The organism is Streptomyces sp. NPDC051133 (assembly GCF_040682635.1).
In the GTDB taxonomy this organism is placed as follows: Bacteria; Actinomycetota; Actinomycetes; order Streptomycetales; family Streptomycetaceae; genus Streptomyces.
Window position 1 is genome coordinate 1 of record NZ_JBFBBK010000041.1, and the last position, 56746, is coordinate 56746.

The following is a 56746-nucleotide window of genomic DNA, read 5'->3' on the forward strand; positions in this document are numbered from 1 at the left end:
GGCATCCGCACGTCCGCATCCGCACGTCCGCATCCGCATGTGCGCATCCGCATGTGCGCATCCGCATGTCCGGGCCCGGCCGGCCGCGAGGACGTGCGCGCCCGGCAGGGCGCGCAGCCGCTCGGCCACGTGGCGGCCCAGGTACCCGGTGCCGCCCAGGACGAGAATGCGCATGGGGGACTCAGGCTCCCTTGAGCAGCAGGGACTTGCGGGTGGTGAACTCGGCGTTGGCCCGGTCGTAGTCGTCGGGGCGGCCGATGTCGAGCCAGTAGCCGTCGAACTCGTAGGCGTGCGGCGGGTTCTGCTCCTTGAGCAGGTCGAGGACGAGTTCGTCGAAGCCGAGCGGCAGGCCCGCGGTGTAGCCGTCGAGGGTGGCGCGGCTGAGGCCGTAGACGCCCATGGAGACCCGGTAGTCCATGCTGGGCTTCTCGGTGAAGGCGACGACCTTGCTGGCGTCGGTGGTGAGGACCCCGAAGTCGATGTGCACCTTGCGGGCGTAGGTGGCGATGGTCAGCGGCGCGCCCGACGCCTCGTGCCGGCGCAGGACGTCGGCGTAGTCGAGGTCGGTGAGGACGTCGCCGTTCATGACGAGGAAGCTCTCGGGCAGCCGGTCGCGCAGGGTGAGCAGCGGCCCCATGGTGCCCAGCGGGCTGTCCTCGGTGGCGTAGTCGACGGCCATGCCCCACTGGGAGCCGTCACCGACGTAGGCGCGGATGATCTCGCCCAGGTGGCCTATGGCGATGGTGCAGTGGGTGAAGCCGGCGGCCGACAGCTGCCGCAGCACGATCTCCAGGATGGCGTGCTGGTCGCCGATGGGGACGAGCGGCTTGGGCAGCGCGGTGGTGTAGGGCCGCAGCCGGACGCCCTTGCCTCCCGCCAGGATCACTGCGTGCATGGGGCTCCTCCTTCGAAGAAGACGAGACGTGCCGGACGGGTCAGATGTTGTAGATGCCGGTCTTGTAGCGGGCCAGGTTGGCCGGGTCGCGGAAGAACTCCACGGTGTGCGCGAGCCCTTGTTCGAGGGTGTGGGCGGGCGTCCAGCCCGTGGCCTCGGTGAGCCGGCCGGCGTCGGCGACGAGCCGCATCACCTCGGAGGCGGCCGGACGGATCCGGGCGGAGTCCTCACGGACGTCGAGCGCGGTGTCCATCACCTTGCCGATGAGGGCGACCAGGTCGCCGACGGAGATCTCGCCTCCCGTCCCGGAGTTGAAGGTGCGGCCGACGACCTTGCCGGCGGGCGCGGTGCCGACGGCGAGGAAGGCCTGCGCGGTGTCCTTGACGAAGGTGAAGTCGCGGGTGGGGCGCAGATCTCCGAGGGTGAGGGTGCGCTCCCCCGCCGCGACCTGTCCGATGACGGTGGGGATGACCGCGCGCATCGACTGGCGCGGCCCGAAGGTGTTGAACGGCCGCAGGGTGACGACCGGGGTGCCGAAGCTGGCGTGGTAGCTGTCGGCCAGCCGGTCGCCGCCCGCCTTCGAAGCGGCGTACGGGGACTGGGTGTTGATGGGGTGGTCCTCGGTGATCGGCACGGTCTGCGCGGTGCCGTACGTCTCGCTGGTGGAGGTGTGCACGAGCCGGGGCGTGCCGAGCGCGCGGACCGCCTCCAGCACGTTGAGGGTGCCGGTGACGTTGGTCTCCACGTAACTGTGCGGCGCCTGGTAGGAGTACGGGATCGCGATCAGGGCGGCCAGGTGGTAGGCGACGTCGGCCCCTTCGAGCAGACCGCGGACGGAGCCGGGGTCGCGGACGTCGCCGAGGACGATCTCCACCTGGTCAAGGACGTCCGGGGCGAGGGTCTCCAGCCAGCCGTAGGAGGAGAAGGAGTTGTACTGGGCCATGGCTCTGACCCGGTGTCCGGAGGCGACCAGGGCCTCGGTGAGGTGGGAGCCGATGAAACCCTCGGCTCCGGTGACGGCGGCGAGCGGTGCGGGGGTCAACTGACAGGTCCTTCCGGTGAGTCGGTCAGGAGCGGGTACGTGTTCAGGCGTGCCGGGCGGGGCGGCCGAGCAGCCGCAGCGCACAGGCCACCAGGCAGCACAGGGCGGCGGCGCAGCCGAGCGGCAGCAGCGCCGGGCCCGCGGGCGGGCGCAGCAGGGTGCCCGCGGCCGCGGTGCCCGCCGCGGCCAGGCAGATCGCGGCCGGTGGCCAGGCGGCCCCGAACGCCTGGAGGAGCAGCGCGGTCCACAGCGTGGCCGCGAGCAGGAGCAGCGGGGCCGGCGCGGCGCCGGTGAGGTACGCGGCGGGCCACAGCGGCAGCAGGTAGACGGACAGGCAGAGGGCGAGGACGGCGGCCGAGCGCAGCAGGAAGCCGCCGGGCGTCGCGCTGGCGCGCAGCGCGGCCACGGACAGCCCCCGGTAGCGGTACAGCAGCCATTCCGCCGGTCCCATGCTGACCGTCAGGACGATCACCGCGTACGGCTCCCGCCGCCCCTCCAGCAGCACGAGCAGGCCCGCGGCCAGCCCGAACAGCCCGTACGGCAGCGACCACAGCAGCGCCGGCCGCGCGCCCTCGGGGACGGCCGGGGCGGCGAGGGTGCCGCGCAGGGCGTACGCGGTGACGGCGAGGGTGGCCAGCAGGGCGAGCAGCGCGAGCCCGGCGCGTGGCAGGGGGCCGGGGTGCCACCAGGGCAGTGCGGCGGCGCCCGCGACCAGCGGGGCGAGCGCGGCGAGGAGCAGCCGTTCCCGGGCCAGGACCAGCAGGACGCCGGCCGCCGCGAGGTAGAGGGACTGCGCCGCCGTCGCCAGGAGCACCGGGCCGCCGCCGGCGAGCGGGGAGGCCGCGGCGGTGGCGAGGACGGCGCCCAGGGGGGCTCCGGCCAGCAGGGTACGGCCCGCCTCCCGGGGGCCGGTCGCCCTCCGCAGGTGCGCCCGGTGGCCGAGCCCCTGACCCCAGGACCAGGAGACGAGGCCCGCGACGACGAGCGCGGCGGCGTGCCGCCCGGGGTGCCACAGGGGTGCGGTGAGCAGATAGGCCAGCCCCGGCAGCGCGAAGAGGACTCCGCGCAGCAGGCAGCGGACGTGGTCCGGGCGCCAGGGGTCGGCCGCGGGTGCGGGCTCCGGGAAGGTCCGGGGCACCTGTTCGTAGAGCGCGGTGGCCAGGGAGAACAGGTTCGGATGGCCGTACCGCTCCTTGATCAGCTCGGCGGTCAGGCCTTCCGCCTCCAGCAGGGCGGCCACCTCGTAGGGGTGGACGGCCGGTCCGATGCGGTCGGCGAGGTCGGCGGCGAGACGGCTGACCTCCTCGTCGTCGTGACCGTGACCGGGCAGCCGCAGGGACAGGGTGTGGTCGGCGGGGCGCGCGAGGCGGAGCGCGAGCGTCTCCTGTTCGGTGCCGCCCGGTTCGAGGGCCATGGGTCCGCTCATCCGGTCAGGCTCCCCACCTGGGCGACGGCGGCGACCGGTCGCGGCTGTGCGGCCGACGGCCGTGCCAGGGCGGGCAGTTCGAGGTAGATCGAGCGGAAGGTGTCGATGGTCTGGCGCAGGGTGAACTGCTCGATCACCCGCAGCCGGGCCGCCTCCCCCGTCGCCCGGCGCCGCTCGGCGTCGCCCAGCAGTTCGAGGGCCGCCGCGGCCATGCGGGCCGGGTCGCGCGGCGGGACGACGAGCCCGGTGTCGCCGACGGCCTCCCGCACGCCGCCGACGTCGGTGGAGACGGTGGCCCGTCCGCAGGACATGGCCTCGATCAGGGTGAAGGGGAAGCCCTCGCTGATACTGGAGAGCATCACGACGTTCCCGGCCGCGTAGGCGTCCCTGATGTCGTCGACCCGGCCCTCGAAGGTGACCGCCTCCGCGTGCCCCAGCTCGGCCGCCAGCCCCTCGCACCGCTCCCGGTACGCCTCGCCGCCGCGCGGTGTCCCGCCGAACAGCCGCAGCCGGGCCTCGGGTATCGCCTCCCGGACGAGGGCGAAGGCGCGGATGAGGGTCTCCAGGTCCTTGATGGGGTCGACGCGGCCGGCCCAGCTGAGCGTCGGGACGTCCGGCTCGGGTCCGGCCGACGGGAAGGCGGCCGGGTCCACGCCGTTGTAGACGGTGCGGATCGCCTGCGGATCGGCGCCGCCCTGTTCCTCCCACAGCCGGTTGTAGCGGTTGCCCGGGGTGATCAGGGCGGCCCGGCGGTAGCTCTCCTCGGCGAGCAGCCGGAAGAAGCCGAGGACGACCGCCTTGACCGGCCAGCGGTAGGGGGCGGTGCGGTAGCCGAGGTAGCGCTCGCGCAGGTAGACGCCGTGCTCGGTGAGGAGCAGCGGCACCTCGTACCGGTCCAGGCCGGCGAGGCCGGGCAGCACGGCGACCCCGCCGCTGACCGCGTGGGCCACGCCGTGCCGCGGCGGTGGTGCGGCGAGCGGGCGCAGGGCGTGTTCCAGCAGGGCGGTGGCGGTGATCGCGTCGTGCAGGGTGGGCCGGGCCTCGCGGACGGCGAGGCCCGGGCGGTTCCACACCGAGGCGAGGAGGGCGACGGCCCGGTCGCCGCGCAGGAACGGGCTCAGCGTGCCGTCGGCGGCCGCGCGGGCCATGGTGTACAGGGCGGGCGCGAACTGGTCCTCGGCGTGCGGGTCGAGGAGGGCGGTCAGGAAGCGTTCGTAGGCGGCGGCGAGCCGGTTCCGGGCGCGGCCCCGGGGCGGGCGCCCCTCGGGCGGGGCTCCCCACATGGGGACGGACAGCACGCCGCGGACGTGGCCGGGCAGGTCCCAGACGACGGGTTCGCGTCCGGTGCCGGTGACGGCGATGACGTCGAAGTCGAGGTCGGGCATGCCCTGGACGAGTTGGTCGCACCAGACGCTGACGCCGCCGTGGCTGTGCGGGTAGGTGCCTTCGGTGAGCAGGGTGACGTGCGCCGCGCCGGACGGGCGCGCGCCGTGCTGAACGTGCATCGATGGGGCTCCACGGCCGAAGTGTGGGGTGGTCGTGCGGGACCCGGGCCGCGTCCGGTGTCACCGGACGGGCCCTGGGCTCGGTGCGCCGTTCAGTTGTCCTGGGTGTACGGGACCTGCTCGGTCACGCCCGCGGGGACCTTGGTGTGCGGGGCGGGGGCGGTGGCGGGCGCCGTGCCGGCGGCGGTGGCGGCCGGGGCCGCGGCGGACGAGGGCAGGGTGAAGGTGAGCGTGCCGGTGGAGGCGGTCCAGCCGGACGTCTCGCCCGCGTAGGCGGTGCCGAAGGCGGCGCCGCCCAGGGTGGTGCCGGTGGGCAGGGTGGCGGTGGCGGCGGTGCCGGCCGGCGACTGGACGGTCACCGTGTCGCCGATGCGGTAGGCGGTGACGTGGCCGGCGTTCACCGCACTCTTCCAGGAGGTGCGGCGCTGCAGTTCGGTGCCGATGTCCTTCATCCGCAGGTTCACCAGCGGGGTGTTGTCCGCGAAGAGGGCGTCGTAGCCGTCCAGTACGCCGTCCAGGACCGGGTAGGCGATGCGGTCCTCGGCGAGGTTGGACTGGTGGATGAAGTGTGGCTTGGGGTCGCCCGAGAGCACGTGGCCGAGGGCGATGCGGGTCTCCAGCGGCACGATGTAGGCGCTGTAGCCGGTCTTCGTGTCCAGGGGCGCCGGCAGGCAGGTGGTGGTCGCGGGGTTGTCCTCGCAGATGCCGCTGCCGCCCTGGGCGCGGCTGGTGTAGAGCCAGTTGTACTCGTCGACCTGCTCGGTGGCCCTGCCCGCGTTGTAGAAGACGTTCATCGGGTAGCGGGAGACGGTGGTGGCGGGGCCGACCTGTCGCTGTTCGGGGTCGCGGGAGTTGTCCGAGGCGAGCCAGGCGACGCCGTTGTCCGCCAGCGCGGGCGCCAGGTTTGGGTTGTCGCCGGGCTGCTGCGGCAGGATCTTCAGACCGGAGTGTTCGCCGGTCACCAGTTCGTCGGTGTCGAGCGGCAGTCCGGCGGCCTGGCCCCAGGCGCGGTTGGTGGCGATCTCGTAGTCGATGGTGGACCGGCTGACCCACTTGGTGCTGCCGTCGGTGTTGGTCTCGCAGGTCCACGGCACGACCGTGACGTTCTGCTCGCAGCCGAGGAAGGCGTGCGTGTAGGTGTGGTTGATCCAGCGGAACTGGTTCCGGTCGGCGATGAGCTTGTCGGCGAGCTGGTCGACCCCGTTGTTGTCCTCGCGCTGGTCGACGCTGCCGGCGCCGTTGTAGACGAGGTCGAGGGTGAAGTGGTGGTCCTGCTGCCAGGCGGTGGCGTGGTCGACGTCCGCCGGGGTCATCCGGATGGGGCTGGGCGTGCCCGCGTCGTTGGTGCAGTCGACGTCGCCGGGCGTGCAGTTGAGCCGGGTGTCCCAGCGGTCGTCGGCGGCGAAGACGTCGTCCACGTGGACGGCGAAGTAGTTGCGGGAGGCGCCCAGGTGCACCCCGCCGGTCATCCACTCCACGATGCCGCGGGCCAGCAGCCGGAACTGCTGCTGGTACTGGTTGTAGACGAAGGTGACGACGAGTTCCCGCCGTCCGTCGTGCCGGTACTCGCCGACCAGCGAGCCCTGCCGGGTGGTGCCGGGGATGGGGGCCTGCACGTACGGGGTGAAGTCGGCGCCGGGCGCGGGCGCCGACAGGTAGGCGTAACTCTCGCCGACGGAAGGAGAGTTGTCCTCGAACGGTACGGCGCCGTCGAGGTAACCGAAGGGGCCGGCCTGGCCGGCGGAGGTCACCTGGGCCTGGACGCCGTCGATGCTGCCGGAGTAGCCGCCCGCGGTCGGGACCTGCAGGCCGGCCTGGGGGCGGGCGTAGGTGTAGGCGTCGACCTGGGGGATGGCGTAGGTCTGTTCGTAGGCGGCGAGCGCGGCCATCTCGGCGCTGCCGGCCGTGAACGGGTTGTCGTTGGGCAGGACGACGGCCTGGTACTTGGCGCGCGGCCGTCCGTCGACGGTGTCCGCGAGGAAGCCGGCGTCGATGACGGGCCGGTCGGAGCGAGTGAGGTCGATCTTCGTGTACGGCGTTCCGGCGGTGTCGAGTTCGGCGGCGATGGCGTCGGTGGCCGGACCACCGTCGCTCATCACCAGAACTCTGAGGTCGACGCGCGGTGCGCTGGTGTCGGCCTGCGCCGGGCCGGCCTGCAGGCCGAGCGCGGCGACGATCGCGCCCACCGTCAGCGCGGTGGTGCGTGTGGTCCGCTTCATGCGGTGAAGTCCCCTCCCCGGGCAGGGGTGAGCACGGCTCCCGTGGAGCGGACGCACCCCCTTGCGCGACGCCGGCGTCCCCCTCAGAAGCCGGTCGTCGACGCATCCGTCGCGTCACATGGTGATGGCTCTGTGTAGCTTTTGTGGTCGAGTTACGAAACCTGACGGAAAAGTGCAGGTGTCCAGGGGCAGTTCAGGGAACCCGGAGAACCGTTTGATCGTCAGGGCCCCGAGGGCGCCTCACGACGGCGGACGGCTCGGACGGACGGCTCCGGCCCCTGGTCCGGCCGCCGTACGCCGCACCGGCGGGCCGAGGGGGCCCGCCGGTGCGGCGTCTGGGAGATCCGTGCCTCGCGGGCGGTGCGGCGGGGAGGCCGATTCCAGTCACCGGGTCACGGAACCGGGGCGTCCGTCAGGCGCAGAGGACGCGGGTCTCGGGCGTGTAGACGGGGCCGCCGCTGGTGTTGGTGCTGTCGCTGAACTCGGCGTAGTAGTACGAGTAGAAGCCGATGTTGCCGTTGCAGCCGGAGTCGGCGGCGACCTTGAGGGTCAGCGTGACGGTACGGCTCTGGCCGGGCGGGATGGTGGCGCCGTAGTTGCCGCCGAGGTTGCTCGGGCCGGTGCCGGAACAGGGGGTGCTGCCGGCGGCGGTGGCCAGGTTGCAGCCGGTGAAGCTGTACTTCAGGTCCGGGCGCTGGGTGGTCAGCCAGGTCGGGTCGATGGTCTGGTACACGAACCAGATGTCGTAGGTCTTGTTGTTGGTGATCGTCATCGACAGGTTCACCGAGCCGCCCGGGGTGGTGGTGGCGCTGTCGGTGGTGAAGGTGAGGGCGGCCGGCGCGGGATCGGCGCTCGCACCGGGGGCGAAACCGAAGACGGCGAGGAGGAAGGCGAGGACGGCGGTGAGACCGAGGCGTCTCGGCAGAGGTGATCGCATGGCCCGGGAGGCTAGGCACGCGGCGCCCGCGGCGTCTGCCCCGGCGGGGCGGCACCGGAGCGGACTCTGACCGAAAGTGATCGTCCCGTGAAGGGACAGTGCGGGAGATGTGCAGGCCTGCTACGAGGCGTGTCCGCGCGGATGCATGGAGACACCGGAGCGAGGGATGAGTCCGTCGCTATTGGCGGGGACACGATGCCTGCATCGGCACGGAATGCGGGCCACCGGTTGGACGGAAGGCCGCTTCTCGGCCAAGGGGCGCCATCCGGCCGGGTGTTGAGGGGCGCCGAGGCGCGCGGACGCACGGAGGACGCCCGGGCGAGAGGATGCGTTCCGCCCCGGCGTCCGCCGCGTGCGGTCAGCGGGCGTGGGACCGCTCGAAGACCGCGAAGGCGGCCTCCTGCCGCCATTCGAGCCGCGCCTTCGGGCTGTTCGCCAGGAGGTGCAGACAGGCCGTGGCCCGGACGGGCAGCCCCGGCCGGTCGCCGCGGCAGGCCGGGACCGGCCGGTAGCCCCCGGTCGTGGGGTTGCCCTGCCACAGGCTCGCGCCGGGCAGGAAGGCGTACTCCAGCGAGGCGCGGGCCAGGTCCTTCAGCTCGGGGTAGCCGAGGCCGTAGGTGCCGGCGGCGTACTGGTACTCGTGGCTGATGTCGATGCGGGACACGCCGGGGTCGTCGGTGGCGAGGACGACCGGGACGCCGTAGCGGCGGTAGGTGGTGAAGGGGTGGTCGGCGCCCTTCACACCGAGGATCTGGGCGTTGCTGGAGAACGGCACCTCGACGGCGATCCGGCGGGCCGCCATGGTGCGGGCGGTGCGCTGCCAGTCGTCCTCGTGGACGAGGTCGACGCCGTGACCGACGCGCTCGGTGCGGGCGACGTCGACCGCCTCCCGGATGTGGAACCGCAGGTCCTGGGGCTTGACCAGTCCCGGCCACAACTCGCCCGCGTGCAGGGTGACATGGGCCTTCGGGTACTGGGTGCGCAGGTATCCGACCATGCGCATCTGCAGGCTGTAGTCGCGCAGGGAGCTGTCCCAGTCCTCGGGCTGGACGAGGTTGACCGCCACGAAGCGCGGGTCGGCCTCGGCGAGCCGCATGCCGAGGGCGAGCTGGGTGAAGACCCGCTCCGGTGAACTGCCCCGGGACGCCTGGGAGATCCAGCGGACGGTGAGCCCGCAGCCGGGCCGGGCCCGCGGGGTGCCGCAGCGCTCGGCGGCGCGGAACTCGGCGTCGCCGTCGTCGGCCTCCTTGCGGGCGTCGGCGACGACCTTGTCCAGCTTGCCGCCCGCGACCAGCTTGCGGTGCAGAGCGGCCAGGTCGGCGTCCCAGCCGACCCGGGCCGCCAGCTCCCTCGCGCCGTCGGACGCGGGCGTGACCATCGTCTCCAGGTAGGACTGGTTGTTGCGTACGACGGTGTCCGCGACCTCGGCGAGCAGCTTGCCGCGGTGCCGCCAGGTGACCTCGCCGAACTTGCCGAAGGTGTCGAAGAAGTGGTCGTGGCCGCTCTGGCCGGGCGGGAAGTCCTCCATGGACCAGGCGCGCACGAGCGCGTCGCGGAAGGCGCGGTCGGTGCGCGCGTCGGCCGCGGGCCGTGTACCGGCGCCGCACGGCGGGGCGACCGCGGTCATCGTCCGGGTGTCGACGCACAGCCCGTCCTCGGCGGCCAGCTCGATGAGGTACTCCGTGGACACCGCGCCGGACAGGTGGTTGTGCAGGTCGCCGCCCTTGGGCAGCTGCCGGAAGAAGTCCCGCAGGGCGGTGGGCCGGTCGTGCACGGACCGGAGGTAGGCGTCCGTGCGGGCCTCCGCCGCGGTGACCCGCCGGGGCGCCGGCGCGAGGGGCCGGGCGTCCCGGTGCGCCGGCTCGGCGGCTGCGGGCAGGGCGGACAGCAGGGACAGGACACTGAGGGTGCCGAGCGCGGCCGGAAAGACCCGGCGGGCTACGGCACTTCGACGTTGCAGACTCACACGGGCATGATCACGGACGGATCACGGCAACACGCCCCGTTCCGCCGGATACCGTGCAATAACACCCGACCGGGTGACACACCGGGCGCCGCCCCAGGCGTCGGGCGCGGGCGGAGCCGCCGACTCGGCCGCGGCGCCACCGGCGTGATCCCGCCCCCGCACGAGCGGCCGTCCCGCGCCGTGAAACCCCTGGCCGGATGGAGGGCATGCGGGGCTCCCGCGCGGGTATCCGCGCTGCGACCTCGACAGTCGGCGACCCACCAGGGAGGCGGACCCCCCATGCTGATGGCACACCCCGCGGTACTGCAGGACCTCATCGCGCAGTACGAGGCCCTCGCTCTGCTCGGTGCCGAGGAGAGCACCCCGCAGGCCCGCCAGCGCCTCGCGGACATCTCCTACACACTGTGCGTGGCCACCGGCACCAAGGACGTCGACATGGCCCTCATCGCGGCCCGGCACCGGCTGTCCGGGGCCCGCCCGGAGGACGACTCCCTGCTCCGGCCGGCCGTCCCCGCGCCGTCGGCGCCCGCGGTCTGACGCGGGCCGCACGGGGCCGGTCGTCTCCCGAACCCGCCCCTCTCCTGCGGGCTTCGCCCGCCCACTCCCCCTGAAGTCGTCGCGTCCCGCTTCTGGTCGGCGCGACCTACCGGACGGTATACAGGCCCAGTCGAACGCGCGAGGGCCGCTGTCAGGTGCCGCCCGTGCGCGAGATACCGGCTTCAGGGGGAGGACTCATGACGAACGACACGCGTCCGGCGGGCGGGGCGAGAGGGCGGCGGCGGACCGCCGTGCTGGCGGCGGCGCTGGGCGGATGCGCCCTCGTCGCCGCCTCCACGACACCGGCCGCCGCGCACTCCGGACACGGCCGCACCGTCGACTACGTGGCCCTCGGTGACTCCTACACCTCGGGCCCCGGCATCCCGCGGCAGGTGGACGCGGGCTGCGCGCGCTCGGACCACAACTACCCCTCGCTCGTGGCGGACCGGGCGCAGGCGACCGCGCTCACGGACGTCAGCTGCGCCGGCGCCACGACCGCGGAGATGTGGCAGGCGCAGGGCTCCAACAAGCCCCAGCTCGACGCCCTGGACCGGGACACCGACCTGGTGACGGTCCAGATCGGCGGCAACGACGTCGGCTTCGGTTCCATCATCGGCACCTGTGCCCGGCTCGCCGCCCAGGACCCGGCCGGCAACCCCTGCGAGCGCTCGTACGAGGCCGGCGGACACGACGCGCTGGCCCTCGCCGTCGCGCGCACCGCGCCCAAGGTCGACCGGGTGCTGCGCGCCGTGCACGCCCGGGCGCCGCACGCCCGCGTGGTCGTCGTCGGCTACCCGGACCTGCTCCCCGACGACGGCAGCGGCTGCTTCCCGCAGGTCCCGTTCGCCCAGAAGGACTTCCCCTACCTGCGGGACACCGAGAAGCGGCTCAACCTGATGCTGCGCCTGGTGGCGGCCCTGAACCGGGCCGAGTACGTCGACACCTACGGCCCGACGGTCGGCCACGACATGTGCAAGCCGCCCGCGGACCGCTGGATCGAGCCGCTGCAGCCGGCCGCGCCCGCGGCCCCGGCGCACCCCAACGCCAAGGGCGAGGAGGTCATGGCCCAGGCGGTCCTGGACCGGCTGGCAGGGGGACGCGGACGCCACTGAGCCGGGGCGGCCTCCGTGCGCGCTCCGCCGGAGGCCGCCGTACGGTGCGTCAGCCGCCGAGCGCGCCCAGCACCACGGCCTTCGCCTCCTCCTGCACCCGGGCCAGGTGGTCGGCGCCGAGGAAGGACTCGGCGTAGACCTTGTAGACGTCCTCGGTGCCCGAAGGGCGGGCCGCGAACCAGGCGTTGTCGGTGGTGACCTTGATGCCGCCGATCGGGGCGCCGTTGCCGGGCGCCTCGGTGAGCACGGCCGTGACCGCTTCCCCGGCCAGCGTGTCCGCGGTGACCTGGGCCGGGGACAGCTTGCCGAGCAGCGCCTTCTGCTCCCGGGTGGCCGGGGCGTCGACGCGGGCGTAGGCGGGCTCGCCGAAGCGGGAGGTCAGCTCGGCGTAGTGCTCCGACGGGGTGCTGTCCGTGACCGCCGTGATCTCGGAGGCGAGCAGCGCCAGGACGATGCCGTCCTTGTCGGTGGTCCACACCGAGCCGTCGCGGCGCAGGAAGGAGGCACCGGCCGACTCCTCGCCGCCGAACCCGAGCGAGCCGCCCACCAGTCCGTCCACGAACCACTTGAAGCCGACCGGGACCTCGACCAGGCGGCGGCCCAGGTCGGCGGCGACCCGGTCGATCATGGTGGAGGACACGAGGGTCTTGCCGACGCCCGCCTCGGCCGGCCACTGCTCACGGTGCCGGTAGAGGTAGGAGATGGCGACCGCGAGGTAGTGGTTGGGGTTCATCAGGCCCGCGTCCGGGGTGACGATGCCGTGCCGGTCGGCGTCGGCGTCGTTGCCGGTGGCGATGCGGAAGCGGTCGCGCTGCTCGATGAGGGAGGCCATCGCGTAGGGCGAGGAGCAGTCCATGCGGATCTGGCCGTCCCAGTCCAGGGTCATGAACCGCCAGGCGGGGTCGGTGTGCGGGTTCACCACCGTGAGGTCGAGGCGGTGCTGTTCGGCGATCCGCCCCCAGTAGGCGACGGAGGCGCCGCCGAGCGGGTCGGCGCCGATGCGCACGCCGGCCGAGCGGACGGCGTCCAGGTCCAGCACGCTCGGCAGGTCGCCGACGTACGTGCCGAGGAAGTCGTGGCGCCCGGTCGTGTCCGCGGCGAGCGCGGCGGCGTACGGCACCCGCCGTACGGCCTTCAGGCCCTCGGCGATGATCTGGTTGGCCCGGTCCTGGATCCAGGAGGTCGCGTCGGAGGCCGCCGGGCCGCCGCTCGGCGGGTTGTACTTGAAGCCGCCGTCGGCGGGCGGATTGTGCGAGGGGGTGATGACGACACCGTCCGCGAGTGAGGAGGTGCGGCCGCGGTTGTGCGTGAGAATGGCGTGCGAGACGGCGGGGGTGGGCGTGTAGCCGTCCGCGCTGTCGACGAGCACGGTCACGTCGTTGGCGGCGAACACCTCCAGCGCGGTGACCTTCGCGGGCTCCGACAGGGCGTGGGTGTCGGCGCCCAGGAAGAGCGGCCCGTCGGTGCCCTGCGCCGCGCGGTATTCGCAGATGGCCTGGCTCGTGGCGGCGATGTGGTCCTCGTTGAAGGCGCTCGCCAGGGACGAACCCCGGTGCCCCGAGGTGCCGAACGCCACCCGTTGTGCCGGGTCGGCCGGATCGGGGTGCAGGGCGTAGTACGCCGTGACCAGCCGGGCCACGTCGACGAGGTCCTCGGGACCGGCCGGACGGCCGGCTCGCTCGTGCGGCATGAGTACGTTCCTCCGCGTGGGGTGTGGTCGTGTCCTCTCCGTCCATCTTTCCTCGTCAGGCCCCTGACACGCGAGTACGCCCCGCCTTATGATCCAGTGCTCACGATCTCCGTGCCGTCCCGCGGTCCGTGCGGGGCGCTCTTCGCAGACAGGTCTTCCGCCGTGCCCGGATCCCCCGCCAAGGCCCCATGGCTCCTCGCCCGTTGCGCCCAGTTCGCCGTCGTGGCGGCGGCCGGTGCCGACGTGTTCCGGGCACGGGCGGCACGCGGGCGGCTGCTGCACCCGGCGGCCACGTCCGCCGCCGGGTTCGTCCAGGTCACCCAGATCTACTTGTATGTGACGACGGCGGCCGTCGTGCTGTTCCTCGTGTGGTTCGCCCGCTGCCGGCGCAACGCCCTGCTCCTCTCCCCCGGCCGGGTTCCGGGTTCGGCCGCCTGGGCCGTCCTCGCCTGGCTGCTGCCGGTGTTCAACCTCTGGGTGCCACGCGGGCTCATGCAGGACGTCCACCGAGCGAGCATCCCCGCCGGCGCGGCGGCGGACCGCCCGGACACCTTGGTGAACGTGTGGTGGGCGGCCTGGGTGGGGCACGCGGTGCTGGGTCTGGCGGTGATGAACCTGGGTGGCGGCACCTCGCTGCCGCTGCTCGTGACCGCGCAAGCCCTCGGCCTCCTGGCCGCCGCTCTCGCCGTCGCCGTCGTCCAGCGCGTCACGGCACGGCAGGCCGCCGCACTGGGCCCGGGGGTGCCGGTGCCCGCGCCGGACGGCCTGCCGCAGTCCTCGTGACCGCTCGGATCAGCCGATGTGGTAACTGTCCCCGTACACCTTCCAGTCCAGCGGGGTGTTCAGGTCGAGGTTGCCCTTGCGCAGGAAGACCCGCTGTTCGGTGTCGACGCGACTGGTGTCGCTGTGTGCCTCCTCCTGCTTCATGGCCCAGACCCGGGCGTCGAGGAAGGCGTTCAGGTACGTCGTCTCGCTGCCGCCCTGGGCCGGCGGCCTGGCGCTGCGCAGGGCGCGCGCCCTGATGTTGCGGAAGCTGGTCGGGTCGTCGCCGTCGCCGTGCATGACGATGGCGTCGTAGTAGCAGAACTGGCCGAGGGCGCGCAGGCCGTCCGTCTTGCCCCGGGCGACCGCGGGGTTGAAGTAGACGCGGTCGCGTTCGTCGTTCTGGCACTGCTGGAAGACGGTGTCCTTGGCCGCCGTGCGCCAGTCCTTCGGGTAGTTGGGGTCCAGACCCGAATGCGAGTCGGTGCCGTTGACCTTGCGCAGGGCCGGCAGGTACTTGGCGAGGACGTTGCCGGACCTGCGGTCGGCGTAGAGCTGGACGAGGTCGAGCATGTCGCCGGTGCCGGAGCAGAAGCCGATGATCCCGGCGGTGTAGCCACGGCCGTCGCCGATGTCCTCGATGTACTTGTACTGGGCCTTCCAGTCGAGCGAGGAGTTCTCCGCGCTCGACACCAGCTGCATCGCCGTCTCCTTCTTCGCCGGGTCGTCCAGGCCCGGTGCGGCGGCCGACGCCGTGCCGACGCGGGAGACTCCGAGCAGCGCGCCCGAGGCGACCGCGCCGAGCGCGGCGACGACGGTGCGGCGGGTGAGGCGGGCGTGGGCTGATGTGTCGCGGTCTGCGTGCACCACAGGGACTCCAAGTGGGGGCAGGGGGTGGGGGGTTGACCGGTTGTCGGTCCGTACCTCATTGGTAGGAAAGTTTCCTATCAAATGCGGGGAGGGCCGGTAACCCCGTCTGCGCGAAGTTCGTAGGATCGAACAGCCTCGCGGATCCCGCCCGGCCGGCTCAGGTGCGGCGCATCCGCTCCCGCTCCCGCTCCCGCTCCTGGGTGAACGCGTACAGCTCCTTCGAGGTGAGGATCAGGTCCTGCCGCTCCTCCCGGGAACCGACCATCGGCTGCGAGCCCCTGAGCGGCACCTGGGCGCTCTCCGGAAGGAACTTGACGGTCAGCAGGCCGATCGCACCCGCCAGCATCAGGTAATAAGCGGGCATCAGGTCGTCACCGGTGGCCGTGACCAGCGCGGCCGTGACCAGCGGGGTGGTGCCGCCGAAGGCCGCGACGGCGATGTTGAAGCCGATACCCATGGCGGCGTAACGGACGGCCGTCGGGAACAGGGCCGGCAGGGTGGCCGCGCTCGGCGCGGCGAAGCAGGCCAGCAGGGTGGACAACAGCAGCACCCCGAGGATCGGCGGCCAGGTGCCGTGCGCCTTGATCAGCAGGAAGGCGGGCACGGCCAGCACGATCATCGCGGCGGCGGCGACGGCGTAGACCGGCCGCCTCCCCACCCGGTCGCTGAGCCGGCCGATGAAGGTGATCAGCACGACGATCCACAGCATGCCGATGAGTACGAGGAGGTCCGCGGAACCGCTGGAGCGTTTCAGGGTCTCGGTCTGATAGGTCGGCAGATAGCCGGTGACCATGTAGTTGGTGACGTTGTACAGCAGCACCAGTCCCATGCAGATGAGCAGGGACCGCCAGTGGTTGCGGACGATGTCCTTGAACTCGCTGCCCGCCGACTCCTGCGCCAGGCTCTTCTCGTGCTCGTCCAGCTGCTGCTGGAAGGCCGGGGACTCCTCCAGCTTGAGCCGCATGTACAGGCCGATCACGCCGAGCGGTCCGGCGATCAGGAAGGGGATCCGCCAGCCCCAGGACAGCATCTGGGTGTCCGTCAGCGCCAGGTTCAGCACGGTCACCAGGGCCGAGCCGAGGGCGTAGCCGACGAAGGTGCCGAAGTCGAGCCAGCTGGAGAGGAAGCCGCGCCGGCGGTCGGGCGAGTACTCGGCGACGAAGGTGGTGGCTCCGCCGTACTCCCCGCCGGTGGAGAACCCCTGGACCATGCGGGCCAGCAGGAGCAGCGCGGGCGCGGCGATGCCGATCGTGCCGTAGCCGGGGATGACACCGATGGCGAAGGTGCCGACCGCCATCATGATCATGGTGGTGGCGAGCACCTTCTGCCGGCCGAGCCGGTCACCGAGCGGCCCGAAGAACAGGCCGCCGAGCGGTCGTACGACGAAGGCCGCGGCGAAGGTCGCGAAGGAGGAGATGACCTGGGCGGCCGGGGAGGCACCCGGGAAGAAGACCTTGCCGATGGTGGCGGCGAGGTAGCTGTAGACGCCGAAGTCGAACCACTCCATGCAGTTGCCGAGTGCGGAGGCGCCGACGGCGCGCCGCAGCAGGGGCGGTTCGACGACCTGGACGTCGTCCTTGCCGAAGGCGCCCCGGTTGCGGTGAAGCCGGCGCGTCAGTTCCTCGCGGACCTGGCGCGGCAGCCGCGCCACGCCCTTCGGCACTCGCGGCCCGTTCCGTTCCGGTCGGCCCTCGCCGGACAGCGCACTGCTCACGAGCGCTCCTTCCTCTCACCCCACCTGATCACCGCCTGCCCTTCTGGCCGATTCAGAAACGGAAGCGCTCAATCCCATCCGGGACGGCGGTTGGACTTGCGGGGCGCGGCGACGCAGGGTGGACGAGCCCGTCCGCACCCGGAGGGGCACCCCTACGGCACCACCCGGAGAACACCCGATGACCCACGTCGCGGACCCCGCTCGCTACGACGGCACCATGCGCTACCGGCGCACCGGCCGCTCGGGACTGGACCTGCCGGTCCTGTCACTGGGCTACTGGCACAACTTCGGCGACGACCGTCCCTTCGAGACCCAGCGCGAGATCGCCCTGCGCGCCTTCGACCTGGGGATCACCCACCACGACCTGGCCAACAACTACGGTCCGCCCTACGGCGCGGCCGAGGAGAACTTCGGGCGGCTGCTGCGGCGGGACCTGGCGCCGTACCGGGACGAGCTGGTGGTCTCCACCAAGGCCGGCTGGGACATGTGGCCCGGCCCCTACGGGCAGGGCGGCGGCTCCCGCAAGTACGTGCTCGCCTCGCTGGACCAGTCGCTGCGCCGGATGGGCGTGGACTACGTGGACATCTTCTACTCGCACCGGCTGGACGCGAGCACGCCGCTGGAGGAGACGATGGGCGCGCTCGACACCGCCGTCCGCCAGGGCAAGGCCCTCTACGTGGGCATCTCCTCCTACGACGCCGAGCGCACCCGGCAGGCCGCCGCGATCCTGCGTGAGCTGGGCACCCCGCTGCTGATCCACCAGCCGTCGTACAGCATGCTCAACCGCTGGATCGAGACGGACGGCCTGCTGGACGCGGCCGAGGAGGAGGGCTTCGGCGTCATCGGCTTCACGGCGCTCGCCCAGGGACTGCTCACCGGCCGCTACCTGGACGGCATCCCGCAGGACTCGCGGGCCGCGCGCGGGACGTCCCTGGACGCGGCGTGGCTCACCGAGGACATGCGGGAGCGGCTGCGCGCCCTGAACGACATCGCGGCCCGGCGCGGCCAGACGCTGGCACAGATGGCGCTGGCCTGGGCACTGCGTGACGAGCGGGTGACGTCCCTGGTGATCGGCGCCTCGCGGGTCGAGCAGCTGGAGCAGAACGTGGCCGCGCTGGAGAACCCCGGCTTCACCGCCGAGGAGCTGGCCGAGATCGACAAGTACGCCACCGAGGGCGGCGTGGACCTGTGGCGGGACGCCCGGCTGGGCACGCTGGGCTGAGCGGAGAAGTCCGGCACCGAGTGACAGAGGCTCTAGACATAAGGAAAAAGTAGGACATAGTGGAAGTCACTCGGACAGCGTTGTCATCCGTTTCCGCCCGCGCCATCCCGTGACTTCGAGGAGCCGCTCGCCGTATGGCCTACGGAGCCCACCGCAGCCCCCTTCTGCCTCCCCAGCCCGACCTGGGCCTCGCCCGCGACTGCGAGCAGTGCCTCGGCTGGGGGACCGTCGTGACGCGCGACGGAGAGCACGAGCTCTGCCGGACCTGTCAGCCCTCCGCCGTCGACGACGAGGGCGCCCCGCCCTGTTGACAGCCGCCCGCCGCGGAGCGTGAGCCCGTGGGGGCCGCCCGCCCTCCGAGGGCGGGCGGCCCCGACGTACGGTGGAGGCATGGCCCCTCCGCTTCCGGGACCGCTCGCCCATCTGGCACCGCTGCTCGGCCACTACGGCTACTGGGCCGTGGGGGCCCTGGTGTTCGTGGAGGACTTCGGTGTCCCCGCGCCCGGTGAGACGATCCTGCTCGCCGCCGGCGTGTACGCGGGCGCGGGGCGGCTGAACATCGTGGCCGTGGCGGCCATCGCGTTCGTCGCGGCCGTGGCCGGGGACAACATCGGCTATCTGATCGGCCGGCTCGGCGGCCGCGCCTTCGTGCACCGGTGGGGCCGGTACGTCTTCCTGACCCCGAAGCGCTTCGAGGCCGCCGAGGCGTTCTTCCGGCGGCACGGCGGCAAGATCGTGACCGTGGCCCGGTTCGTCGAGGGGCTGCGCCAGGCCAACGGGATCATCGCGGGCACGACCGGCATGCACTGGCTGCGCTTCCTCGCCTTCAACGCCCTCGGCGCGGCCCTGTGGGTCGGTCTTTGGGCGACCCTGGCCTATCTGGTGGGCGACCACATCACGACCGTCTACGACGAGATCAGCCGCTACCAGCTGTACGTCGTCGTCGCCGTCGCGGCCCTCGTGGCGGCCTTCGTCGTACGCCGTCTGCTACGGCGGCGACGCGAGCCCTGACCCCCGGCCGCGGCGCCCGCGGCGCAGGACGGCGGGCGCCGCGAACGATCACGAGGAGCGCGCCGTCCGCCGCGCGGACCCTCCCTTCGCCGTGGGAGCGGGGCCGGAGCCCGGGGTGTCGCCGTCGGTGCGTTCGTGGCCGCCGCGCAGGGCGGACGCGACGGCGGAGATCAGGGCCATGCCCGTGGCCACGCCGAAGACGATGGTCAGACCGTGGTGGAAGGGGCCGGAGACCAGTTCGGGGAAGAAGGTGTGGCCGGTCAGGGTGGCACGCTGGGCCGCGGTCAGGTGGTCCAGGGTGCCTCCGCCGAGCAGGTGCCCGATGGGGTTGTCGCCGAGGAACGTCGCGAACAGGGTGCTGACCGGAGGCAGCGAGGCCGCCTCGTGGGCGGTCGCGGCGGGCACGCCGTGCGCCTGGAGTCCGCTGCTGAGCGTGGCCGGCAGCGACGAGGCGAGGCCGGACACCATCAGGGAGAAGAAGACGCCGATGGACAGCGCCGTACCCGAGTTCTGGAAGGTCGAGCGCATCCCCGAGGCGGCGCCCCGGTAGCGGGCCGGCACGCTGCCCATGATGGACGAGGTGTTGGGCGAGGAGAACATGCCCTGGCCGAGGCCGTTGAGCAGCAGCAGCGCGGCGAAGGCGCCGTAGTCGAAGTTCACGGGAAGCGTCAGGAGCCCGAGGAAGGAACCGGCGACGACGACGAGTCCGGCGGTGGAGAAGACGCGTGCGCCGAAGCGGTCGGACAGGTAGCCGGAGACGGGTCCGGCGATCAGGAAGCCGAGGGTGAGTGGCAGCATGAAGATGCCGGCCCACAGCGGGGTGTCCTCGAAGTCGTAGCCGTGCAGCGGCAGCCAGATGCCCTGCAGCCAGATGATCAGCATGAACTGCAGTCCGCCGCGGGCGATCGCGGTCAGCAGCGCGGCCAGGTTGCCCGCGGCGAAGGCCCGCACCCTGAACAGCGACAGCCGGAACATGGGCTCGGCGACCCGGGTCTCGACGACGCAGAAGACCAGCAGCAGGAAGAGCCCGCCGAGGACCCCGGTGAGCACCCAGGGGTTGGTCCAGCCGGTGGCGTGGCCGCCGTAGGGCTGGATGCCGTAGGTGATGCCCGCGAGCAGGAAGCCGGCGCCGGACGCGAAGGTGAGGTTGCCGAGCCAGTCCACGCGGCCCCGCCCGCCGGCCGCCGTCTCGCGCAGGCTCAGGTACGACCAGACGGTGCCGGCGACGCTGACCGGGACGCTCACCCAGAACACCGCACGCCAGTCGACGGCGGCGAGCAGGCCGCCCGCGAGCAGGCCCAGGAACTGCCCCGCGAGCGCGGTGATCTGGTTGATGCCGAGCGCCGTGCCGCGCTGCCGGGCCGGGAAGGCGTCGGTGAGGATGGCGGCCGAGTTGGCCGTCAGCATGGAGCCGCCGAAGGCCTGCACGATGCGCCACAGGATCAGCCACAGCGCACCGGCACCGGCCCGGAACGGGTCGAGGGACAGCGCGACGGAGGCACAGGCGAAGACCAGGAAGCCGAGGTTGTAGATGCGGACCCGGCCGAACATGTCGCCGAGCCGGCCGAGGACGACCACCAGCACGGCCGAGACCAGCAGATAGCCGAGGATCATCCAGAGCAGATAGCCGATGTTGCCGGCCGAGAGCGGGTCCAGGCCGATCCCGCGGAAGATGGCGGGCAGCGAGATGATCACGATGGAGGCGTCCATGGTGGCGATCAGGACGCCGAGCGTGGTGTTGGACAGGGCGACCCACTTGTAACCGGGGCCCGGAGGTGTCTCGCGGTGGCGGGCGGAGTGGGCGAGCAGCCGGGCGCGTACGCCGCCTGACGGGGCGGGGGTGCGGGCGCTCATATCCGTTCCGCCAGCCGGTCGAGCAGAGGCAGGGCGTCCTGCAGTGCCTGCCGCTCCCGCGGGGTGAACTCGTCGAGGGCGTGGCTGAGCCGGGCGACGGACTCGGAGCGGCGCTGCTCCAGGATGGCCCGGCCCTCGTCGGTGATCGCCAGGATGGCCCGGCGGCCGTCGGCCGGGTCCGGCGTACGGCTCACCAGTGCGCGCTGTTCGAGTCCGGCGAGCGTCGAGGCCATCGCCTGCGGTCTGACCCGTTCGAGCTCGGCGAGCGAGCCGGGCGAGTCCGGTCCGCTGCGGGCCAGCCGGGCCAGCACCGAGACACCGGAGAGGGACACGTCCCCCACCGCGTGCGCCTGGCGCAGCCGGCGGACGATGCGGCCCATGGCCAGCCGCAGCGCGCCGGCGAGTGCGATCGTCTCCATGTCCTAACAGTAGGTTTATCAGTCTGGACTGTTCAACCTTTGTTCGACCGCGGAGAACGCGAGCAACGGACCTTTCTCCGGTTTGGACCCCGCCACAGTGGCAAGCCGAATGTGGTCCAGACACAACGAAGACGTGGGGATGTGAAACCGATGGCTGGCAACCAGAAGGCGAAGGCCAAGGCGGAGCAGGCCAAGGGCAAGGCCAAGGAGGCCGCCGGCCGCGCCGTCGGCAACGAGCGCATGGAGGCCGAGGGCCGGATGGAAGGCGCGCGCGGCGACGCCCGGCAGGCCAAGGAGAAGGCGAAGGACACCTTCAAGCACTGAGTCGGCCGGTTGTCCGGACTCCGCACGGGTCCGGGAAATCCAGCGGTGAAGCGGATTTCCCGGGCCCGTCGTGCCGAGGGGCCGTACGCCGCCCGGCGGGCCCGTACCGCGGGCCGGTGTACGGCCCCGGGGCACCGGCGGCCTCTCATCTGGGGCGCGTGGGCAACCGGAGGAATACCGGTGCTCGTCCCTTTGATCGAGGGGTCAGCGGGTAGCCGGGCAGGGACGGCACGACGACCCCCCTAGGTGCGCGGAGCCCCCCGCACGACGACGAGGGACCCCGACCCCCGGAGGAAAAGGGCAACGACGTATGGACATCCCGCTCAGGACACACGCGACGACGACGCAGGCCCGCCCCGGGCACCTGCGCTACAGCCGCACCTGGCACACCGGTGTGACCAGCATCGCCGACGCGCGAGACGCCGTCGCCGCCCTGCTCTCCCGGGCCCGGCCGGCACCGGACCGGCGCTCGGTGCAGGACGCCCAGCTCGTCGTCAGCGAACTCGTCACCAACGCGGCGCAGCACGCCCCCGGCCCGTGCGCCCTGCTGCTGGAGCTGCTGCCGGGCGCCGCCGCGCTGTGCGTCACCGTCACGGACACCTGCGCCCGGCCGCCCCGGCGGCGCCCTCCCGACCCGGGGCGGGTCGGCGGCCACGGACTGCACCTCGTGTCGATGCTCACCCGCGGCCTGGAGGTGACCTCGCTGCCGCACGGCAAGCGGGTCACCGCCACGGTGCCGCTGACCTGAGCGCGCGCCGGCCGAGGGCTCAGCTGACCCGGATGCCCACGATGCAGGTGTCGTCGTCGGTGTCCGACCGGCTGTAGGTGAGCAGCCGGTCCAGTTGCTGGTCCAGGACGCTCGGCGCGCAACGGGCCGTTTCCAGCAGATGGGACAGCGACTCCTCCACGGAGCGGTCCCGGCGCTCGATCAGCCCGTCGGTGTACATCAACAGGGTGTCCCCCGCGGCCAGTTGCACCTCGGTCTCCTCGTACACCGCGTCCGGAAGAGCGCCCAGCAGCAGCCCCTTCAGGGTCGGCAGGGCGGAGGCGTCCCCCTCCCGCACCAGCACCGGCGGCAGATGCCCGGCCCGCGCCCAGCGCAGGGTGCGCCGCTCGCCGTCGTACAGGCCGCACACGGCGGTCGCGGTGACGGCGCCCGTCAGATGGTGGGCGACGATGTTCAGCCAGGACAGCAGCTGCGCCGGGCCCGCGCCGGTCACGGCCAGGCCGCGCAGCGCGTTGCGCAGGACCACCATGCTGGTCGCCGCCTCGATGCCGTGCCCGGCGACATCGCCGACGCACAGCAGCACCACTCCGGACGGCAGCACCACGGCGTCGTACCAGTCACCGCCGACGAGCTGCTCGGTCTCCGCCGGCCGGTAGCGCACCGCCACCTGGAGGCCGGGCACCTGCAGCGGGGCCTGCGCCGGCGGCATGATGGCGTGCTGGAGCTGCAGGGCCAGCCGGTTGCGCTCGTCGGCCTGCTGCTCGGTGTGGGCCAGCTGGTCGCGGGTCGCGGCGAGGGCGACCTCCGTCCAGTGCTGGGCGGAGATGTCCTGGTAGGCGCCGCGGACGAGGATCAGCTGTCCGTCGGTGTCGAGAACCGGCTCGGCGACCACCCGCATGTGCCGGGTCACGCCGTCCGGCCGCAGCAGCCGGAACGCCGCCGACGTGGGCCGGCGGTGGTGCAGCACGGTCCGCAGGAAGCGGCCGATCGCGACGGCGTCGTCCGGGTGCGCGTGCGCGGGCAGCCCCTCCAGTGCCACCGGGGTGCTGGTGGGCGGGTGGCCGTACAGGCTGAACAGCTGCTCGTTCCAGGTGATCTCGCCCGTCAGCAGGTTCTCCTCGAAGCCGCCGATCCGGCCGAGCCGCTGGGCGTTCTGGAGCAGGCTGGCCAGGCGCGCCGTCTCGTCCTCGATGCGCCAGATCAGCAGGACGCCGGTGCCGTGGCGGCTGATGCTGATGTCGGCGACGGCCGCGAGAGGCACCTGGTCCACCAGGGCGGTCAGCCGCATCCGGCGGGCGCGGAACGGTTCGCCGGTGGCATGGACGCGTTCCACCCGCTGGAAGAGATCGCTGGTGCCGGCGGCCAGCGGGTAGGCCTCCAGCAGCAGAGCGCCGTTGATGACGGCCCGAGGGCGGCCCGCCGGGTCGAGGAAGCGGCCGTTGACGTGCTGGATCCGGAAGTCCACCAGCCGCCCGGCGTCGTCGAGGTGCGGCAGCAGCACCAGCGCCGGGTCGTGCAGCCCGTCCGCCAGGTCCATCAGCTCCACCACATCGGGCAGCACCCGGGACTCCCGTGCCCCGGCGGCGGGCATCACGAAGGTCTCCAGGGCGTGCGCGCACAGCTCCGCCAGGGCCTCCACCTGCCGGACCACCGGCCGCGGCAACGGCTCCTCCGGTTTCGGCCAGGCGATCTCCAGCACGCCGTGGATCCGGCCGCCCGCGCCGGCGGGCACGGCGATCCGCGCACCGTCGGCGAAGTCCCGCCGGCCGATCGTGGGCAGCCCGGAGGCGGAGAGCGAGGGCAGCCACTGGCCGTCGGGCTCGGTCAGGCCGCGCCGGGCCACCGTGGCCACGTCCGGCGGGACGTAGTGCCAGCGGGCCGTCTCGGCCGCCGGGAAGCCCGCGCTGCCCGCGAGGGTGAGCGAACCGTCCGATCCGGCCGCCCAGATGGCCACGGCGACGGCGCCCAGGGGCCGCAGCGCGTGTTCGAGCAGTGAGTCGGCCATGGCCTGGGTGTCGTGCGCGGCGAGGACTCCGCTCTCGGCGACGCGCAGCCGTACGGCCGCGGACTCCTCGACGGACCCCGCCGGGGTCGCGGCGGTGGCCAGGAACGCCTCGGTGACCTCGCAGACGCGGTCCCGGGCCGCCTGGTTGATGACCTCCACCGCGAACTCCAGTGGCGTCACCTGTGCCTGCTCGGTGAGCGCGGCGAGCTGGCGTGCGGCCTGCGCGGGGCCGCAGCCGAGGCGCTCGACCAGAATGCCCTTGGCCAGCTCGATCAGCGCCCGGCCCTCGGCCTCCGCCTGTGCGGTGCGCACCTCCCGGCGCAGCCGCTCGACGGTGGCGGCGAGCCGGCCCACCGGGGAGGTGGCCGGCGCGTCGGCCGCCACGGCTTCGGCGGGCAGCCGCCGGGCGGGCACCCCGGGGGGCGCGGGCGGTTCGGCGGGAGGTTCGTGGATGTTCACTGGTTCCGTACTCCTCGGCCTGCGGTCGGACGGGCTCGCCGTGGGGTGCTCATGCCGGGAGCCAGCGCCGGACGCAGGCGATGAGGTCATGGGTGTCCACCGGTTTCGTCACGTAGTCGCTGGCCCCGGAGGCGAGGCTCTTCTCCCGGTCGCCCTGCATCGCCTTGGCGGTCACGGCGATGACCGGCAGATCGGCGTACTGCGGCATCGAGCGGATCTCCGCCGTGGCCGTGTACCCGTCCATCTCCGGCATCATCACGTCCATCAGGACGAGTTCGACGTCCGGGTTGTCGACCAGCGTCTCGATGCCCTTGCGGCCGTCCTCCGCGTGCAGGACGCGGAAGCCGTGCAGTTCGAGGATGCCGCTGAGCGCGAACAGGTTGCGGGCGTCGTCGTCCACCACGAGGACGGTACGGCCGCGGGTGTGCTCGTCGCCCAGCTGCGCGGCGGTGCGCTGCGGTTCGTCGCTGCGGACCAGGGTGAGCACCTCTCCGGGCTCCTCGGCCGCCAGGTGCAGGGCGATCCTCTCGCGCAGCTCGTCCAGGCTGGAGAGGTACTCCAGCGCACTCCCCGGCTCCTCCACGGCGTGCTCGGGTCGGTGCGAGCTGTGCACCAGCACCGGGACGCTCGCCAGTGCCGAGTCGCCGCGCAGCGCCTCCAGGAACCGGGCCGACTCCCCGTCCGGCTCCCCCAGTTCGACGACGACACAGTGGCAGGGTTCGGCGGCGAGCGCACCGGCCGCCTCCTGGGCGCCGACGGCGGTGATGATGTCCACCGGCGGCCCGTCGCTGTCGGCCTGCGCCTGCGCGAGGTCCCTGACCACGCTCTCGGCGACGAGCGTCAGCAGGCCGCGCGGACGCTCCTCCACGACGAGCAGGCGGCGCGCGCGCTGCCGTTCGGCGGTGAGGAGCAGGACGCCCTCGGGACGGCCGGGAGCGTCGGCGATGCCGCCCGGTTCCAGCTCGGCCGGCCGGACGACGCGCCCGGTGCGCAGGTGTTCCTCGAAGTCCGGCCGGGCGACGGGCAGGAAGAGGGTGAAGGTGCTGCCCTTGCCCGGGGTGCTGTCCACGGTGACGGCGCCACCGAGCAGCTGGGCGATCTCCCGGGTGATGGACAGCCCGAGCCCGGTACCGCCGTACTTGCGGCTGGTGGTGCCGTCCGCCTGCTGGAACGCGCCGAAGATGGTCTCCAGTTGCTGCTCCGGGATGCCGATCCCGGTGTCCGTGACCCGGAAGGCGACGATCGCGCCGCCCCGGACCACGCCCCGGGGCACCTCGTCGTCGGCGGCTGGTTCGACGCGCAGCTCGATCCCGCCCTGTTCGGTGAACTTCACCGCGTTGGACAGCAGGTTGCGCAGGATCTGCCGGAGCCGGGAGTCGTCGGTGAGCAGGTCCGCGGGAGCGCCGGGGGCCGTGGCGACGGTGAACTCCAGGCTCTTCTGCGAGGTCATCGGGCGGAAGGTCGCCTCGACGTACTCGATGAGCTGACGCAGCGCGACCCGCTCGGGCGTGACGTCCATCTTTCCGGCCTCGACCTTGGACAGGTCCAGGATGTCGTTGATCAGCTGGAGCAGGTCGGAGCCGGCCGAGTGGATGATGCCCGCGTACTCGACCTGCTTGGGGGTCAGGTTGCGGGAGGGGTTCTGGGCCAGCAGCTGGGCGAGGATGAGCAGGCTGTTGAGCGGGGTGCGCAGCTCGTGGCTCATGTTGGCGAGGAACTCGGACTTGTACTTGGAGGCGAGCGACAACTGCTGGGCGCGGGTCTCCAGTTCCTGGCGTGCCTGCTCGATCTGCAGGTTCTTCGCCTCGATGTCGCGGTTCTGCTCCGCGAGCAGCGAGGCCTTGTCCTCCAGTTCGGCGTTGGAGCTCTGCAGTTCCTCCTGCCGGGCCTGCAACTCGGCCGAGCGGGACTGCAGTTCGCTGGTCAGGCGCTGCGACTCCTGGAGGAGTTCGTCGGTGCGGGCGTTGGCGACGATCGTGTTGACGTTCACCCCGATGGTGTCCACCAGCTGCTGCAGGAAGTCCCGCTGGACCGGGGTGAACGGGGTGACGGAGGCCAGCTCGATGACGCCGAGGACCTGCTCCTCGAAGACGATCGGCAGCAGCAACAGCGCGGTGGGCTCGATCTGTCCGAGCCCGGAGGAGATGCTGACGTACCCCCGCGGCAGCTCGTCCACGGCGATGGTACGGCGGCTGCGCGCGGCCTGGCCGACCAGGGAGCGGCCGAACGCGATGCGGGAGGGCCGGGCGTCCTCCTCGGGCCGGCCGTAGGAGCCGACGAGCCGGAGCTCGGGTCCGGACGCGCCGTCCTCCGCGAGGTAGAAGGCGCCGTACTGGGCGGAGACCTGGGGCACCAGCTCGTCCATGATCAGCTCGGCGACGACGGGCAGGTCGCGGTGGCCCTGCATCAGGCCGGAGATCCGGGCGAGGTTGGTCTTCAGCCAGTCCTGCTCCTGGTTGGCCCGGGTGGTCTCGCGCAGGGACCCCACCATGGAGTTGATGTTGTCCTTGAGGTCGGCGACCTCACCGGAGGCGTCGACGGTGATCGACCGGGTCAGGTCGCCCTCGGCGACGGCGCTGGCCACGTCGGCGATGGCGCGGACCTGCCGGGTCAGGTTGCCGGCGAGTTCGTTGACGTTCTCGGTGAGCCGCTTCCAGGTGCCGGAGACGCCCTCGACCTCCGCCTGGCCGCCGAGCCGGCCCTCGGTGCCCACCTCGCGGGCGACCCGCGTGACCTCGTCGGCGAACGCCGAGAGCTGGTCGACCATCGTGTTGATGGTCGTCTTCAGTTCGAGGATCTCGCCGCGCGCGTCGACGTCGATCTTCTTCGACAGGTCGCCCTTGGCCACGGCGGTGGTCACCAGCGCGATGTTGCGCACCTGGCCGGTGAGGTTGTTGGCCATGGAGTTGACGTTGTCGGTGAGGTCCTTCCAGGTGCCGGCCACGTTGGGCACGTGCGCCTGGCCGCCGAGCCGGCCCTCGGTGCCCACCTCGCGGGCCACCCGGGTCACCTCGTCGGCGAACGCCGAGAGCGTGTCGACCATGGTGTTGATGACGTCGGCGAGGGCGGCGACCTCGCCCTTGGCCTCGACGGTGATCTTCTGCGAGAGGTCGCCCTTGGCCACCGCGGTGGCCACCTGGGCGATGGAGCGGACCTGGCCGGTGAGGTTGGAGGCCATCACGTTGACGTTGTCGGTGAGGTCCTTCCAGGTGCCGGCGACCCCCCGCACCTGCGCCTGGCCGCCGAGCCGGCCCTCGGTGCCGACCTCGCGGGCCACCCGGGTCACCTCGTCGGCGAAGCCCGACAGCTGGTCCACCATCGTGTTGATGGTGCTCTTCAGCTCCAGGATCTCCCCGCGCGCGTCCACGGTGATCTTCTGCGACAGATCACCCTGCGCCACCGCGGTGGCCACCTGGGCGACGTTGCGCACCTGCGCCGTCAGGTTCCCGGCCATGAAGTTGACCGAGTCCGTCAGATCACGCCAGGTGCCCTTCACGCCCTTGACGTCGGCCTGGCCGCCGAGCCGGCCTTCTGTGCCGACCTCGCGGGCCACCCGGGTCACCTCGTCCGCGAACGCGGACAGCTGGTCCACCATCGTGTTGATGGTGCTCTTCAGCTCCAGGATCTCCCCGCGCGCGTCCACGGTGATCTTCTGCGACAGATCACCCTGCGCCACCGCGGTCGTCACCTGGGCGACGTTGCGCACCTGCGCCGTCAGGTTCCCGGCCATGAAGTTGACCGAGTCCGTCAGATCGCGCCAGACACCGGCGACACCGGGCACCTGCGCCTGACCCCCCAGGCGGCCCTCGGTGCCGACCTCGCGGGCCACCCGGGTGACCTCGTCGGCGAACGCGGACAGCTGGTCGACCATCGTGTTGACGGTCTCCTTCAGCTGGAGGATCTCGCCGCGCGCGGGAACGTCGATCTTCTGCGACAGGTCGCCCTTGGCCACGGCGGTGGCGACCTGGGCGATGTCACGCACCTGTGTGGTGAGGTTGCCCGCCATCGCGTTGACGGAGTCGGTCAGGTCGGCCCAGGTCCCCGACACCCCGGGCACCCGCGCCTGGCCGCCGAGCGTGCCCTCCGTGCCCACCTCGCGGGCCACCCGGGTCACTTCGGAGGTGAAGACGGACAACTGGTCGACCATGCCGTTGAAGACGGTGGCGATGTCGCCCATGAGTCCGGGGGAGTCGTCCGGCAGCCGGGTGCCGAAGTCCCCGTCACGCACCGCGGTCAGCCCCGCGAGCAGTCTCCTCAGTTCCTGGTCTTCCGGGACCTTGTCCGTCGTCCCGGCCGCCTTGCCGGCCATGCGCACCCTCGTTCCACTCCCCAGGAGCCCCCGCGCGGAAGGCTCGGAAACCACTGCCGGGCACACGGCCTGACCCGGCGATTGGTGTGTGCGTTTCCGCAGTTCACGGATCTGCACGATGAGAAAATACGCCGCAGGTTAACGCACTTTCCCGGGCTCGGGCACACCAATCGGTCAACCTTCGACGATCATGAAAAACTTCTGCAACGGCAGGCATGGGAGCGCTTGGACCGGGTAGGCGGACGGGTTCGGACCGGGGCTTCGGGAGGGGTTTCTCCCCGCCGCCCCCGCGCCGCCCCGCGGCGCTCGTCGGGTCACCGGGTCACCGGGTTGCCGCGCGCCGCCCCCGGCAAACGGGCCGGGGTGCCCGGCCCGCCGTCGGCACGGTCGTTTCGGGCGCGCGCGGCGCGGGCACCCGTGCCACGCTCGAAACAGAGCACCGGGAGTGCGGGACCCGGCACCGGGCGGAAGGCGATCCGCGGCCGAGCGCACCACCCGGACGGTGGGGGTGAGGAGGGCACGGGCATGAGCGACGGCGGCGAGGTCCGCGGACATCTGCTGTACGGCCCGGAGCCGGACGTGGCCGGCGCCGCCGGCTACCCGGACGCCCCGCCGCGCATGGGATTCTTCACCGACACCTCGGTGTGCATCGGCTGCAAGGCGTGCGAGGTGGCCTGCAAGGAGTGGAACGCCGTCCCGGAGGACGGTCTCGTGTGGACGGGCATGTCCTACGACAACACGCAGGGCCTCGGCGCGGACACCTGGCGGCACGTGGCCTTCATCGAGCAGAGCAAGCCGTTCGGCGGGCAGGAACCCGGGGTGTCGCACGACGACGTGGACATCTTCGCCGCCGCCTCCCGGCTCGGCACCGACGCCGCCTCCCCAGGCCCGGGCGCCACCGCTCCCCCGCCCGGCGCGGCCCCCGAGGGCGCCCCCGCCGGGCAGATCTCCCCCCTCTCCCCCGACGGCCGCACCGAGCTGCGCTGGCTGATGGCCTCGGACGTGTGCAAGCACTGCACCCACGCGGCCTGCCTGGACGTGTGCCCGACCGGCGCGCTGTTCCGCACCGAGTTCGGCACGGTCGTCGTCCAGGAGGACGTCTGCAACGGCTGCGGCTACTGCGTGCCCGCCTGCCCCTACGGCGTCATCGACCAGCGCGAGGACGACGGCCGGGTGTGGAAGTGCACCCTGTGCTACGACCGGCTGGGCGTCGGCATGGAGCCCGCCTGCGCCAAGTCCTGCCCGACGGACTCCATCCAGTTCGGCCCCCTGGAGGAGCTGCGGGAGCGGGCGCGGACCCGGGTGGCGCAGCTGCACACGGCCGGGGTGACCGACGCCCGCCTGTACGGCGAGAGCCCGGACGACGGGGTCGGCGGCGACGGGGCGTTCTTCCTGCTGCTGGACGAGCCGGAGGTGTACGGCCTGCCCCCGGACCCGGTGGTCACCACCCGGGACCTGCCCGACATGTGGCGGCACGCGGCCCTGGCCGCGGCCTCCCTGGCGGCCCTGGCCGTCGGCAGCTTCGTACGGAGGCCGCGATGAGCCACGACGGTTCGGCGGGGCGGCCGGGCGATGACCCCCGGCAGTTCCGCGAGGAGGCCGCGATGGGCGAGTCGGACGTGGGCCGGCAGGGACCGCGGGGCACCCGCCCCGGCCGGGAGGCGGTGACCGGCGCCCGCGCCGGCCGTCGCAGGCGTCGGCGCGGGCGGGGCGAGCAGCCGATGGTGCCGGAGGCGGAGTTCTCTTCGTACTACGGCAAACCGGTGGTCAAAAAGCCGACCTGGAAGCCGCTGGACATCGCCGGATACCTGTACCTGGGCGGTCTGGCCGGCGCCTCCTCACTGCTGGCGGCCGGGGGGCAGCTCACCGGCCGGCCGTGGCTCGCGGCACCGGCGAAGCTGGCGGCCGCCGGGGCCATCTCCCTGTCGCTGGCCGCGCTCGTCCACGACCTCGGCCGGCCGGCCCGCTTCCTGAACATGCTCCGGGTGCTGAAGCCCACCTCCCCGATGAGCGTGGGCTCGTGGCTGCTGGTGGGGTACGCGCCGCTGACACTGACCGCCGCCGCCACCGAGGTGGCGGGCCGGTACCGGCTGCTGGGCTCGGCCGCCACGGTGGCCTCCGCCGTGCTCGGTCCGGCCGTGGCGACGTACACCGCGGTGCTGCTGTCGGACACGGCGGTGCCGTCCTGGCACGAGGGCTACCGGGAACTGCCTTTCGTCTTCGCCGGCTCCGCCGCCACCGCGGCGTCCGGACTGGCCCTGGCCGCCGCCCCGGTCTCCGAGGCGGGCCCGGCCCGTCGGCTGGCGGTGCTGGGGGCCGGACTGGAGCTGGGCGCGTTCCGGACGATGAAGCGGCGGATGGGCCTGTCCGCCGAACCCTTCGAGCAGGGCAGGCCGCACCTGCTGCTGCGCGCGGCGGAGGCGCTGACGGCGGGCGGTGCGGTCCTCGCCGTGTTCGCCGGACGGGACCGGCGTCTCGCCGTGGCGGCCGGAGCGGCCCTGCTCACCGGGTCGGCGGCGCTGCGGTTCGGCGTGTTCCACGCGGGGGTCGCCTCCGCCGAGGACCCGAAGTACACCGTCGTACCCCAGCGGGAGCGGCTGTCGGCAGGCGGGCGCTAGAGGTGCCCGGCGCGGAGCCGGGCCGCCAGGTCCGTGAGCGACGTGGCGGTCAGATCGGCGGGCCGGGCGGTCGACGGATAGGGCCGTGACGTCCGGCGCAGCCAGGCGGTGGCCAGGCCCGCCCGTGCGGCGCCGTCGACGTCCCACGGGTGGACCGAGACCAGCAGGGCGTCGCCGGCCGGCACGCCGACGGTGTCCAGCGCGTAGGCGTAGGCCTCCCGCGCCGGCTTCCAGCGTCCCGGGCGCTCCACGTCCAGGTGGGCCTCGAAGCAGTCGGTCAGATCCGTTCCCGCGAGCACCGCGCGGGTGGTGTCGGCGGAGCCGTTCGTCAGGGTGACCAGGCGGAACCCGGCCGAGTGCAGGGTCCGTACGCCGCCGGGCACGTCCGGGTGCAGGGGCAGCCCGGGCAGTCCGGCGAGAACGTACGCCGCGGCCTGCTCCGGGTCGGTCGCCCCCTCCTCGCCGGCGGCGAGCGCCCGCAACCCGTCCCCCGCGACGGCCGCGAAGGACGCGTGGCCCCCGGCGAGGGTGAGGGCCACACCGTCGCGGAGCACCCCGGCGAACCAGGCCGGAAGGAGGTGACCGGGGAGTCCGACGTGCGCGAAGCAGCCGGCCAGCGGACTCATGTCGGTGAGCGTCTCGTTGACGTCGAACACCAGGACGCGGGGGCGGCGGTCGGCGGGCAAGGGGATCACCTCCGTGCGCGGGCAGGGCCCCTGAGCCGCCCGCTCCCGGCGCCGCGGGGCGGGGACGGCTTTCCCTGGCCTCCCCGGACACTACGGGCGCTCCGTGCGGTCCCTGCGCCGACACACCGCAGCGGCGCGACTCCCCCGGCGCGGCGGACCCGAGCCGGCCGGCACCCGTTTGGCGCCGGCCGGCGGGGGTACTCCGCGGCTCGGCGCACGGAAGATGCCGTGGCCGCGCGGTTGCGGGAAAATCGAGGCACCGTCCGGAAGGAGTGGCTGTGGGCGTACGCACGTGGATCGACTCCTGGCCGGTCTACCGCCAGCTGACGGGCACCGACCCGCTCGGCCGGGGCGCCGCCGCCAAGAGCGGTCGCAGCGCGCGGCTCGAGCCCCGGGTCGCCTCGGCGGACCGGGTCGTGAAGTCGGTCTGCCCGTACTGCGCGGTGGGCTGCGGCCAGAACGTGTACGTCCAGGACGAGAAGGTCACCCAGATCGAGGGCGACCCGGACTCCCCCATCTCGCGCGGCCGGCTGTGCCCCAAGGGCGCGGCGAGCCTGCAGCTGACCACCGGGGACGCCCGCGAGCACCAGGTCCTCTACCGGCGCCCGCACGGCACCGAGTGGGAGCGGCTGGACCTGGACACCGCGATGGACATGATCGCCGACCGGGTCGTCGACGCGCGCCGGTCCGGCTGGCAGTGGGAGGCCGACGGGACCCGCGCCCGGCGCACCCTGGGGTTCGCGAGCCTCGGCGGGGCCACGCTCGACAACGAAGAGAACTACCTGATCAAGAAGTTGTTCACCGCGCTGGGAGCGATCCAGATCGAGAACCAGGCGCGTGTTTGACACTCCTCCACCGTTCCCAGTCTGGGAACCTCGTTCGGACGCGGCGGCGCGACCACCTTCCAGCAGGACCTGCAGAACGCGGACTGCATCGTCATCGAGGGCTCGAACATGGCCGAGTGCCATCCGGTCGGGTTCCAGTGGGTGATGGAGGCCAAGGCGCGGGGCGCGAAGGTGATCCACGTCGACCCGCGGTTCACCCGCACCAGCGCGCTCGCCGACGTCCATGTGCCGCTGCGCGCGGGCACGGACATCGCCTTCCTCGGCGGGATCGTCAACTACGTGCTCCAGCACGAGAAGTACTTCCGCGAGTACATCGTGGCGTACAGCAACGCGCCGGTGATCGTGCGGGAGGACTTCCGCGACACGGAGGACCTGGCGGGTGTCTTCTCCGGTCTCGACGCGGACAGCCGCTCCTACGACAACGCCAGCTGGCAGTACGAGGGCACCGAGATGCAGGCGGCCTCGGGCGAACGTGACCAGGAGTACGACCAGCGCACGCGCGGCGGCAGTTCGGTGACCGAGGCGGCGCGCGGCGAGGCGCACGGTGCCGGCGGCGCGGTGATCGGCGAGGGCGAGCCGGAGCGGGACGAGACGCTGACCCACCCGCGCTGTGTCTTCCAGGTGCTCAAGCGGCACTACGCCCGCTACACCCCGGACATGGTCGAGCAGGTCTGCGGTGTGCCGCGGGATCTGTTCCGGCAGGTGTGCGAACTGGTCACGGAGAACTCCGGGCGCGACCGGACGACGGCGTTCGCGTACGCGGTCGGCTGGACGCAGCACACGGTGGGCGTGCAGTACATCCGCGCCGCGGCCGTGCTGCAGACGCTGCTCGGCAACATCGGCCGCCCGGGCGGCGGCATCCTCGCGCTGCGCGGACACGCCTCCATCCAGGGCTCGACGGACATCCCGACCCTGTTCAACCTGCTGCCGGGCTACATCCCGATGCCGCACGCCCACCAGGACCAGGACCTGGACGCCTTCATCGAGGCCGAGGCCGCCCACAAGGGCTACTGGGGCAACATGCGCGCGTACCTGGTGAGCCTGCTCAAGGCGTACTGGGGGGACGCGGCGACCGAGGAGAACGACTTCTGCTTCGACTACCTGCCGCGGCTCACCGGCTCGCACTCGGCGTACGAGACGGCCATGGCCCAGCTGGAGGGCACCTGCAAGGGATACTTCCTGCTCGGCGAGAACCCGGCGGTGGGCAACGCCGACGCCAAGCTGATGCGGCTCGGCATGGCGAACCTGGACTGGCTGGTGGTGCGCGACTTCTCGCTGATCGAGTCGGCGACCTGGTGGAAGGACGGCCCGGAGATCGAGACCGGGGAGCTGCGCACCGAGGACATCGGCACGGAGGTGTTCTTCCTGCCGGCCGCCGCACACACCGAGAAGGACGGCAGCTTCACCAACACCCAGCGGCTGCTGCAGTGGCACCACCAGGCGGTCGAGCCGCCCGGCGAGTCGCGCAGCGACCTGTGGTTCACCTACCACCTCGGGCGCCTGATCCGGGAGAAGCTCGCCGGGTCCGGCGACGACATGGACCGGCCGGTGCTGGATCTGACGTGGGACTACCCGACCAGGGGCCGGCTCGCCGAGCCGGACGCCGAGGCCGTGCTCGCCGAGATCAACGGCCGTGCCGCCGACGGCGGTCCGCTCTCCTCGTACGAGGAGCTGAAGCCCGACGGCTCCACGGCCTGCGGCTGCTGGATCTACTGCGGTGTGTACGCGGACGGCGTCAACCAGGCCGCCCGCCGCAAGCCCGGCCGGGAGCAGGACTGGGTGGCGGCCGAGTGGGCGTGGGCCTGGCCGGCGAACCGCCGGATCCTGTACAACCGCGCCTCCGCCGACCCCGAGGGCCGGCCGTGGAGCGAGCGCAAGGCGCTGGTGTGGTGGGACGCGGACAAGGGCGAGTGGTCCGGGCACGACGTGCCGGACTTCAAGAAGGACAAGGCGCCCGACCACGAGCCGCCGCAGGACGCGACCGGCCCGGAGGCCCTGTCGGGCCGGGACCCGTTCATCATGCAGGCGGACGGCAAGGCCTGGCTGTACGTGCCCTCCGGGCTCACCGACGGTCCCCTGCCGGCCCACTACGAGCCGCAGGACTCGCCGTTCCCGAACCTGCTCTACGACCAGCAGCGCAACCCCGTACGGCAGTTGCTGCCCCCGCACCCGGACAACCGCTACCAGCCGAGCGGTGACGAGCCCGGCTCCGAGGTGTTCCCGTACGTGGCGACCACCTACCGGCTCACCGAGCACCACACCGCGGGCGGCATGTCCCGCTGGCAGCCGTATCTGGCGGAGCTGCAGCCGGAGTTCTTCTGCGAGGTGTCCCCGGAACTGGCCGCCGAGCGCGGGCTCGCGCACACCGGTTGGGCGACGATCGTCAGCGCGCGGGGGGTGATCGAGGCGCGGGTGCTGGTCACCGACCGGATGGCGCCGCTGACCGTGCACCGCCGCACCCTGCACCAGGTGGGGCTGCCCTACCACTGGGGTCCCAACGGCTACAGCACCGGGGACGCGGCCAACGAGCTGCTGCATCTCTCCCTGGACCCGAACACGCACATCCAGGAGTCGAAGGCGTTCGCCGTGGACATCCGGCCGGGCCGCCGGCCCCGGGGTCCGGCGGCCGTGGAGATGGTGCGGGCCTACCGGACGCGGGCCGGGATCGACGAGCACACGGGCAGGGAGCCGTGAGACCTCACCGGAGCACGATCGAGTGGGCTCCGCGCTCCACCAGCTCCCCCACCACCGGCGCTCCGGGCACCTCCCCGGCGATCAGGAGGCCGCCGGAGGTCTGCGCGTCGGCCAGCAGCAGGCGGGTGTCGGCGTCGGTGTCCCCGAAGTCGGTGTGCGGGGCGGTCCATTCGAGGTTGCGCCGGGTGCCGCCGCTGACATAGCCGTCCCGGACAGCCTCCCGGGCACCGTCCAGGTACGGGACGGCGGCGGTGTCGAGCACGGCGGTCACGCCGGAGGCGCGGGCCAGCTTGTGCAGATGGCCGAGGAGGCCGAAGCCGGTGACGTCGGTGGCACAGACGGCCCCGGCGGCCAGCGCGGCCTCGGAGGCGTCCCGGTTGAGGGCGGTCATGGTGGCGACGGCGTGCTCGAACCACTCGCCGGTCGCCTTGTGCCGGTTGTTCAGGACGCCGAGGCCGAGCGGCTTGGTCAGGGACAGCGGCAGTCCGGGCCGGCCGGTGTCGTTGCGCAGCAGCCGGCCGGGATCGGCGATGCCGGTGACGGCCATGCCGTACTTCGGTTCCGGGTCGTCCACGCTGTGTCCGCCGCCCACATGACAGCCGGCCTCGGTGGCGACGTCCAGTCCGCCGCGCAGCACCTCGCGGGCCAGGTCGAACGGGAGCCGGTCGCGGGGCCAGGCGAGGAGGTTGACGGCGAGGACCGGCCGGCCGCCCATGGCGTAGACGTCGGACAGGGCGTTGGCGGCGGCGATGCGGCCCCAGTCGTAGGGGTCGTCCACGACCGGGGTGAAGAAGTCGGCGGTGCACACCACGGCTGTCCCGCGGTGCGTGACCACGGCCGCGTCGTCGCCGGTGGCGAGGCCGACGAGCAGCGGGGCGTTGCCGCCGGCGGTTGGGGCGGCGGTGAGCCCGGCGACCACCTCCTCCAGCTCGCCGGGCGGGATCTTGCAGGCGCAGCCGCCGCCGTGGGCGAACTGCGTGAGGCGGACGGCTGCTTGGCGGGTCGGTGTCATCCCTGTCTCCTGGGGCACTAGCCTGGGCGAGCGGTGGAGGCGTGTGGGTGCCTGGTGGCCCTCCCGGTCTTCAAAACCGAGGTGCCCGAGGATCTCGGGCAGGCGGGTTCGATTCCCGTCCGCCTCCGTTCCCCTCCCGTGTACGGCAGCGCCGGCGCTGGTCGTCGACCCGTTCGGTCCGGCCCTGGGCGTCGAGGTGTTCCAGCAGCGGTACGGCCACCCGGCGGGTGGTGTCCAGGGCGCGCCGTGCGTCGCTGAGCGTGAACGGCTGGGGCAGTGCGCGCAGCACGGCGGCGGCCCGGGTATCCGCGCCGGGCAGCAGCACGATCCCGTCGGCGATCCGCAGCAGGGCGCCCGCCGCGACGGCGGCGGCCAGCGCCTTGCGGTCGAGCCCGAGTTCACCGAGCCGGCCGGCCTCGGGTGCCTGGAACGGGGCCCGGTCGAGGTCCCGGCGCAGGGCGTCCACGGCCGCCCGGACGGGTGGCGGCAGGGCGGGCCGGAGGCTGTCCGCGGGGTACAGCCTGCCCTGGCGGGCGACGATGCCGGGCGTGGCCCGGGCGAGCGCGTCGATCAGGGCGCGGTCGGGCAGGCCGAGCAGCCGGCGGGCCGCTTCGGTGGGCAGGCCGGGGTCCAGCGGGTGCGCGCGGGTGTGCCGGCCGGTCTCGGTGAGGAGGCGGTCCCGCAGGGCGTGCCAGTGCTCCGGGTCGGCCAGCCAGTCGCCTGCGACGGGATCGCTCGGCGCGGGGACGCCCATGGCCAGCAGGTCGGCGCGCCGGATCAGTGCGCGGCGGCGCAGCTCGGCGGGGCCGTCGGGACGGCCGGTCAGGGCGGTGAGTTCGGCGGCGCGGGCCCGGGCCGCGCCGCGCCGGGTCAGCCGGGGAGGCCGTACGTCGAGGACGGTGAGACCGCAGGGCATGCGGCTGCCGCCGGGTTCGCGCAGCACCGCGCGGTCGCCGACCCGCAGGGGCAGCGGCCGGGCGAGGGTGAGCCGGGCGGTGTCCGCGCCGAGCGGGCGGACGGTCACCGGTACGGCGGCGGTGCCGATGTGCAGGGTGACGGCGCGGGGCAGGTCGGCCACCGGCTCCCCGGTGACCCGGACGTCGATCACCTCGGCGTGGAGCCAGCGGTCCGGGGTCAGCAGCACCTGTCCCCGGCGCAGCGTGTCGTGGCCCTGGCCGTGCACGTTCACGGCCACCCGGGCCACCGCGCCGACGGCCGCCCGGTCCTCGTGCAGGCTCTGCAGGCCGCGCACCCGCAGGCCGGGGCCGCCGTCCCCGGTGACCAGCCGGTCCCCGACGCGCAGGGTGCCCGCGGCGAGGGTGCCGGTCACCACGGTGCCGTGCCCGCGGACCGTGAAGGACCGGTCGAGCCACAGCCGTACGTCGGCGTCGCCGTCCGGTTCGGGCAATCCGGCTGCCAGGCGGGCCAGTTCGGCGCGCAGCTCGTCCAGCCCGGCGCCGGTGACCGCGCTCACCGCGACGGACGGCACCTTGCCCAGGGAGGTGGCGGCCAGCCGGTCGAAGGCGTCGGCGCGCACGGGTTCGGGGTCGGCGAGGTCGCTGCGGGTCACCGCGAGGACGGCGTGCCGGACGCCGAGCGCGTCGAGGACGGCCAGGTGCTCCTGCGACTGGGGCTGCCAGCCCTGGTCGGCGGCGACCACGAACAGCACGGCGGGCACGGGCCCGACCCCGGCCAGCATGGTGGCGACGAACCGCTCGTGCCCGGGGACGTCGACGAAGGCCAGGTGCTCCCCGTCCGGTCCGAGTGTGGTCCACACGAAGCCCAGGTCGAGCGTGAGGCCCCGGCGGCGTTCCTCCTCGTGGCGGTCGGGTTCCATGCCGGTGAGGGCGCGGACCAGTGCGGACTTGCCGTGGTCGACGTGTCCGGCGGTGGCGAGGACCCGCATGGCGCCTACCTCTCCGCGGTGGGCCGGGCCGCCCGTACGGCTTCGGCCAGCCGCTCGTCGTCCTCCGGCGGCACCGACCGCAGGTCGAGCAGGCAGCGGGCCGCCTCCAGGCGTCCGACGACCGGGACACGGCCGGTGCGCAGGGCCGCGGCGTAGGGCTCGGGCAGCGAGAGCGCGGCACCGTCCAGGGTGACTCCGGGGGCGCCTCCGCCGCCGACCGTGGCCGTGGACTCCACGGCCCGTACGTCGATGCCGTCGGCGCGCAGCGTGTCGGCGAGCCGGTCGGCGCGGGCCCTGAGTCCGGCCGGGCCGGCGGTGAGGGCGCGGGCGGTCGGGGTGGGCGGGCCGGTGAGGGTGGCCTCCAGCGCGGCCAGGGTCAGTTTGTCGACGCGCAGGGCGCGGGCCAGCGGATGCCGGGCGAGGGTGCGGACGACGTCCTCGTCGCCGAGGAGCAGTCCGCACTGGGGGCCGCCGAGCAGTTTGTCGCCGCTGGCGGTGACGAGGGCGGCGCCCGCGCGCAGCTGGGTGTCGGCGTCGGGTTCCTCGGGCAGCGCGGGGTGCGGGGCGAGCAGCCCCGAGCCGATGTCGGCGACGACCGGGACGCCCAGGCCGGCGAGTTCGGTGACCCCGGCGGACCGGGTGAAGCCGGTGATGCGGAAGTTGGAGGGGTGCACCTTCAGCACGAATCCGGTGCCGGGGCCGATGACGGCGGCGTAGTCGGCGGCGGTCGTGCGGTTGGTCGTCCCGACCTCGCGGAGCCGGGCGCCGGTGGAGACGAGCAGGTCGGGCAGGCGGAAGCCGTCGCCGATCTCCACCATCTCGCCCCGGCTGACGACGATCTCCTTGCCGGCCGCGAGCGCGGTGGCGGCCAGGACGAGTGCGGCGGCGCCGTTGTTGACGACGTGGACGGCGCCGGCGGAGGGCACCCGGTCCTGCAGCGCGGCGAGGGCGGAGCGTCCCCGGCGGGCCCGGACGCCGGTCGCCAGGTCGAGTTCGACGTCCGTGGGTCCGGCGGCCTCCTGGACCGCCTGCCGGGCGGCGTCCGACAGCGGGGCCCGGCCGAGGTTGGTGTGCAGCAGCACCCCGGTGGCGTTGATCACCGGCCGCAGCCCGCTCGCGGCGACGGGCAGCCCGGCCAGTGCCGTCCGCGCCACCTCCTCGGGCGCGATGCTCCCCTCGCGGGCCCGCTGCTGTGCCTGCCGGACGGCGGCCTTCACCACGTCCGCGCCGAGCCGGTCCACGGCCGCCGACAGGCGGGGGTCGCGCAGGAGCAGGTCGGTGCGCGGGATGCGACGGCGTGCGTCGGTGTCGCCCGGGGCCCTCGCGTTCCCGGCGTCCTCGCGCCGTACCGGGCCGCCGGAGCCGGTCCCGGCCGCCCCGGCCGCCGCGCCCGGCCCGCGCGGTGCCACCCGCTGCTCCATGCCGCCCCTGTCCCTCCGGTCCGGCCGTGTCCGTCACGGACTGCGCCCATCGTCTCCCAGTGCCCCGGGCGGGCCGATCGACACGCCGTGACGACGTTGGAGCCGGCCACCGCCCGGGTACTCGGCGCCGCATGACCGACACGGACCGCGACCGACCGGACGACCACGCCACGACCGCCGAGCGCACCGCTCGCCGGCGACGCCGCGGCCACGAGGCACAGGCCCTCGCGGACGCACCCCCGGGCATCTGCGGGGGCCACGGCACGCACGGAGGGCAGTTACGCACGACCGGTTCCGCCCAGCCGCCGACGCCCTCCCGGCGGGACACCACCGCGTCGCCCAGGGGCTCGGCAGAGCCGGAGAGGGACGACGGGCACCGGTGAACCGGCCACACCCGTACCGGCTCCGCGTGGCCCCCTAGCCGCCCCCGCCCGGGGACCGCCCGCCGGTTCCCCCGGTGTCCGGGTGCGGCGGGCGCGGTGGCGGGGCCTCGCCCGCGGTGAGGTGCTCCAGCACCTCGACCAGTTCCTGGCAGGCCTTCTCCACCGAGCGCCGGGTGTTGCGCTGCTCGGTGATCAGGGCCGACAGCAGCAGCGCGGTCAGGGCCATCGCGCCGTTGAACGCCTGGAGCTTCGCCATGACCTCGATCCGGCTCAGCCGCTGGAACGCACCGACGCCGTCCGTCGCCGCGAGGGTCGCCAGCACGGAGGTCAGCAGGGCGCAGAGCATGCTGCCGCCGAGCTGGAAGCGCAGGGCCGCCCAGATGATGAGCGGGTAGACGAGGAAGAGCAGGCTGATCGAGCTGTACACCGCCCACGGGACGACAGCGCAGGCGACGACGGTCAGCGCGGTCGCCTCCTGCCAGCGGGTCGGGGACGGCGGCCAGCGGGCGCGGTGCAGCAGGAGCAGCAGCGGGGTGACGAGCAGGACGCCCATCGCGTCGCCGACCCACCAGGCGAGCCAGACGGGCCAGAAGCTGTGCGCGGCCAGCTTGTCCGCGAGGACGAGCAGGCCGACACCGACGGTCGAGCTGATCAGCATGGCGCCCAGGGCGCCCAGGAACACCAGGGCGAGGCCGTCCTTCAACCGGCCCAGGTCGGTGTGGAAGCCGGCCCGGCGCAGCAGGAGCGCCGCGGCGATCGGGGCGAGGGTCTGGCCCGCGACGGTGCCGAGCACGTCGGGGCGGAAGCTGGTGAGGGACAGCACCACGAACAGGGCGCCGAGCGCGATGCCGGGCCAGCAGCGCAGGCCGAGGATGAGCAGGGCGGCGACGGCGAGACCGGTGGGCGGCCAGATGGGGGTGACGACGGCGCCCTCGACGGTGAGCTCGCGCAGCAGTCCGATGCGGCCCGCCGCGTAGTAGCAGGCGGCGACGGCCAGCACCTGGACGGCGTACCCGCCCGGCCGGCGCAGCTCCTCGATACCCACCACGGCAGCCATCCCACACCGCCCGCCGCAGGTCGGCGACGTGAGGGAGCCGTACGGCCCTATGCGTGCATCCCGTCGAGGCCGACGACGAGGACGGCGGCGTCGTCCTCGTGGCCCACGCTCTCCGCGCCCTTGATCACGGCGGCGGCCAGCGCGTGGGCCTCCAGGCCGGCCACGGCGGCGATGCCGGCGAGCCGCACCACCTGGTCCAGCCCTTCCTCGACGGTCAGCGACGGCCCCTCCACCACACCGTCGGTGAGCAGCACGAACATCCCGCCGGTGGTGAGCCGGTGCCGGGTCACCGGGTACTCGACGCCCTGGGCGACGCCGAGCGGCGGCCCGCCCTCGTCGTCGACGACACCCGACTTGCCGTCGGCCGTGGCCCACACGCACGGGATGTGCCCGGCCCGGGCGCTCTCCAGGACGCCGGTGGCCGGGTCGAGGCGCATGAACGTGCAGGTGGCGAAGAGGTCGCTGCCGAGGGAGAGCAGCAGGTCGTTGGTGCGGGCGAGGAGGTCGCCGGGCTCGCCCGTGACGGAGGCGAGGGCGCGCAGTCCGGCCCGGACCTGGCCCATGAAGGCCGCGGCCTCGATGTTGTGGCCCTGTACGTCGCCGATGGACAGCCCGATCCGGCCGTCGGGCAGCGTGAAGGCGTCGTACCAGTCGCCGCCCACGTTGAGGCCGAAGGTGGCCGGCGCGTACCGGACCGCCAGGTGCAGGCCGGTCGCGCGGGGCAGGTCCCGGGGCAGCATGCCCCGCTGCAGGGCGATGGCCAGTTCGACCTGGGACCGCTGCAGCTCCGCGCGCTCACGCGCCTGGGCGGTGAGCGTGCCGAGTCTGGTCAGCAGCTCGTCGTCCTCGTCCCTGGAGCGCTTGCGGGGCATCGTTCACTTCCGGCGGGGCGGTGGGGCCCGCGGGGGGCCGGCCGCCTGAATATTCAGCAAATGCCTAGATTTTACCGATATCGGGCGATCCTGCCCCCGCCCACGGATGCCGCAACCCCGGTTCAGCGGACCTCGGAGTCGATGCCGGTGATCACGGTGGGCCCGAGCGGAGCGCTGCGCTCGTCCAGTCCCGCGTCCCGCAGGGCGGAGTCCGCGAGCCGCCGGGCCTCCTCCTCGGCGTGCGGGCCGGTGTCCGCCTCGACGGTCAGGCGCAGGGTGAAGGTGTTGTCCTCGTTGACGCTGAGCGCGTCCAGGTCCTCGGCGCTGCCCATCCTGGTGCCGTGCGGATCGGCCGGCCGGAGGGCCCGCGCCAGCCGGGTCCGGACGTCGGCCCCGATGCCGCCGGTGAAGGTGCCGGGGACGCTGATCACGTAGGTCGTCATGACGATCCTTTCCTCGGACGTCCCCCGCCTACCCCGAATCACGCCCTTCACAGCGGGGAGTGCGCCACCGCCGTCACATACGCGCCGAACGTCAGGGACACGAGGGCGAGGGCACCGTAGACGAGCACCGCCTGGGCCGGCCGTGTCCGCCAGGTCCGGGCGAGGGCGCGGGCCATCGGGATGAGCAGCGGGAACGCCGGCAGCAGGAAGCGGGGCTTGGAGGAGAAGGAGCCGGAGCCCCCGATCACCAGCAGGACCAGGACCCCGGAGAAGACCACGAGGACCAGCGGGGCGCGGTCCAGGCACAGCAGCGCGAACAGCAGCACGCCCGCCGCGACGATCACCAGGGCCGCCGGGTAGACGACGCCGCCGCCGTGCAGGAGCAGGGCCTTGACGAAGCGCGCCGAGCCCACACCGAAGTCGAAGCGGGAGTCCCAGGCGCTCTGCACGGTGAAGTAGCCGCCGAGCAGGTCGCCGGTCTGTCCGCCCACCCACAGCACGTAGCCGAGCCAGCCCAGCGGTGCCAGCAGGGCTCCGGCCCACAGCCTCGCCGGGACCCGGCCGCGGCGGCGCACCACCTCGTGCGCGGCGGCGAGGGCGACGGCCACCGCGATCGCGAAGCCGCTGGGCCGGGAGAGGCCGGCCAGCGCGGCCAGCGCGCCCGCCCACAGCCAGCGGCCCTTGAGCACGCAGTACAGGGACCAGACGGCGAACGCGGCGAACAGCGAATCGGTGTAGGCGATGGTCAGTTCGACGGCGTGCGGGAGTACGGCCCACAGGCCGACCAGGGCGGTGGCGACGCCGCGCCCGTACAGGAGGTGGCCGATGGCGTAGATGCCGTAGGCGGCCACGCCCGCGGCGAGCCAGGCGATGATCAGCGCGGCCTGGCCCGGCGTGAACGGCAGGACGGTGGTGAGTGCTCTGATGAGCGCCGGATACAGCGGGAAGAACGCCCAGTCGGTCTGGACGGCGCCGGTCGGCGTGATCCAGATCTTGTGGCCGTACCCCTGGGCGGCGATGTGCAGGTACCAGCGGGAGTCCCAGGAGTGGGCCAGGGTCCTGAGGAGCGGATGGCCCCGGACGTCGTTCGCGAGGATCACCACGAGGATGCCGGCGAGCCGGACGGCCGCGAACAGGGCGAGGGCGGGAAGCGCCCCCTCGGGGATCCCGCGCCGGGCGATCCTGGACAGGGCCGGAGGGCGGAGGGGGCGGGAGGGGGCGGCCGGCTCGGGCCGCGGTACGGAGGAGGTGCTCACGCTCTTGACCTTGGGCACGCCAGGTAAGACGGGCAAATCGCGACTCGGGTTTCTTACACACTTCCACCCTGATTCAGGAACCGGTCGAGGAATGGGCGCACCTCCCTTACCTCCCCACCCCCGGAAGGACCAGCTGGGCGGTGTGGTTACCATATGAGCGCTGCCTAGCTCGAAAGATGGACCCGTGACTGTCAACGACGACTCGTTCACCAACTGGAAGATCCGCGAGGAGATCGCGGAGTCGATGATCCCGCTCATCGGGAAGCTGCACCGCGAGCGGGACGTGACCGTCCTGCTGCACAGCCGCTCCCTGGTGAACAAGTCGGTGGTCAGCATCCTCAAGACGCACCGCTTCGCCCGGCAGATCGCCGGCGCCGAGCTGTCGGTCACCGAGACCATGCCGTACCTCGAGGCGCTCACCGCCCTCGACCTCGGGCCCGCCCAGATCGACCTCGGCATGCTGGCCACCCTGCACAAGGCCGACGAACGCGGCCTGAGCGTGGCGGAGTTCACCGCCGAGGCCGTCGCCGGTGCCACCGGTGCCAACAAGATCGAGCGTCGTGAGCCGCGCGACGTCGTGCTGTACGGCTTCGGCCGCATCGGCCGGCTCGTCGCCCGCCTGCTCATCGAGAAGTCCGGTTCGGGCAACGGCCTGCGCCTGCGCGCCATCGTGGTGCGCGGCGGGGGTGCCCAGGACATCGTCAAGCGCGCCTCGCTGCTGCGCCGCGACTCCATCCACGGCCAGTTCCAGGGCACCATCACCGTGGACGAGGACAGCAGCACGATCCTCGCCAACGGCAACGAGATCAAGGTGATCTACGCCGACGACCCGTCGCACGTGGACTACACCGAGTACGGCATCCGGGACGCCATCCTCATCGACAACACGGGCAAGTGGCGTGACCGCGAGGGCCTGTCCAAGCACCTGCGCCCCGGCATCGAGAAGGTCGTCCTGACCGCGCCGGGCAAGGGCGACGTCCCGAACATCGTGCACGGCGTCAACCACGACACCATCAAGCCGGACGAGCAGATCCTGTCCTGCGCCTCCTGCACCACCAACGCGATCGTCCCGCCGCTGAAGGCCATGGACGACGAGTACGGCGTGCTGCGCGGCCACGTGGAGACCGTCCACTCGTTCACCAACGACCAGAACCTGCTGGACAACTACCACAAGTCCGAGCGCCGCGGCCGTTCCGCGCCGCTCAACATGGTCATCACCGAGACCGGTGCCGCCTCCGCCGTGGCGAAGGCGCTGCCCGACCTGAAGGCGAAGATCAGCGGCAGCTCGATCCGCGTCCCGGTGCCGGACGTCTCGATCGCGATCCTCAACCTTCAGCTGGCGCGCGAGGCAACCCGCGAGGAGGTCCACGACTACCTGCGCGAGGTGTCGCTGACCTCGCCGCTCAAGCGCCAGATCGACTTCATCACGGCCCCCGACGCGGTCTCCAGCGACTTCATCGGCTCGCGCCACGCCTCGATCGTGGACGCCGGCGCCCTGAAGGTCGACGGCGACAACGCGATCCTCTACCTCTGGTACGACAACGAGTTCGGCTACTCCTGCCAGGTGGTCCGGGTGGTCCAGCACGTCTCGGGCGTGGAGTACCCGACGTTCCCGGCGACGGCGGTCTGACGCCGGACGCACGGGCATGAGGACGGCGCGACGGCCGCCGACCGGGGTTCCGGCCGGCGGCCGTCGCGTCGGGCGCGAGCGGTCGGTCAGGCCTTGGCCGGCCGGGAGCAGGCGCCCGCGGCGCACGCCGTGAGCCACTGGTCGAAGCCGGCGTCGTAGCGGGTGCCGATGCCGTCGTGGTAGACGGCGTATCCGCCGGCGTAGTCACCGGCGCGGAAGCGGGCCAGCATGCGCTGGACGTCGTCGGGGTGGCGCTCGGTCATGTAGCGCACGGCGAGGTAGCCCCACGGGTAGGTGCGGGTGGTGTCGCTGTTGTCGTAGGTGTTCTCGAAGAGAGTGCTCAGCCGGTACGTGTGCCGGGCCGCCTCCTGGACCGCCTGGTCGTCGGCGAGGCCGCGGTAGCCGTAGGAGACGTACTCGGCCACGCCCTCGATCCACCACACGTCCGGCACGGTGATCTCCTGGGCGAAGTCGCCCTTCATGTCGTCCCGGCCGTCGAGGAAGTGCGTGTACTCGTGGTTGAGGTTCCAGATCCGGGCCGGGAAGCCGTCGTCCGCGGGCTTCTGGTACATGATCGACGTGACGTGGTTGGCCGGATCGGACGGGTCGCCGTCCAGGGTCATGCCGCCGTTGTCGGTGTCGATGCCGTAGATCGGGCCCGCGTACGTCTGGTAGTCGGCGCGGGCGGCGAAGACCACCAGCTGGATCGTGGACACGTACTGGCCGGGTATCGGTCCGCCCGCCTTGACCACGCCGCGGAAATAGGAGCTCTGGTTCAGCACGCTCGCGCAGGCGGCGTCGAGGTCGGCCGCGGTGAGCGCCTCGGCCCGGACGGTGACGTTCGCGTCGCACCGGCGGGTGACGGGCAGCACCGCCCTGGTGAGCTTGCCGGGCAGGTCGCAGACGTCGTAGTAGGAGCACTCGGCGCCGTCGTAGGCGCCGGCCTGCGTGGCCACGGCCACCCACAGCCCGGCGGTCGGGCCGGTCATCGCCGTCCCGTCCAGCAGGTCCTTGACCAACGGCCGTACGGTGTCCTGGAGTTCGGGGTGCTCGACGTAACGGGCCAGGTTCATCCCGGCGTTGGAGTCCAGGAAGGCCAGGTCGGTACCGAGCTGGTCGGTGTTGGCCAGGGCGAAGTCGTAGAGGGTGTCGATGATGCGCGGGTCGGCCTCGACCGCCCGCACGTAGTCGGGGTTCCAGTTGCCGCGCCACAGCGGGGTGTAGACGTCGTTGACGGCACCGATCATGCTGGGGATCGCGTCGTAGGAGCTGTCGTAGGCGTTCAGCAGCCGCCGGTAGACGGACAGATAGCGGCCCTGCTGGTCGGCGCTGTCGGTGAGGACGACCGTCTCGCCGAGGATGTCACCGTTGGCCGCGGTGACGTCGCGGGAGTGGGAGCGGGCGAAGAAGGTGTCCAGGCCGGCCGTGACGGCGGAGGTGAGGCGGGAGGTGTACGTCCCCACGTCCCCCGGATGGTTGAACTGCACGTAGTAGCCCGCCCGCAGGAAGAGGACCAGCTGCTCCAGGCCGCCGGCGTCGTCGCCGCGGTACTGGCCCGCGGTGGTCCGGTACGCGGCCGCGACGGTCAGCATCTGGGGCTCGCGGAACACGTCGTACGCGTCCTTGCCGGTGACCGCGAACAGGGTGTTGACGCAGTCCGTGGACGCCGCCTTCACATAGGCGACGAGGGCGGACCCGGTACGTGAGCCGAAGTCGCCCGGGGTGCAGGAGGCAGTACCGGCCACCCTTCTCTCCCGATGGGTGAACGTGAACCTGTGCGGCGGGAGTTGGGCCGGGCTGAGCCGGTGGGGACGGGTCGCGGGGCGCTCGGTGGCGGCGGTGGTCGCTCCGGTGGGCGACGGCGTGGGCACCTGGGCGTGGGGGGCGGCGGCCGCGCCGGTGTGCGGCGGGGGTGCGGCCAGGGCCGGTGTGGTCAGCAGGCCGGCCACGGTGACGCAGACGGCCGCGGCGCCGGCCAGGCGTCCGGGCATGCGCCCGGGCAGCGCGAAGCGATAGCGCATCTGGGGTTCCTCCACGAAGGGATGCGCCTCGGTGGGGTGTTGAGGCGTGTGAGGCACTGTCTCAGCGGGCCATCGGCGCCACAATGCCGTGTGACATAGCACATGACACCGGCCGCTCATAACATCGCGGCACGCCGTCGGCCTGCGGTTACGCCCCCGCGACGCTCCAGGTGCGCGAGGCCCACGCCCGCAGATGCGGTGCCTGGGCCACGAGGTCACGGTAGGCGGCCGTGGCGGACTGGACCAGCGTGTCCACCATGTCGTCGGTGACGGTGTCCGGCCGCCACGCCAGCACGTAACGGCACCACAGGGGGGAACCGGCCAGCGGCTTGACCACGACGTGCGGCATCGGCCGCAGCGTCGGCTGCACGAGCGACACCCCGAGCCCGTCCGCGATCATGCTCTGCAGCTGGGTCTGGTCGCCGAGGAACTCGTGGACGGTCACCGGTGTGAATCCGGCCGCCGCGCAGGCGTCGTAGAACACCCCGGGCCAGCCGGCCCCGTCGTCCGGGGTGACGAACCACGCGTCCTCGGCCAGTTCGGCGAGCTGAACCTGGGCGCACTGCCGCAGCCGGTGCCGGGAGGGCAGGGCGACGAACGTCGGCTCGGTGACGATCCCGCGGTGCCGCACCGCGCCCGAGTGGCGCAGCTCCATGCCCGGATAGTCGGCGGCGATGGCGGCGTCCACCGCGCCCTCCTCCAGCAGTTCCACGATCCGTGAGGAGGCGTAGACGCTGGTGACCGCCACGGACAGCTCGGGCAGCCGGGAGCGCACACGGGAGACCGTGCCGGAGAGCATGGGCGAGTTGGTCGCCGCCACCCGCAGGGTGCGGCCGGGTCGCGCGGCGGGCTTGCGGTGGCCGATGGCGTCCGCGCGGGCCAGGACGTCGCGGGCCTGGGCGACGACCTCGGCGCCGTACCGGGTGGGCCGCACCCCGCTCGTCCCGCGCTCGAAGAGCGGCTCGCCAAGGTGCCGCTCGATGCGCCGCAGCTGGGTGCTGACGGCGGGCTGGGAGTAGCCGAGCTGAGCCGCGGCGCGGCCCACACTGCCCGCGTCGGCGATCGCGCACAGCACTCTGAGGTGCCGCAGCTCCAGCTCCATCGCTCCACTCCCCGTCCCGCGCCCCTGCGGTGCCACACGCCGGGCCGGCGCTCACCGCCCGCGCCGGCCCGGTCCCGGCCGGCGGACCGAAGCGTTCCATCCGGCCGCGACCTGCACAAGTCGCAGACCCGCCGACGTCCCGCCCCGGCCGCGAGCGACCTTGGGGGAGGAGTTCGTCGGCTCATCCCACTCCCTACAGCACATTCCCATTTGCCTAAAGCTTTTTGGAAGCTGCACAATCAGTTCTGGCAGAAGGGAGAAGGCTGATGGTTAGGGCAGGACTAACCACCGAGCGCCTGGTCCGGGCGGGCGCGGAGCTCGCCGACGAGGTCGGCTTCGAGCAGGTGACGGTGTCCGCGCTGGCCCGGCGGTTCGACGTCAAGGTCGCGAGCCTCTACTCGCACCTGAGGAACTCCCAGGACCTCAAGACCCGGATCGCGCTGCTCGCCCTGGAGGAGCTCGCCGACCGCGCCGCCGAGGCGCTCGCCGGCCGGGCCGGCGGCGACGCCCTGCGCGCCTTCGCCGACGTCTACCGCGACTACGCCCGCGCGCACCCCGGCCGCTGGGCGGCGACCCGCCATCCGCTGGACCCCGAGGCGGCGGCCGGCAGCGCGGGCGTCCGGCATGCGCAGATGACCCGGGCGATCCTGCGCGGCTACGACCTGTCCGAACCCGACCAGACCCACGCGGTCCGCCTCCTCGGCAGCGTCTTCAACGGCTACGTCGGTCTGGAGCTCGCCGGCGGGTTCAGCCACAGCGCCCCCGACTCGCAGGAGTCCTGGACACGGATCCTGGACGCCCTCGACTCCCTGCTGCGCCACTGGCCCGCCCCCTGACCTTCCCGACCTCCCTGACCGCGTGCGGCGCAGGGACCCTTTTGAGACACAGGCCCCACCATGCAGACCATTCCCCTCTCCCCCGTCCTCATCCGCGGCGCCCTCGACCTGGAGCGCACCGCCCACGGCCTGCTGCCGCACCGGCTGCCCGCCCGGGCCCGCGCCCAGTGCGCCGACCCGCAGCTGCGCATGGCGGAGTCCCAGCCCTCCGGGGTACGGCTGGCCCTGCGCACCCGCGCCACCACGGTCGAACTGGACACCCTGCCGACCAAGCGGGTCTACACGGGGGCGCCGTCACGCCCGGACGGCGTGTACGACCTGCTCGTCGACGGGCGGCCGGCGGGCAGCGCCACGGTCACCGGCGGCGACACGCTCACCATCGACATGCGGACCGGTTCGGTCGAGCACCGCCCGGGTCCCGTCGGCACCGTGCGCTTCACCGGCCTGTCCGACGCGGTCAAGGACGTGGAGATATGGCTGCCGCACAACGAGACGACCGAACTCGTCGCGCTGCGCGCCGACGCCCCCGTCGAAGCCGTACCGGACGCGGGCCGCAGGGTGTGGCTGCACCACGGCAGCTCGATCAGCCACGGCTCCGACGCCGCGTCCCCGACCACCACCTGGCCGGCGCTCGCCGCGTCCCTCGGCGGGGTGGAGCTGATCAACCTGGGCCTGGGCGGCAGCGCGCTGCTCGACCCGTTCACCGCGCGGGCCCTGCGCGACACGCCGGCCGACGTGATCAGCGTCAAGGTCGGCATCAACCTGGTCAACGCCGACCTGATGCGGCTGCGCGCCTTCGGCCCAGCCGTCCACGGCTTCCTCGACACCGTCCGCGACGGCCACCCGGACACTCCGCTGCTCGTCGTCTCGCCGATCCTGTGCCCCCTCCACGAGGACACCCCGGGCCCGAGCGCCCCGGACCTGTCCGCGCTGAGTGAGGGCCGGCTGCGGTTCCGGGCGACCGGGGACCCGGCGGAGAAGGCCGCGGGGAAGCTCACGCTGGGGGTGATCCGGGAGGAGCTGGCCCGGATCGTGCGTGAGCGGGCCGCCGAGGACCCGCACCTGAGTCTGCTCGACGGCCGCGAGCTGTACGGCGAGGCCGACTTCGGCGAACTGCCGCTGCCCGACGGCCTCCACCCGGACGCGGCCACGCACCGGCGGATCGGCGAGCGGTTCGCGGCGCTGGCGTTCGGCGCGGGCGGCCCGTTCGCCGACCGCGCCTCCTGACCCGTACCGGCCGGGTCACACCAGATGGGCGAAGACCACCAGGTTGTCGGTGTAGTCGCGCACCGAGTGGTCGTAGTCCCCGGCGCAGGTGATCAGGCGGACCTCGGGGCGCGAGGCGTCGGCGTACACGCGCTCGCTGGGAAAGTCGTCCTTGGCGAAGGTGTCGGCGCTGTCCACGACGAAGTTCGCCGTGCGGCCGTCGACGCGCTCCACGCTGAACCGGTCACCGCTCCGCAGCTGGTCGAGGTTGACGAAGACGGCGGCCGAGGTCACGGTGTCGACGTGCCCGGCGATGATCGCGGTGCCCTTCTCCCCGGGCGAGACGCCCCCCGGGTACCAGCCGACGAGGTTGGTGTCGGCCGCGGGCGGGGGCTGGAGCTGGCCCGTGTCGGCGAGCGTCAGGGTGGTGAAGGGCGCGTCCACGCCGATCTTCGGGATGAGCAGGCGGGTCGGTGTGGACCGGGGCAGCGCGGTGTCGTCGGACCGCCCCGGATCGGCCGGCGCGGCGGCGCTCGCGCCCGCGGTACGGGACGTCGGCCTCGCGTCGTCCGGCCCGTGGTGGCCGCCGAACACGCTCATGGCGAGGAGGACGATCGCCACGCCCCAGAGGGTCAGCCGCCCGCCGCGGCCGGGGTTCGGCTCGCCCGCCGCCGGCTGCGCGGAGGGCGGGGAGGACGGATCTGCTGCCATCGGTCACCACCTCGCTCGGGCACGGCAGCACGGGGATCGGAACAGGGGGCACCGGTACGCGGGAACCGGTGGACGGGGGCCACGGCGCGGACCGCCGACACGCCGGGCGCGTCGGCGGCGGCCGCTTCCCCGGGTCGCGTCGATGCGTCAGGCCGCCGCCCCGGAGGCCTTCCTGCGGCGCAGCGCGTACGCCCCGGCGGCACCCACGCCCAGCACGGCCAGCCCACCCGTGGTGACACCGGGAGCGGCGAGCGCGCCGCCGCCGGTGTGCATGCCGCCCCGGGGCTTGTCCCGGCCTTCGTCGCCGCCGCCCTGGCCTCGGCCGCCGCTGTCCTCGTCCTCGCCCCGGTCGCTCTGGCCACGGCTGCCGCCGTCCTCGTTCTTGCCCTTGCCGCCCTCGCCCTTCTCGCCGCCCTGGTCCTTGCCCCCGTTGCTCTCGGGGTCGAAGCCACCGGCGTCGCCGCCCGAACCCGAGCCGGAGCTCCAGTCGTCACTGCGCACCAGCGACGCGAGCGCTCCGCCACCCGTGTGCATTCCACCGCGCGGCCCGTCGTGTCCTCCCCCGCTGTCGCGCTGCTTGCCGTAGTCCTTGTCGTGGTCACCGCCGGAGTCCTCACCGCTGTCACGGTCGGAGCCCTTGCCGTGGCCGCCGCCGGAACCCCCGTCCTGACCGCTGTAGGACGAGCCGCCGTGGCCGCCGCCGTCGCCGCCCGCGGGGACGGCGAGGGCGGCGCCGGGTGTCGTGAGGGCGAGGGCGGCGCCGGCGGCCGCCGTGGCCAGGAGCATGCGTGCAGAACGCATAGTGATGTCCTTCCGCCGTGACCGGGCAGCGGATACCTCATCAGCTGGATGGACCCGGCTCCGACATGAACCACCGTCAAGGAGGGCTCCGGCTCCCACCATCCGAGCCGCCCAGCCGGGTCACCCCGCCACCCGTCTGCCCCAGTGATTGCGCCGCATGGACCCTCGTCCGGGTCAATCAGCCGGCATGTCGGGCGCCGCGCGTCCCGCGCGGACCGGGGGAACGGCCGGAGGGGGCGCCGGTCCACACCGAGGCCGGTACCGGCGGCGGGCCGGCCGTACGGTCAACTCGTCGCCCACGCACCGAGGATGACCGCTCCGGTCGCCCGGCACCGGCAGGGGGCGCACCGGTCGGCGTACTCCGTCCGGTGGAACGGCCCGTGACCCGTGCGCCGCGCCCCGATCCGGATCCGACAAACCATCACATTCCAGCGGTAACCTCGTCGCCCCAGCCCGCCGAGAAGGGGCCGCCCCATGCTCGAGACCACCCTGCTCGCACGCGGAGCCCGTCGGCTGCTCACGGTGTCGGTGGGTGCGCTGATCGGCGTCGCCGCCGTCGCCGCACCGGCCCGGGCCGACGTCGGCCAGGTGACGGAGTATCCGGTCACCACCGCGGCCGACAGCGTCCCCGCCGGCATCGCCCTCGGGCCGGACCATGCGCTGTGGTTCGCGGAGAACGGCGCCGGCCGGATCGGGCGGATCGCGCTGGACGGCTCCGTGGCCGACTTCCCCACCTCCGGGCCTGACACCGGCCCCACCGAGATCGTCGCGGGACCCGACGGTGCCCTGTGGTTCACCGAGACCAGCACGGGCAGGATCGGCCGCATGACCACCTCCGGTCGCTACCGGACGTTCCGGGTGCCCACGGCCGACAGCGCGCCGTCCGGGATCACGGTCGGACCGGACCGGGCCCTGTGGTTCACCGAGGGGAACACGAACAAGATCGGCCGGCTGACCACCTCCGGCCGGTTCACGGAGTACCGCGTGCCGACGGCGCTGGCCGGCCCGTACTCCATCACGCCGGGCGCGGACGGGGCCCTGTGGTTCACCGAGATCGACAGCGGCAAGGTCGGGCGCATCACCCTCGCGGGCCGGATCACCGAGTACGCACTGGGCGGGGCGTCCGACTTCCCCGACGACATCGTCGCCGGTCCGGGGGGCCTGTGGGTCACCGCGTCCGGCTCGGACTCGGTGGACCGGATCACGTACACCGGCCGCGTCACCCGGTTCCCGCTGCCCGACCCGGGCAGCGGCCCGAGCGGCATCACCCGCGGGCCCGACGGCCGGATCTGGTACGCCGACCAGGCCGGGCGGATCGGCCGGGTCGCGGCGGACGGCAGGATCACCACCTTCCCGGTGCCCGGCGGTGCCGGCAAGGTGCCCTTCCGGCTGACGGCGGGCCCCGACCGGGCCGTGTGGTTCACGGAACTGATCGGCAACGCCATCGGCCGGATCCAGGCGCTCCCCCGCTGACCTCCGCCCGGACGGATCCCGCCACCGCGACCTTGTTATGACACAGGTCATAACGCAGGCTGGTGCCGACGGCACGGCAGGCCGACGCGGTGGGAGGAAGCAGTGGCGGACGGGATGGCGCGGACCTTGTGGGAGCGGTACGAGCCGGTGCACGATCTCGTGTACTTCGCACCCGAGGCGCACCGGGCGGCGGACGTGCTCGGCATGCGCGGATTCTGGATGGGGTACTTCGCGCTGCGCGCCGCGCCGCTCGGCCCGGTGGCCCCGTCGGTGGTGACCGGCTGCTTCTACGTCTTCCATCCGGCCCGGGTGGCCCGGGCGCTGCCCGACGCCTGGGGGTACGCGGCTCCCGCGGACGTGCTGGCGGCCCGTGCGGAGGCCATGGACGCGGCGATGACGGGGCTGTTCGGCCGGGACGTCGTCGGCTCTGCCGAGTTCGCGCAGGCCGCGGACCTCGCCTGGGAGGCGGCTGCCGCGGCGGACACCGCGGGCCGGGTGCTGGCCGCCGCCAACCAGGCGCTGCCACGCCCGGAACGGCCGGCCGCGCGTCTGTGGCAGGCGCTGACGACCCTGCGCGAGCACCGGGGGGAGGGACATGTCGCGGTCCTGGTGAGTCAGGGGATCGGGCCGGTCGAGGCCATGGTGCTCAAGGCGGCGGCCGGCGAGTCCGACGGGCCGTTCCTGCGGGAGACGCGGAAGTGGGAGCCGGCGGACTGGGAGGCGGCCGGCGCACGGCTACGAAATCACGGGCTGCTCGCGGCGGACGGGACGCTCACCCCGGCCGGGGCGGCCCTGCGGGCGGAGGTCGAGGCGCTGACCGACGCGGCGGCCGAGGGGCCGTGGACCGCGCTCGGCGCCGACCGTGCCGCACGTCTCGCCGGGCTGCTGGAGCCGCTGGCCCGTGCGGTCGAGGGGTCGGGGCTGCTGCCGGCCGGCAATCCGGTGGGACTGACCCGGGGTGCGCGGCCCGTCGGCGGCTGAGGTCCTCGGGCACGCCCGTACGGCGCCCCGTCCCTGGGCGCCGTACGGCGGGCGGAGGCTGCGCCGGGTTACCAGGTCACCGGCAGCCGCTCCGGGATCCGTTTCATGAAGCCGGTGCGCCACACCAGTTGCCCGGAGGGCACGGCGAGCGCGAGGTCCGGCAGGCGTTCCAGCAGGACCTCCAGGGCGATCCGGGCGTGGGCGCGGCCGAGCCCGGTCGCGGGGCAGTAGTGGGCGCCGCCGCCGAAGGAGAGGTGGTCGGCGGCGTTGTCACGGTGCACGTCGAAGCGGTGCGGGTCGGGGAACTTCTCCGGGTCGAGGTTGGCGCCCTCGACCAGGACCAGGACGAGTTCTCCCCTGCGCACCTCGACGTCGCCGAGCCGTACGTCCTCCAGCGCGAGCCGGGGCAGGGCGTCACCGATGGAGAGGTTCACCCGCAGCAGCTCCTCCACGCCCGGGCCGATCAGGTCCGGACGGTCCCTGAGCAGGTCCCGGGTGATGGGGTGGGTGAGCAGGTGGACCAGGGCCATGGCGAGGAAGCCCGAGGTGGAGATCACACCGGCGCCGAACATCGTGACACCGACGGTCGCCAGCATCTCGTCGGTGAGGTGGGCGTAGTCGGGGTCGTCGCGCAGGGCGGCGAGTTCGCCCATCAGGCCGTGCGTCGCGGGGTCGTCGAGCAGGGCCGTCATCCGGGCGATGTCCCGGTCCCAGTTGATCTTCGCGCCGGTGACCGGGCAGGGCGCGTTCATGAAGGCGATGTCGATGCTGCGCAGGAAGGCGGGGGCCTCGGTCTGCGGGATGCCGAGGATGCGGCAGTGCATGCCCGCCGAGTACGGGTCGCAGAACGCGCCGCGCAGGTCGGCCGTCGGGCCGTCGGCCGCCATCCGGTCCACCAGCCGGTGCGCCTCCTCGCGCAGCCGGTCCGTCAGGCCCGGGGACTTCGGGTTGAGCGCCTTCAGCACCGCGCGGCGCAGCCCGGCGCCGGTGATGTTGCCCATGTTGTTCACGACCTCGGGCGGGATCGTGAGCGCGTACTGCCGGGGCACCCCGGGGGCGGAGGTGTCCTTGAGGGAGAACCGGTCGTCCTTCAGGACCTGCGCGCACAGGTCGTACGACGACACCAGCCAGGCCTCGTCGCCGGCGATGGTCCGCACGCGCCGCACGGGGGTGGCGGCACGCAGGGCCTCGACCTCGGCGGGCACCCGGGTGCCGTCCCAGGAGAACGGGAAGTCGAGCAAGGGCGGGTGGTCGGTGCGGGTGTCGGGCGCGATGGTCATGCAACGGCTCCTTCGAGGGCGGCGGGGGTGACGATGGCGTGGCCCTGGTTGCGCGAGGCGCGCAGGCCGGCGCCGCGGGAGTACAACAGCTCGGCCATCGGGAGCAGTTGGTGGTAGCAGTTGAGCGAGGACGGCACCTTGAGGATGGCCGGGGTGTCCAGGAACAGCGGGGCCTCGGCGCACACGTACTCCAGGCACACCGCGCGCTGCCGCTCGGTCGGGGTCTCGCCGCGCGCACTGAGGAAACGATTCACCAGAGAGTTGCAGACGGCCCGGAAGGCGCTGTCACCCTCCAGGCGTCCCTTCAGGTGCCCGTGGATCTCCTGGTAGGCGGGGTTGGTGCGGAATTCCGACATCGGGTGCCAGTCCAGGCGCAGCCCCTCGGGATCGGCCGCCGACACCGCGTCACGGACCTTGGCGCGGACCCCGCGCAGGTTCTTCACGGCCTTGCGGCGGGCCTCGTCGGGCGGATAGCCGGACGCCTCGTACATCTCGGCGACGTACAGG

General features: G+C 73.2%; 45 protein-coding genes, 1 tRNA gene and 1 pseudogene (1 of these 47 cut by a window edge). 18 read left to right on the forward strand and 29 right to left on the reverse strand.

Features of this window, described 5'->3' with window-relative positions:
* The 8 genes from AB0N17_RS32855 to AB0N17_RS32890 all read right to left on the reverse strand — a co-directional run.
* Positions 1 to 174: NAD-dependent epimerase/dehydratase family protein (locus tag AB0N17_RS32855; protein ID WP_366015300.1), on the reverse strand; the 174-nt coding region annotated here is incomplete at its 3' end.
* Between the two features lie 7 nt (positions 175 to 181).
* Complete coding sequence (locus AB0N17_RS32860; RefSeq protein ID WP_366015245.1) at positions 182 to 895, reverse strand: sugar phosphate nucleotidyltransferase; 714 nt, start codon at positions 893 to 895, stop codon at positions 182 to 184.
* 40 nt (positions 896 to 935) lie between these two features.
* Positions 936 to 1937, reverse strand: a complete 1002-nt coding sequence (locus AB0N17_RS32865) for a GDP-mannose 4,6-dehydratase (protein ID WP_366015246.1) — start codon at positions 1935 to 1937, stop codon at positions 936 to 938.
* 43 nt (positions 1938 to 1980) lie between these two features.
* A complete protein-coding gene (locus AB0N17_RS32870) occupies positions 1981 to 3363 on the reverse strand; it encodes a hypothetical protein (protein ID WP_366015247.1) in 1383 nt (460 codons plus the stop codon).
* A complete protein-coding gene (pelF, locus tag AB0N17_RS32875) occupies positions 3360 to 4868 on the reverse strand; it encodes a GT4 family glycosyltransferase PelF (protein ID WP_366015248.1) in 1509 nt (502 codons plus the stop codon). Before pelF ends, AB0N17_RS32870 begins: the two co-directional genes overlap by 4 nt.
* A gap of 92 nt (positions 4869 to 4960) precedes the next feature.
* Positions 4961 to 7087: a hypothetical protein gene (locus tag AB0N17_RS32880; protein ID WP_366015249.1), complete on the reverse strand. Its 2127-nt coding sequence runs from the start codon at positions 7085 to 7087 to the stop codon at positions 4961 to 4963.
* 412 nt (positions 7088 to 7499) lie between these two features.
* The gene (locus tag AB0N17_RS32885) at positions 7500 to 8024 is read right to left on the reverse strand and encodes a hypothetical protein (protein ID WP_366015250.1); all 525 of its coding nucleotides are present in this window, start codon (positions 8022 to 8024) and stop codon (positions 7500 to 7502) included.
* 358 nt (positions 8025 to 8382) lie between these two features.
* Entirely contained in the window at positions 8383 to 9990 is a 1608-nt protein-coding gene (locus tag AB0N17_RS32890) for an adenosine deaminase (protein WP_366015251.1), read from the reverse strand.
* A 279-nt stretch (positions 9991 to 10269) separates the two neighbouring features.
* On the opposite strand from AB0N17_RS32890, the gene AB0N17_RS32895 reads away from it, so the two are divergent.
* Together AB0N17_RS32895 and AB0N17_RS32900 are read left to right on the forward strand one after the other, a co-directional pair.
* Entirely contained in the window at positions 10270 to 10527 is a 258-nt protein-coding gene (locus tag AB0N17_RS32895; RefSeq protein ID WP_366015252.1) for a DUF5133 domain-containing protein, read from the forward strand.
* 197 nt (positions 10528 to 10724) lie between these two features.
* The gene (locus AB0N17_RS32900; RefSeq protein ID WP_366015253.1) at positions 10725 to 11639 is read left to right on the forward strand and encodes an SGNH/GDSL hydrolase family protein; all 915 of its coding nucleotides are present in this window, start codon (positions 10725 to 10727) and stop codon (positions 11637 to 11639) included.
* Between the two features lie 49 nt (positions 11640 to 11688).
* On the opposite strand, the gene pgm is transcribed toward AB0N17_RS32900, so the two are convergent.
* Entirely contained in the window at positions 11689 to 13329 is a 1641-nt protein-coding gene (gene pgm / locus AB0N17_RS32905) for a phosphoglucomutase (alpha-D-glucose-1,6-bisphosphate-dependent) (protein WP_366015254.1), read from the reverse strand.
* 162 nt (positions 13330 to 13491) lie between these two features.
* Here pgm and AB0N17_RS32910 point away from each other — a divergent pair, with 162 nt between their 5' ends.
* The gene (locus tag AB0N17_RS32910; protein ID WP_366015255.1) at positions 13492 to 14112 is read left to right on the forward strand and encodes a DUF4328 domain-containing protein; all 621 of its coding nucleotides are present in this window, start codon (positions 13492 to 13494) and stop codon (positions 14110 to 14112) included.
* A gap of 9 nt (positions 14113 to 14121) precedes the next feature.
* Here the strand turns inward: AB0N17_RS32910 and AB0N17_RS32915 are convergent, their stop codons facing one another.
* Both AB0N17_RS32915 and AB0N17_RS32920 read right to left on the reverse strand, forming a co-directional pair.
* Complete coding sequence (locus AB0N17_RS32915) at positions 14122 to 14961, reverse strand: chitosanase (RefSeq protein WP_366015256.1); 840 nt, start codon at positions 14959 to 14961, stop codon at positions 14122 to 14124.
* A 157-nt stretch (positions 14962 to 15118) separates the two neighbouring features.
* A complete protein-coding gene (locus tag AB0N17_RS32920) occupies positions 15119 to 16675 on the reverse strand; it encodes an MFS transporter (protein WP_366015257.1) in 1557 nt (518 codons plus the stop codon).
* A gap of 178 nt (positions 16676 to 16853) precedes the next feature.
* On the opposite strand from AB0N17_RS32920, the gene mgrA reads away from it, so the two are divergent.
* From mgrA to AB0N17_RS32935, 3 genes are all read left to right on the forward strand, one after another.
* Complete coding sequence (mgrA, locus tag AB0N17_RS32925; protein WP_366015258.1) at positions 16854 to 17897, forward strand: L-glyceraldehyde 3-phosphate reductase; 1044 nt, start codon at positions 16854 to 16856, stop codon at positions 17895 to 17897.
* Positions 17898 to 18031: 134 nt separating this feature from the next.
* Positions 18032 to 18208 carry a hypothetical protein gene (locus tag AB0N17_RS32930; protein ID WP_366015259.1) on the forward strand — a complete coding sequence of 59 codons (177 nt, stop codon included), beginning with the start codon at positions 18032 to 18034 and terminating at the stop codon, positions 18206 to 18208.
* 79 nt (positions 18209 to 18287) lie between these two features.
* A complete protein-coding gene (locus tag AB0N17_RS32935) occupies positions 18288 to 18908 on the forward strand; it encodes a DedA family protein (protein ID WP_366015260.1) in 621 nt (206 codons plus the stop codon).
* A gap of 48 nt (positions 18909 to 18956) precedes the next feature.
* Here AB0N17_RS32935 and AB0N17_RS32940 read toward each other — a convergent pair whose 3' ends face one another.
* Together AB0N17_RS32940 and AB0N17_RS32945 are read right to left on the reverse strand one after the other, a co-directional pair.
* On the reverse strand, positions 18957 to 20762 hold the full coding sequence (locus AB0N17_RS32940) for an MFS transporter (protein WP_366015261.1): 1806 nt from the start codon (positions 20760 to 20762) through the stop codon (positions 18957 to 18959).
* Positions 20759 to 21181, reverse strand: coding sequence for a MarR family transcriptional regulator (locus AB0N17_RS32945; protein WP_366015262.1), 423 nt, complete (start codon positions 21179 to 21181; stop codon positions 20759 to 20761). Before AB0N17_RS32945 ends, AB0N17_RS32940 begins: the two co-directional genes overlap by 4 nt.
* 150 nt (positions 21182 to 21331) lie before the next feature.
* Between AB0N17_RS32945 and AB0N17_RS32950 the strand changes: the two genes are divergently transcribed.
* Together AB0N17_RS32950 and AB0N17_RS32955 are read left to right on the forward strand one after the other, a co-directional pair.
* Entirely contained in the window at positions 21332 to 21505 is a 174-nt protein-coding gene (locus AB0N17_RS32950) for a CsbD family protein (RefSeq protein ID WP_366015263.1), read from the forward strand.
* A gap of 310 nt (positions 21506 to 21815) precedes the next feature.
* The gene (locus AB0N17_RS32955) at positions 21816 to 22253 is read left to right on the forward strand and encodes an ATP-binding protein (RefSeq protein ID WP_366015264.1); all 438 of its coding nucleotides are present in this window, start codon (positions 21816 to 21818) and stop codon (positions 22251 to 22253) included.
* Positions 22254 to 22272: 19 nt separating this feature from the next.
* On the opposite strand, the gene AB0N17_RS32960 is transcribed toward AB0N17_RS32955, so the two are convergent.
* On the reverse strand, positions 22273 to 24786 hold the full coding sequence (locus tag AB0N17_RS32960) for a SpoIIE family protein phosphatase (RefSeq protein ID WP_366015265.1): 2514 nt from the start codon (positions 24784 to 24786) through the stop codon (positions 22273 to 22275).
* Positions 24746 to 29005, reverse strand: coding sequence for a HAMP domain-containing protein (locus AB0N17_RS32965; protein ID WP_366015266.1), 4260 nt, complete (start codon positions 29003 to 29005; stop codon positions 24746 to 24748). Before AB0N17_RS32965 ends, AB0N17_RS32960 begins: the two co-directional genes overlap by 41 nt.
* Positions 29006 to 29530: 525 nt before the next feature.
* On the opposite strand from AB0N17_RS32965, the gene AB0N17_RS32970 reads away from it, so the two are divergent.
* Both AB0N17_RS32970 and nrfD read left to right on the forward strand, forming a co-directional pair.
* Positions 29531 to 30547, forward strand: coding sequence for a 4Fe-4S dicluster domain-containing protein (locus AB0N17_RS32970; RefSeq protein ID WP_366015267.1), 1017 nt, complete (start codon positions 29531 to 29533; stop codon positions 30545 to 30547).
* A gap of 62 nt (positions 30548 to 30609) precedes the next feature.
* Positions 30610 to 31623, forward strand: a complete 1014-nt coding sequence (gene nrfD / locus AB0N17_RS32975; RefSeq protein WP_366015301.1) for an NrfD/PsrC family molybdoenzyme membrane anchor subunit — start codon at positions 30610 to 30612, stop codon at positions 31621 to 31623.
* Here the strand turns inward: nrfD and AB0N17_RS32980 are convergent.
* Entirely contained in the window at positions 31620 to 32309 is a 690-nt protein-coding gene (locus AB0N17_RS32980) for a haloacid dehalogenase type II (RefSeq protein ID WP_366015268.1), read from the reverse strand. The two genes, nrfD and AB0N17_RS32980, sit on opposite strands and share 4 nt — an antisense overlap.
* A gap of 278 nt (positions 32310 to 32587) precedes the next feature.
* On the opposite strand from AB0N17_RS32980, the gene fdh reads away from it, so the two are divergent.
* A complete protein-coding gene (gene fdh / locus AB0N17_RS32985) occupies positions 32588 to 35848 on the forward strand; it encodes a formate dehydrogenase (protein WP_366015269.1) in 3261 nt (1086 codons plus the stop codon).
* A 4-nt stretch (positions 35849 to 35852) separates the two neighbouring features.
* Here the strand turns inward: fdh and selD are convergent, their stop codons facing one another.
* Positions 35853 to 36860: a selenide, water dikinase SelD gene (gene selD / locus AB0N17_RS32990; RefSeq protein WP_366015270.1), complete on the reverse strand. Its 1008-nt coding sequence runs from the start codon at positions 36858 to 36860 to the stop codon at positions 35853 to 35855.
* A gap of 35 nt (positions 36861 to 36895) precedes the next feature.
* Here selD and AB0N17_RS32995 point away from each other — a divergent pair.
* Positions 36896 to 36988, forward strand: a tRNA-Sec gene (locus tag AB0N17_RS32995).
* 83 nt (positions 36989 to 37071) lie between these two features.
* Here the strand turns inward: AB0N17_RS32995 and AB0N17_RS33000 are convergent.
* A pseudogene (locus AB0N17_RS33000) lies at positions 37072 to 38766 on the reverse strand (GTP-binding protein); the annotation flags it as partial.
* Between the two features lie 5 nt (positions 38767 to 38771).
* Positions 38772 to 40187, reverse strand: a complete 1416-nt coding sequence (gene selA / locus AB0N17_RS33005) for an L-seryl-tRNA(Sec) selenium transferase (protein WP_366015271.1) — start codon at positions 40185 to 40187, stop codon at positions 38772 to 38774.
* Positions 40188 to 40318: 131 nt separating this feature from the next.
* Between selA and AB0N17_RS33010 the strand changes: the two genes are divergently transcribed.
* On the forward strand, positions 40319 to 40570 hold the full coding sequence (locus AB0N17_RS33010) for a hypothetical protein (protein ID WP_366015272.1): 252 nt from the start codon (positions 40319 to 40321) through the stop codon (positions 40568 to 40570).
* Between the two features lie 34 nt (positions 40571 to 40604).
* Here AB0N17_RS33010 and AB0N17_RS33015 read toward each other — a convergent pair whose 3' ends face one another.
* The 4 genes from AB0N17_RS33015 to AB0N17_RS33030 all read right to left on the reverse strand — a co-directional run bounded on the left by AB0N17_RS33015 (position 40605) and on the right by AB0N17_RS33030 (position 44198).
* Positions 40605 to 41627: an MASE1 domain-containing protein gene (locus AB0N17_RS33015; protein ID WP_366015273.1), complete on the reverse strand. Its 1023-nt coding sequence runs from the start codon at positions 41625 to 41627 to the stop codon at positions 40605 to 40607.
* A 47-nt stretch (positions 41628 to 41674) separates the two neighbouring features.
* A complete protein-coding gene (locus AB0N17_RS33020) occupies positions 41675 to 42499 on the reverse strand; it encodes a PP2C family protein-serine/threonine phosphatase (RefSeq protein ID WP_366015274.1) in 825 nt (274 codons plus the stop codon).
* Between the two features lie 122 nt (positions 42500 to 42621).
* The gene (locus tag AB0N17_RS33025; RefSeq protein ID WP_366015275.1) at positions 42622 to 42942 is read right to left on the reverse strand and encodes a hypothetical protein; all 321 of its coding nucleotides are present in this window, start codon (positions 42940 to 42942) and stop codon (positions 42622 to 42624) included.
* A 47-nt stretch (positions 42943 to 42989) separates the two neighbouring features.
* Positions 42990 to 44198 carry a glycosyltransferase family 39 protein gene (locus AB0N17_RS33030; RefSeq protein ID WP_366015276.1) on the reverse strand — a complete coding sequence of 403 codons (1209 nt, stop codon included), beginning with the start codon at positions 44196 to 44198 and terminating at the stop codon, positions 42990 to 42992.
* Between the two features lie 184 nt (positions 44199 to 44382).
* Between AB0N17_RS33030 and AB0N17_RS33035 the strand changes: the two genes are divergently transcribed.
* The gene (locus AB0N17_RS33035) at positions 44383 to 45828 is read left to right on the forward strand and encodes a glyceraldehyde-3-phosphate dehydrogenase (protein WP_366015277.1); all 1446 of its coding nucleotides are present in this window, start codon (positions 44383 to 44385) and stop codon (positions 45826 to 45828) included.
* Positions 45829 to 45914: 86 nt separating this feature from the next.
* On the opposite strand, the gene AB0N17_RS33040 is transcribed toward AB0N17_RS33035, so the two are convergent.
* Both AB0N17_RS33040 and AB0N17_RS33045 read right to left on the reverse strand, forming a co-directional pair.
* Complete coding sequence (locus AB0N17_RS33040) at positions 45915 to 47849, reverse strand: collagenase (RefSeq protein WP_366015278.1); 1935 nt, start codon at positions 47847 to 47849, stop codon at positions 45915 to 45917.
* Between the two features lie 148 nt (positions 47850 to 47997).
* Positions 47998 to 48951: a LysR family transcriptional regulator gene (locus AB0N17_RS33045; RefSeq protein WP_366015279.1), complete on the reverse strand. Its 954-nt coding sequence runs from the start codon at positions 48949 to 48951 to the stop codon at positions 47998 to 48000.
* Positions 48952 to 49217: 266 nt separating this feature from the next.
* On the opposite strand from AB0N17_RS33045, the gene AB0N17_RS33050 reads away from it, so the two are divergent.
* Entirely contained in the window at positions 49218 to 49787 is a 570-nt protein-coding gene (locus AB0N17_RS33050; protein ID WP_366015280.1) for a WHG domain-containing protein, read from the forward strand.
* Between the two features lie 60 nt (positions 49788 to 49847).
* On the forward strand, positions 49848 to 51014 hold the full coding sequence (locus AB0N17_RS33055; RefSeq protein WP_366015281.1) for a GDSL-type esterase/lipase family protein: 1167 nt from the start codon (positions 49848 to 49850) through the stop codon (positions 51012 to 51014).
* A 15-nt stretch (positions 51015 to 51029) separates the two neighbouring features.
* Here the strand turns inward: AB0N17_RS33055 and AB0N17_RS33060 are convergent, their stop codons facing one another.
* A complete protein-coding gene (locus AB0N17_RS33060; RefSeq protein WP_366015282.1) occupies positions 51030 to 51704 on the reverse strand; it encodes a class F sortase in 675 nt (224 codons plus the stop codon).
* A gap of 147 nt (positions 51705 to 51851) precedes the next feature.
* Positions 51852 to 52505, reverse strand: coding sequence for a hypothetical protein (locus tag AB0N17_RS33065; RefSeq protein WP_366015283.1), 654 nt, complete (start codon positions 52503 to 52505; stop codon positions 51852 to 51854).
* Positions 52506 to 52979: 474 nt separating this feature from the next.
* On the opposite strand from AB0N17_RS33065, the gene AB0N17_RS33070 reads away from it, so the two are divergent.
* Positions 52980 to 53978: a hypothetical protein gene (locus tag AB0N17_RS33070; RefSeq protein ID WP_366015284.1), complete on the forward strand. Its 999-nt coding sequence runs from the start codon at positions 52980 to 52982 to the stop codon at positions 53976 to 53978.
* 114 nt (positions 53979 to 54092) lie between these two features.
* Complete coding sequence (locus AB0N17_RS33075) at positions 54093 to 54959, forward strand: hypothetical protein (RefSeq protein ID WP_366015285.1); 867 nt, start codon at positions 54093 to 54095, stop codon at positions 54957 to 54959.
* 68 nt (positions 54960 to 55027) lie between these two features.
* Here the strand turns inward: AB0N17_RS33075 and AB0N17_RS33080 are convergent, their stop codons facing one another.
* Both AB0N17_RS33080 and AB0N17_RS33085 read right to left on the reverse strand, forming a co-directional pair.
* A complete protein-coding gene (locus AB0N17_RS33080) occupies positions 55028 to 56239 on the reverse strand; it encodes a cytochrome P450 (RefSeq protein ID WP_366015286.1) in 1212 nt (403 codons plus the stop codon).
* Positions 56236 to 56746, reverse strand: the 3' portion of a protein-coding gene (locus tag AB0N17_RS33085) for a tRNA-dependent cyclodipeptide synthase (protein ID WP_366015287.1). It continues 200 nt past the right edge of the window; 511 of the gene's 711 nt are visible here — the last part of the coding sequence; its start codon lies beyond the right edge, outside the window — the gene reads right to left on this strand; the stop codon is at positions 56236 to 56238. Before AB0N17_RS33085 ends, AB0N17_RS33080 begins: the two co-directional genes overlap by 4 nt.

What these genes read in the sequence shown, in the direction of transcription:
- AB0N17_RS32880 (WP_366015249.1), bottom strand. Translation starts at nt 7,087, where the DNA reads ATGAAGCGGACCACACGCACCACCGCGCTGACGGTGGGCGCGATCGTC.
- AB0N17_RS33060 (WP_366015282.1), bottom strand. Translation starts at nt 51,704, where the DNA reads ATGGCAGCAGATCCGTCCTCCCCGCCCTCCGCGCAGCCGGCGGCGGGC.
- AB0N17_RS33010 (WP_366015272.1), top strand. Translation starts at nt 40,319, where the DNA reads ATGACCGACACGGACCGCGACCGACCGGACGACCACGCCACGACCGCC.
- AB0N17_RS33040 (WP_366015278.1), bottom strand. Translation starts at nt 47,849, where the DNA reads ATGCGCTATCGCTTCGCGCTGCCCGGGCGCATGCCCGGACGCCTGGCC.
- pgm (WP_366015254.1), bottom strand. Translation starts at nt 13,329, where the DNA reads ATGCCGCACGAGCGAGCCGGCCGTCCGGCCGGTCCCGAGGACCTCGTC.
- AB0N17_RS33055 (WP_366015281.1), top strand. Translation starts at nt 49,848, where the DNA reads ATGCAGACCATTCCCCTCTCCCCCGTCCTCATCCGCGGCGCCCTCGAC.
- AB0N17_RS33065 (WP_366015283.1), bottom strand. Translation starts at nt 52,505, where the DNA reads ATGCGTTCTGCACGCATGCTCCTGGCCACGGCGGCCGCCGGCGCCGCC.
- AB0N17_RS33045 (WP_366015279.1), bottom strand. Translation starts at nt 48,951, where the DNA reads ATGGAGCTGGAGCTGCGGCACCTCAGAGTGCTGTGCGCGATCGCCGAC.
- AB0N17_RS33020 (WP_366015274.1), bottom strand. Translation starts at nt 42,499, where the DNA reads ATGCCCCGCAAGCGCTCCAGGGACGAGGACGACGAGCTGCTGACCAGA.
- AB0N17_RS32955 (WP_366015264.1), top strand. Translation starts at nt 21,816, where the DNA reads ATGGACATCCCGCTCAGGACACACGCGACGACGACGCAGGCCCGCCCC.
- AB0N17_RS32960 (WP_366015265.1), bottom strand. Translation starts at nt 24,786, where the DNA reads ATGACCTCATCGCCTGCGTCCGGCGCTGGCTCCCGGCATGAGCACCCC.
- AB0N17_RS33050 (WP_366015280.1), top strand. Translation starts at nt 49,218, where the DNA reads ATGGTTAGGGCAGGACTAACCACCGAGCGCCTGGTCCGGGCGGGCGCG.
- AB0N17_RS32965 (WP_366015266.1), bottom strand. Translation starts at nt 29,005, where the DNA reads ATGGCCGGCAAGGCGGCCGGGACGACGGACAAGGTCCCGGAAGACCAG.
- AB0N17_RS33015 (WP_366015273.1), bottom strand. Translation starts at nt 41,627, where the DNA reads ATGGCTGCCGTGGTGGGTATCGAGGAGCTGCGCCGGCCGGGCGGGTAC.
- AB0N17_RS32935 (WP_366015260.1), top strand. Translation starts at nt 18,288, where the DNA reads ATGGCCCCTCCGCTTCCGGGACCGCTCGCCCATCTGGCACCGCTGCTC.
- AB0N17_RS33070 (WP_366015284.1), top strand. Translation starts at nt 52,980, where the DNA reads ATGCTCGAGACCACCCTGCTCGCACGCGGAGCCCGTCGGCTGCTCACG.
- AB0N17_RS32860 (WP_366015245.1), bottom strand. Translation starts at nt 895, where the DNA reads ATGCACGCAGTGATCCTGGCGGGAGGCAAGGGCGTCCGGCTGCGGCCC.
- nrfD (WP_366015301.1), top strand. Translation starts at nt 30,610, where the DNA reads ATGGGCGAGTCGGACGTGGGCCGGCAGGGACCGCGGGGCACCCGCCCC.
- AB0N17_RS32900 (WP_366015253.1), top strand. Translation starts at nt 10,725, where the DNA reads ATGACGAACGACACGCGTCCGGCGGGCGGGGCGAGAGGGCGGCGGCGG.
- AB0N17_RS32930 (WP_366015259.1), top strand. Translation starts at nt 18,032, where the DNA reads ATGGCCTACGGAGCCCACCGCAGCCCCCTTCTGCCTCCCCAGCCCGAC.
- mgrA (WP_366015258.1), top strand. Translation starts at nt 16,854, where the DNA reads ATGACCCACGTCGCGGACCCCGCTCGCTACGACGGCACCATGCGCTAC.
- AB0N17_RS32945 (WP_366015262.1), bottom strand. Translation starts at nt 21,181, where the DNA reads ATGGAGACGATCGCACTCGCCGGCGCGCTGCGGCTGGCCATGGGCCGC.
- AB0N17_RS33075 (WP_366015285.1), top strand. Translation starts at nt 54,093, where the DNA reads ATGGCGCGGACCTTGTGGGAGCGGTACGAGCCGGTGCACGATCTCGTG.
- pelF (WP_366015248.1), bottom strand. Translation starts at nt 4,868, where the DNA reads ATGCACGTTCAGCACGGCGCGCGCCCGTCCGGCGCGGCGCACGTCACC.
- AB0N17_RS33080 (WP_366015286.1), bottom strand. Translation starts at nt 56,239, where the DNA reads ATGACCATCGCGCCCGACACCCGCACCGACCACCCGCCCTTGCTCGAC.
- AB0N17_RS32970 (WP_366015267.1), top strand. Translation starts at nt 29,531, where the DNA reads ATGAGCGACGGCGGCGAGGTCCGCGGACATCTGCTGTACGGCCCGGAG.
- selA (WP_366015271.1), bottom strand. Translation starts at nt 40,187, where the DNA reads ATGGAGCAGCGGGTGGCACCGCGCGGGCCGGGCGCGGCGGCCGGGGCG.
- AB0N17_RS32870 (WP_366015247.1), bottom strand. Translation starts at nt 3,363, where the DNA reads ATGAGCGGACCCATGGCCCTCGAACCGGGCGGCACCGAACAGGAGACG.
- AB0N17_RS32950 (WP_366015263.1), top strand. Translation starts at nt 21,332, where the DNA reads ATGGCTGGCAACCAGAAGGCGAAGGCCAAGGCGGAGCAGGCCAAGGGC.
- AB0N17_RS32940 (WP_366015261.1), bottom strand. Translation starts at nt 20,762, where the DNA reads ATGAGCGCCCGCACCCCCGCCCCGTCAGGCGGCGTACGCGCCCGGCTG.
- AB0N17_RS32895 (WP_366015252.1), top strand. Translation starts at nt 10,270, where the DNA reads ATGCTGATGGCACACCCCGCGGTACTGCAGGACCTCATCGCGCAGTAC.
- AB0N17_RS32885 (WP_366015250.1), bottom strand. Translation starts at nt 8,024, where the DNA reads ATGCGATCACCTCTGCCGAGACGCCTCGGTCTCACCGCCGTCCTCGCC.
- selD (WP_366015270.1), bottom strand. Translation starts at nt 36,860, where the DNA reads ATGACACCGACCCGCCAAGCAGCCGTCCGCCTCACGCAGTTCGCCCAC.
- AB0N17_RS33025 (WP_366015275.1), bottom strand. Translation starts at nt 42,942, where the DNA reads ATGACGACCTACGTGATCAGCGTCCCCGGCACCTTCACCGGCGGCATC.